This is a genomic window from Halorubrum tebenquichense DSM 14210 (assembly GCF_000337415.1).
GTDB classification, from domain to species: Archaea; Halobacteriota; Halobacteria; order Halobacteriales; family Haloferacaceae; genus Halorubrum; species Halorubrum tebenquichense.
This window is the reverse complement of record NZ_AOJD01000060.1, coordinates 57,672-103,094: the sequence shown is the minus strand read 5'-3', so window position 1 is coordinate 103,094 and position 45,423 is coordinate 57,672. Positions and strand designations below refer to the sequence as shown.

Here is a 45,423-nt window from a genome sequence, read left to right as displayed (position 1 = left end):
GAGTGAGGAGCACAGCGAGCCGCGCGAGTCCTCGCGGCTGGGGCTTCGACGGTCTTGGTCGTGGAAACACTCGCCTCGGATTGGCTCTCGCATAGCCGGTGGCTCTGCGAGTGTTCAGTCACTGACCACCAAGATGGTCGTATTTCGTGACAGTCAGTCCGAATTCCGAAGTAGCAGGTAGATCACGACTACCAGCAACATCACGTCCAATCCCGCGATCACGGCGAGCGGCGTGCCGAACCCCCACTGCCACGCCCACTCGCTGCCCCGGTCCTTCGCGTCCTTGTAAACCCATCTGCCGAGCGTCGCCCAGAGGACGAGCAGCGCGGCCAGCAGGAGCAGTTCGTCGCGGGCGACAGTGACGCCCGGCGGGAATTGATACGTCGGAATCTGTGCGACGGAGGGCATGGAGAGCATCGACGACCGCGTCTTCACGCGTCATTTATAAAAAACCGGAAGCGTTGGGTCGCCGTCGTTCGCGTGTGTTTCTCGCCTTCCGTCCCCGCGATGCCGACGCGTTCGAGGGGAACCCTTTTTGACCGGTCGGCGGGTACTCCGCGCCATGACCGAGTACACCGTCGAGTTCGTCGGCACCGGCGAGACGATCGAGGTGGCCGACACGGAGACGATCCTCAGCGCCTGCTTCGACGCGGGGATCGCCCAGGAGTACTCCTGTCGCGTCGGGATGTGTCTCGCCTGTTCCGCCGAGATCGTCGACGGCGAGGTGACCCAGCCCGCGGCCCGCGGCCTCACCGACGAGGAGGCGGAGAACTACGCGCTCACCTGTATGGCCCGCCCGCAGTCGGACCTCAAGCTCGACCGCGGCAAGTACCCGCCGAGCATCGAGAACGACGCGGCGACCCCCGCCGAGGACGGCGACGGCGCGGCCGCAGACGACGACTGAAGGGCTGAGCGTCACGTTTCGATCCCGTCGAAACCGCACTCCGTCAGCCGACGCCAGGCGAGACGCGGCGGGTGTCAGTCGAGTTCGGCTTCCAGCGCCCGATTGCGGTTCGTCGTGGGGACCTCCGAGTCGACGAGCTGTTGGCACGCGTCCACGAACGCGGCGTCCTGGATTTCGCCACAGAGGACGTGGGTGTCCGCCTCGGCGGTGACGTACACGTCGATCACGTCGCGGTCCGGGCGCGAGAGGAGGCTGTAGGCGGTGTTCCACCCGCCGATCACGAACACGGCCAAGAAGGCCGCGAGCCCGATTTCGCGCGGGGTCTCGACGCGTCCCTGATAGACGAGGAAGGCCGTCCCGACGGTGAGGACGAGCGAAAGGACGAGGAAGAACAGGCCGAGGAGCGTGTGGCGTCGAAGGCCGGCGTTCCGGTCGAACTCGACGCCCTTCACGTCGCCGACGGGAATCGACACCGGGGCGCTCTCTCCGGGCCGCGTGTACGTGAGTTCGCCGTCGGACGCGGCGAACACCGTCGTGTTCTCGGCGTCGACGACGTACTCGTCGACGTGCGCGTCCGTTTCGAAATCCAGTGTGGCCATCGGGTCTCGTGAAAACACCTCTCAGTCTCCATATACGTACCTTTCGTTACCTGTCTGACCTCCTGAGGATTTCGCTCGCCGTGTATCCGCCGTCCCGTCCGCACACTCACAATGCGATCGCGACGGCGTTGAACAGGAGAAGCGAGCTGACGGGCGCGCTCAGGGCGCTCGCGACGGCCCACCAGGGGTGTTCGCGACGGAGCCGTCCGGCGAGCCCGTATGGCACACCCAGTCCGACCGTGAGCGCGAGGAACATCGCGACGTTCCTGCCGAGTTCGGCGGCAGCACCCGGATATCCGCCGGGCGTCCCCATCGTCGCGAGGAAGCCGACGAAGGTCGCGACGGAGACGGCCAACGCGCCCCAGGCGGCCAAAAGCGCGAGTTCCCACCAGACGGCGGCGCGGCCGAGTCCGACGTACGCGACCAGCGCGATCGCGAGCGGGACCGCGAGGAGGGCGAAAAGCTGGAGGTTCGTGCTTCGCAGGGGGGGACCCGAGAACGTTTGCGACGAGGAGGGCGGCACCCAAGAGGACCAGTCCCGTCAGGACGAGCGATACCGTCCGGCTATCGAGCGTTCGCGTGGAGGGACTCATGGGCCAAACTCCCTGCCGAGACGGTATATACTTTTTCCGAATCGTTCGGTGCGGGTCGAAAAGACGGTTCCGCCCCGTATTCAGTACGGCACCGCGTACAGCGCGACCGCGAGGAACGGGATCAACGCGATCAGCATCGCGATGGCGTAGCCGAACATCTCCCGCGCCCTGACGTTCGTGATCGCGAGCAGCGGCAGCGCCCAGAACGGGTTCAACAGGTTCGTGTGCGCGTCGCCGACCGCGTACGCGATGGTGGCCTGTCCGTACGGGACGCCGAGCTCCTGTGCGGCCTGAAGCACCGACGGGCCGACGACGAGCCACTCGCCGCCGCCCGAGGGGACGAACAGGTTGGCGACGGAGCCGACGATCCACGCGATCACTGGGTACGTCGCCGCCGTCGACACGTCGAGCAGTCCCTCGGCGAGCAGCAGCGCCAGCCCGGAACTGGCCATGATCCCCTGGATGCCGGCGAAGAAGGGGAAGAGCAGGACGATGCCGGCCGCCGCGCCGGCCGCCTCGTTGAACCGGTCGCGGTAGTACGCCGGCCGCTGGTAGATCAGCAGGCCGGCGAAGAGGAACCCGAAGTTGACCGCGTTCAGCGTGAACGCGTTGAGTCCCTGTCCGGCGAACTGGACCGCGAGGATTGCGACGCCCGACAGCGCGACCAGCCCGCCGATGACACGGCTGTTGTTCATCCGCTCGGCGGGGACGTCGTCGACCGCCGCCGGCGGCTCGTCGACCGGATCGGACGCGTCGGCGGCGTCGGTGCCTCCATCCGCCGCTGAGTCGAACAGCTCCGCCTCGTCGACGTACTCGGTGATCCCCTTCGCTCGCTCCCCCGACGGCGCGAGGACGTACAGCACGGCGCTCGCGAAGAGGATCGAGAGGACCGTGAGCGTGAGCGCGTACGGGTGGAAGATGGTCTCGGCGGCCGGTACCGTCGACGTGAGGAACTCGAAGCCGGTCCCCTCGCCGATGTTGTTCGCGTCGGTCAACTGGAGCGGCGCGGACCCGGAGATGCCCCAGTGCCACGTCAGGCCGAGCCCCATGTATCCGGCGACCGCGAGCAGCGGGTAGTGGACCGTGATCCCCTTGCGGTGCGCGACTTTCCCCATCTCGCGGGCGAAGATGGCCCCCATGATGAGGCTGAAGCCCCAGTGGACCCACGCCAGCGACATCGAGATGAACCCGACGAACGCGGCGGCCTGCGCGCCGGAGTTCGGGATTTCGGCGAGCCGCTGGAGTATCGCGTTCACCCGCGGGTGGTACGCGATGACGAACCCGGTCATCAGAATGAGCACCATCTGCATCGAGAATCCGAGGAACGCCCAGAAGCCGCCGTACCAGAACTCCAACAGTTCCACCGGTCCCGAGTCGGTCGCCAGCAGCCCGGCCCCGTAGACGAGATACGTCAACAGAATGGCGAAGACGAACGGACTCGGCATCCACCGTTCGACGATCTCCGATATTCGGAACCCGACACGTTCGATGACGCCGGCCTCGCTACTGGCTGCCATACCGTCCGTATCCAGTATCACACATTATAAATAATGGGATACGGTCGCGACTGCCGACAGGTCGTCGAGCGCTGTCGGCCGCGGAGGGTGGCGGTGTCGGCCGCGGAGGGCGGCGGATGCCGGCGGCCGACGTGGCGTCCTCACTCGACTCGCTCGAACCGGTGTCGGACAACGTCCGCGTCGTCGTCCCACTCGAAGTTCCCGCCGTGGGCTCGGACCATCCGCTCTTTGTACGCCGAAAGCGACGGCGACCCCTCGCGTTTCGCGTCCTCGTCGGTCATGTCGCCGAGCTTCCGCTCCGTCACCTCGGTCAGTTCGAAGGCGACGCCGTCGATCTCGAAGGTGTCGCCCGCGTCGCCGTACCGGTTCCCGCGATGTAGCTGTGTCACCTCGCCGTCGAGGGCCGCCTGCTTCACGCGGTCGTTCGGCAGCAGGTCGGCCGGATCTGCGTCGGACATGTGACTCCGTTCGGGCCGCGACGGCTTATGCGCGGCGGCGGGGATCGGTCGGTCGGGTCGTCGGTTTCCCGGCGGCTCGGGGCCGAGTTACGGATCTCGAAACCGCCGCCTCGGCGGTGTACACATCTGTGAACATCGGTTTCGCGGTCCGAGCCGAGGGATTCAAGATACTGCCGATACCGTTCTCGGATGATGCGACAGGACCACCTCATCACCGCGACCCAGCTCTCGCGGGATGACATCGAGACCGTACTCGACCGGGCCCGAGCGGTCGCCGACGACCCGGCCGCCTACGCGGACCGGCACGCCGGCCGCGTGCTCGCGCTCTGTTTCTTCGAGCCGAGCACGCGCACCCGGATGAGCTTCGACAGCGCGGCCAAGCGCCTCGGGATGAACACCATCGACATGGGCGACGTCGACTCCTCGTCGGTCTCGAAGGGGGAGTCGCTGTCGGACACCGTCCGCGTCATCGAGGGGTACGCGGACGCCATCGTCCTCCGGCACCCGAGCGAGGGCGCGGCGACGCTGGCCGGCGAGCGCGTCGACGTGCCCGTGGTCAACGCGGGCGACGGCGCGGGCCAGCACCCCTCCCAGACGCTCCTCGACCTCCACACCATCCGCGAGGACCACGGGCTCGACGACCTGACGATCGGGATCATGGGCGACCTGAAGTACGGGCGGACGGTCCACTCGCTGGCGGCCGCGCTCACCGAGTTCGACGCCAACCAGCACTTCATCAGCCCCGAGTCGCTGCGGCTCCCGCGGTCGGTCCGGTTCGACCTCCACGAGACGGGCGCGCAGATCCGCGAACACGAGGAGATAGAACCCGTTCTGGACGAACTCGACGTGCTGTACGTCACCCGGATCCAGAAGGAGCGGTTCCCGGACGAGAACGAGTACCACCGCGTCGCCGGCGAGTACCGGATCGACGCCGAGACGCTCGAGGCAGCCGACGACGACCTCACCGTGATGCACCCGCTCCCGCGCGTCGACGAGATCGCGCCCGACGTCGACGAGGCGGACCACGCGCGCTACTTCCAGCAGGCGCACAACGGCGTCCCGGTCCGGATGGCGCTGCTCGACACGCTGCTTGAGAACGCGAATCCCGACGGCGACGAGGGGACGGGGGTGGACCGATGAGCGAGCACGAGCTCCGCGTCTCGAAGATCCGCGACGGCACCGTCATCGACCACGTCGAGGGCGGGCAGGCGCTGAACGTCCTCGCGATACTGGGTATCGACGGCTCCGAGGGGTTCGGCGTCTCGGTGGGGATGAACGTCCCCTCCGACCGCCTCGGGCGCAAGGACATCGTGAAGGTCGAGGACCGAGAGCTGTCGCAGTCGGAGGTGGACGTGCTGTCGCTCATCGCGCCCGAGGCGACGATCAACATCGTCCGCGACTTCGAGGTCGTCGAAAAGAACCGCGTCACCCGACCGGACACCGTGACCGGCGTACTCTCCTGTCCGAACCGCAACTGTATCACCAACGCCGACGAGCCGATCGAGACCCGGTTCGACGTCGTCGCCGACGGCGTGCGCTGCGACTACTGCGCGACGATCCTCCGCGCGGACATCGCCGAACACATCGACGTCTGAGGGGGGCTTCCGTGCCGTGCGGACTCATCCCACGGTCCGCGACCGCCTCGCACTCCGGTAGATTTTAGCGCCCGCCGGCCGACGTGAGAGGTATGAGCAAGAAAGCAAAGCTCGNCCGCTCAGAGATGTGTATAAGAGACAGGGGTCGTCACGCGCAACGCCGACGAGGTCGAGATGGAGCCGTTCGACCTCGGCTTCTACGAGGTCAAAGACGTCACGGGCCGCGCGGCCGAGCCGCTGCCGAACGCCGTGAACATGGTGTCGTGTTTCGGCGACAACGCCGCCGCGAGCGAGAACGAGGACCTCGTCCCGGTCGACGAGCGCGGCGAGCCGGCGACCCGCGACCGCGACTACTTCGACTGGGCGTACATCTGCCCGACGCACCCGGAGTACCGCGAGGGACTGCTTGAGATCATCGCGGACTGCGCCGCCGAGAACGGTGACGTGCGCTTAGACGACGTGGGGTTTCCGCGAGAGGGGTTCTGTCACTGCGACCGCTGTGAGCGCCTGTTCGCCGAGAGCGACCGCGACGAGTTCGCCGACTGGCGCGCCGACGTCATCTCCGAGTTCGTTGCCGAGGCGGCGGAGCTAATCCCCGGTCGGCTCCTCCTCACGCTGTATCCCGACCCCTATCCCGACCACCTCTACGAGCGCGCCGGCCTCGACCTCGACCGGCTCGCGGAGCACGTCGACGAGTTCGTGGTCCCGCTGTACGACACGGAGTACGCGACGACCTACTGGCTGGAGACGATCGCTCGCGGCTTCCGATCGCGGCTCGGGGGCGACTACGACATCCACGGCGCGCCGCCGGAGACGCCGTTCTCGCTGGAGCTGTACGCCGTCGCCGTCGACGTCGACGACCTGATCCACGCGACCGAGGTCGCCGAGACGTACGCGAAGGACGTGTTCTTCGGCTACGACGCGAACAACGCGGCCGCCGCGGTCCGCCGGAAGGACGCCGACTCGCGCGACGGCGAGGTTCACCGGCCGGAGTGAGTCGACCGGACCGAACGCCGACCGGACCGCTCGCGGCGACGTGAACGAGGGTTTATACGTGGGGCCGGCACACCTGTACTCGACCGGCCGCCGGCGTGCGACACAAACCGGTCGTCTCGCGTTCGCGTGAGGCGGCCGCCTTTCAACGTCCGCGCCGTAGCGGCGGTCGTTCTATAGTCGTGAGCCGCCGGCTCGCCGCTCTCTTCGGCCTCGTTGAAACCGATACAGCGACCGCGATACTGTATTTAAATTGAGCGAGAGACGGCAATAACCGCTTATAAAATCGGGGCGGTGGCGCGTGCCTGCGAGCGTGCCGCCGGAGGCGGCCGCGAGCCAGCACGCGCGAGGGAGTCGGCGGCGACCATCGGGAGCCGCCGACGAGGATGGGGAGGCGTGAGGCTGTGCGGTGCGGGGGCGGGACTCGAAGGGGCAGTCGCGAGGACGCCGCAGGTGAAGTAAGGACCACAACGAGGGAGCGTAAGCGACCGAGTGAGGACCGCAACGAGCGTGCGGCGTCCTCGCGGCTGGGGCTTCGGTGGTGTCCGTGTCGATCGACAGTTTATAAGAATCCACTGCGTCGTACGGCCGAGCGGCCGGGGCTTCGACGGTGTTCGCGGCCGATGCCCCGTCGACTACCCCGTAAACCGCCGACCCCGATCAGTGAACCGTGCGGTCGTCGCTCGTGTCGATGTCCTCTCGCGGCTCCGCGTTGCCGAACTCGGGGGCCGGCCCGTCGCCCGACTCGGCCCAGTCGACCGCGTTCCGGAGGACCTGCCGGACGTCCTCGTCGTGGTAGATCGGGTACGTCTCGTGGCCCGGTCGGAAGTAGAACACCTTCCCGCTCCCGCGGCGGTAACAGCAGCCGGAGCGGAACGTCTCGCCGCCCTCGAACCAGGAGGTGAAGACGAGCGTGTCGGGCGCGGGAATATCGAAGCGCTCGCCGTACATCTCGGCCTCCTCCAGTTCGATGGCCTCGCCGATCCCGTCGGCGATCGGGTGGCTCGGCTCGATCGTCCACAGCCGCTCGCGCTCGGCGGCCTCGCGCCACTTCAGCGAACAGCTGGTTCCCATCAGACGCTTGAATAGCTTCGAGTAGTGCGCGGAGTGGAGGACGATGAGCCCCGTCCCGTCGAGGACGCGCTCGTGGACCCGGTCCACGACCGCGTCGCGCACCTCGTCGTGAGCGGCGTGGCCCCACCAGACGAGCACGTCGGTCTCGTCGAGAACGGCGTCGGTGAGCCCGTGCTCCGGTCCCTCGTCGAGGGTCGCGGTGCGGACCTCGTGGCCGCCCTCCCGGAGCGCGTCGGCGACGACGGCGTGGATCCCGTCGGGGTAGACGTCGGCGACGACGTCGCTCTCGCGCTCGTGCCGGTACTCGTTCCAGACCGTGACGCGTGCCATACGCCGCGTGGACCGCGGAGGGACTTGAGGGCTCGCCCCCGCGGCCGCGGACTGATCGGAGGATTCGCGGGTCGACCGGAAGATAATCGTCGCTCGCGTGAAACGACGAGATATGGCAGGTCCCCGCCAACTGTACCGCCGCGCCGACGACTGGGCGCGCGGGCTCTCCAGACTCCGGTACGCGCTCTTCACGGGCGTCGTGGTAGTCGCGTCGGTCCTCGCCGTCGGCGTCGCCCTCGGCACGTCGACGACGGTTTACGCGTTCTCGATGGGCGTGACGATGGCCCTCATCTACTACGTGACCGACCCCAACTCGACCGACGACGACTGACCGCCGGAGACGGCTCCGGTCGGCCCCGCCGCCCGCTCAGACGGTCGCTTCGACGTCCGCCAGCTGGCGGGCGAGGAACTCCGCGATGGAGACGTCTTCCTCTTCGACGAACCGGGCGAGTTCCTCGCCGTCCGCGTCCTCGACGACGACCGTCGGAATCAGTTCGACGTCGTACTCGTCGACGTACTCTCCCTCCTTGCCGTTCGGTCCCTTCACGACCGGGTACGCCTCGACGCGGTCGTCGGGGACGCCGGCGGCCGCGAGCGCGGCACCGAACTCGGGCAGCTGTCGCCGGCAGTCGCCGCACCAGTCGCCGCCCCACACCTTGAACGCGTAGTCGTCGGCCGCCAAGGCGTCGAGGACAGATTCGTCGAACGCGTCCGCGCCGAGGTCGTCGGCGGGCGCGAGCGTTTCGAGCGTCATACCAGACCGTTCGTCTCCGAGGCACGTAAACGGCGCGTCGGTGGCAAACAGCGTTCGGCAGGTCGTTCGCCGTGATTCATTCGCTCGCTGCGACTGAGACCTCCGAAGCCCCAGCCGCGAGGCGGACAGACGCTCGTTGCGCGCCTCACTCGTTCGCTTCGCTCACTCGTTGCGGTGCTTACGTCGCCTCTGTCCGCCTCGCGGCTGCCCCTTCGAGTCCCGCCCGGCACCGCAACCGCACCTCACGCCTCCCCAGCCTCGTCAGTCGCCCTCGCTTCGCTTCGGGCGACTGACTCCCTCGCGCGTGCTGGCTCGCGGCCGCCTTCGGCGGCACGCTCGCAGGACGCGCCACCTCACGCCTCCCGATGAATTCCCGACGAATCTGTGCTCGCTTCGCCCGACATCCCTTGCCGGAGTCCGCGGGGCCTTTTGCCCGCGACCGCCACCGTAGAGCAAATGGACGACGACATCCTGTCGACGCTCGGCTCGCCGCTCGTGCGGGTCGACGCGCCCGCGGGGACGACGGTGGCCGCCAAAGTCGAGTCCCGGAACCCGGGCGGCTCGGCGAAGGACCGCCCCGCCCTGTACATGATCGAGGCGGCCGAGGAGGCGGGCGAGATCGAACCGGGCGACCGCATCGTCGAACCGACCTCCGGCAACACCGGCATCGGGCTCGCGATGGTCGGCGCGGCGCGCGGCTACGACGTCACGCTCGTCATCCCGGAGGGGAAGTCGATCGAGCGCCGCCGGCTGATGAAGGCGTACGGCGCGACCGTCGAACTCGTCGACGGCGACATCTCGGACGCGAAGGACCGCGCGGACGAACTCGAAGGAGAGCCGAACACCGTCCAACTCCGCCAGTTCGAGAACCCAGCCAACCCCCGCGCCCACTACGAGACGACCGGCCCGGAGATCCTCGATCAGGTCGGCGACCGCACCGTCGACGCGCTCGTCGCCGGCGTGGGGACCGGCGGCACGCTCTCCGGGATCGGTCGCCGGCTCCGCGAGGCGTTCCCGGACGTCCGTATCGACGCGGTCGAACCGTCGGACAACGCCGTCCTCTCCGGCGGCGACCCGGGCAACGACGACTTCCAGGGGATGGGACCGGGGTTCGTCGCGCCGAACCTCGATGTCGACCTGATCGACGAGGTCCACACCGTCGACCTGGCGGACGCCGAGGTCGAGTGCCGCCGCCTCGCCCGCGAGGAGGGGATTCTGGTCGGCCAGTCGTCGGGTGCCTCGAACCTCGCCGCGAGGGACGTCGCGGCCGAACTGCGCGAGACCGGCGCGTTCGCCGGCGAGGAACCGCTCGTGGTCACCGTCTTCTGGGACAGCGGCGAGCGCTACCTGACGGCCGGCACCTTCGACGGGTGACCCGCCCCCGGCGGCCCCAGCGGGCCCAGTGCCCTCAGCGGCCCCGAGCGCGACCGCCAGCGACGCCCGCCGCCACCCGGCCGTTGATTAGCGTCCGGCGCTCAGTTCGCACATGAACACCCGCGCGGAATCGGCGACCGAGCCGCCGGAAGGCGACCCGACCGGTTCGTCGGGCGCTCCGGACCGTCGCTTCGACGGCCCGTGGCTCGCCGCGCTCGCGGCGACGGTCGTCGTCTGGACGGTCCTGTACGCGATCGACTCGGCGTTCCTGACGCCCGAGACCCCGGCCGGGGCGGCCGTCGCCTTCGCGCACGGCTACCTGCTCGCGCCGCTGGCGACCGCGACGCTGCTGCTCGACGCGCTCTCGCTCGCGGAGCGCCGCGTCGTCGACCTCGGCGTCTTCAAGTGGCTCTACGCGCTCGCCGCGCTGCCCGCGCCGCCGGTCGCGGTCCTCTACTACGCGCACCGCGAGTGGCTGAAACCCGGCGATCCGGACCTCCTCGGAGGGCCCTGATGGTCGCGGACGACCCGTTTGACAGACCGTCCGAGACCCCCTCCGAGCCCACCTCCGGGACCGACGCCGCCGGAACGGTCGAGTCGCTCGTCACGGCCCCCGAGGGCGGTGCCCCGCCGGTCCGCCGCGACGCGACAGAGATCTGTCCCGACGGCGTCGAGGGCGACCGCTACCGGCGCGGCGACGGCCACTTCCAGCTCGACGGCTGCGCGGTCACGCTCGTCGCCGCGGAGGCGCTCGCCGCGGTCCGCGAGGAGACCGGCGTCGACCTGACCGGCGGTCGCCACCGCCGGAACGTCGTCGTCGAGGGGTTCGGACCCGGAATGGATCCCCTCCTCGACGCGACCGTCGCGGTCGGGAACGCGGTCTTGCGACCGACTCGCCGTCGACCGCCGTGCGCGCACGTCGAGGATCTCGCGGGCGAGGACGGGCTGGCGTCGGCGCTCCGGGACCGCGGCGGGCTCTGCTGTGACGTGATCGAGCCAGGCCGCGTCGCGGTCGGCGACCCGGTGACGGTCCGCGAGGCCGACCCGCGGACCGCCGGCGCGGCCATCGCGGAGCGACTGGCGGAGCGAGGCCGGGCCGCGGACCGGGAGTGAACCCGCGGCCGCTCGCCGGGAGAGGACGGTTTATCCGAGTCGCGCGCGACGACGGAGACGAGACGTGAGCCTCGCAGTCGACGCCCCCGGCCGTATTACGCGAGCCACCCTCCGATCGCCGAGCCGGCGGGTCCGCGCGGCGGGGAGCGAAGTGCGGCCGGGGACGCGGAGGCGCGAGTCGGCGTGAACTGGCGCTACCGGCACACCGTGTTGACGCTGTGTATGCTCGCCTTCTTCGTGACGTACTTCGCCCGGCTGGCGATCAGCCCGGTCGTCCCCCTCATCATCGACGACTTCGGGGTCTCGAACACGGCGGTCGGCGTCGCGCTCTCCGGGATGTGGTTCGCGTACGGGCTCTCGCAGTTCCCGAGCGGAATCCTCGCCGACCGGCACGGCGAGCGTCGCGTCATCCTCGTCGCGGTCGGTGGGACCACGGCGATGAGTCTCTTGCTCGCCCTCGTGCCGGTCTTCCCCGCCTTCGTGCTGGCGGCGGTGCTGCTGGGGCTCGCCGCGGGGCTTCACTACGCGGTAGCGACCACGCTCCTCTCGCGGACGTTCGACGACCTCGGCACCGCGGTCGGGCTCCACTCGCTCGGCGGCCCGCTCGCGGGGCTGATCGCCCCCGTCGCCGCGACGTGGGTCGGCGTCCGGTACGGCTGGCGGCCCGGGGTCGCGCTGGCCGCGGTCGTCGGCGTCCCCGTGTTCGTCCTGTTCGCGCGTCGCGTCCGCTCGACCGAGCCGAGACGCCCGGACCAGCCGATGTCGGAGCGGCTCCGACTCGGGCCGCTGCTCGAACTGCTCGGGCGGCGGGAGATACTGGTCCCGCTCGCGGTCGCGACCCTCGGCACGTACGTCGCGCAGGGCGTCATCTCCTTCCTCCCGACGTTCCTCGTGGAGTTCCGGTCGTACACGCCCGCGTTCGCCGGCGGCGTCTTCTCCGCGTTCTTCGTGGTCCGCGCGGGCGCGCAGGTCGGACTCGGGCGACTCTCTGACCGGGTCGGCCGCGACGCGAGCATCGCGGCGGCCCTCCTCGGCGGGGCGCTCGGGCTCGCCGGGCTGGTCGCGCTCCCCGACCTCGTCCGGCTCCCCCTCGCGGTCGGACTACCGGCGGTTCCCGAACTCGCCGCGCTCGGAGCGGTCGTGTTCCTCGCCGGCCTCGGGTCGAGCTTCTTCTCGGCCATCGACCCCCGGTTCATGGACGCGCTCGGCGACGCGGAGCGCGGGGCGGGCTTCGGCCTGATCCGGACCGTCTACACGGTGATCGGGTCGGCCGGGTCCGTCGGCGTCGGACTCGTCGCCGACCTGTTCGGGTGGGGAGCCTCGTTCCTCGTCATCGCCGGACTGGCCGGGGTCGCGTTCCTCGTCACCGTCGTGAACGCGCTCGCGAGCGAGCGGCGGTAGCCGGGGTCACCCGACGTACCGTCGCCTCGTCGTGCGCTCGCCGTCGCTGTCGTACACGGTGACCACGTCCCCCTCGTCGTCGAGCGCGGGGCCGCTCCGCCCGAGGTAGTGGTGGCCGGGCGCGTCGCTCCCGTCGCCGACGTGGACCGTCAGGGTCTCGTCGGGGTCCAGCGTCGCGTCCGGGAGGTCGTCCCGCTGGCCGCCGAAGTCGATCGCGTAGCCGGCGACCTCGATCCGCTCGGCGGCGGCGTTCCTGAGCGTCACCGACTCGTCGACGCTGTCCCCGCTGTCCGTCTCGCCAACGTCGCTCCCCGGTCCCGCGTCGATCGCGTCGATCACGAGACCGTCCGGGGCCGCCTCCGACGCGAACGCCGTGATGTCGGCGAGGGTGTACCCCTCCGTCGCCGTCGGTTGCGGGAGACTCGGCTCCCACCCGTCGGGCGCGGCGTTCGGGTAGGCGGTCTCGTCGGCCGCCAACAGTCCGATCAGGGTCTCCGCGACGATCCGGCTCCCGACCGCGCCCAGCCGCTCGCCGTCCTGCTGGTGCTCCGCCTCGGCGAGGACGTAGTACCACAGCGGGGACTGGGGGTCAGCGCCCCGCCCGTGGGCCCGGAGCGTCTCCATGATCGCCGAGTCCTCGCCGAACGCCTCGTTGCGGATCGGGTCGTGCCCCATCCGCTCGGCGACGTCCTGGCCTGAAGCTAGTCCGAGCGCCGTCCCGCGTCGGAGGTTCCTGACGGCGAGCGACGAATCACCCGCGATCGGCAGGTCGAACAGCGCCGGCGCGAGGCGCGGCTCGATCTTCCGACCGCGCTGGTAGTCGCCGTCGCCGGTGTCCAGCAGCCGAGACCAGTCGACCACGAGGTCGCTCGGGACCGGGCGACCGCCGCGCAGGGTAGGGTCGTCTCCGGGCCCGGTCGGGAACAGCGGCACCTCCCCGACCTCGTCGTTGACCCCGAAGGCGTGGCGGATCATACTGTGGCCGAACCGGTACGCGGCACCGCCGAACTCGACCGGAATGGCCGGCGTCCGCCCGGGCGGAAGGAAGTGTCGCCGCCCGTTCTCCTCGATGTCGGTCAGGACGTAGCGGTCGCAGACCCGCGGGAGGAAGTCGTGCCGCACGACCCACTGGTAGTGCCACCGGACGAGTCGCTGTGCGGCCTCGAGGACCGACTCGTCGTCCTCGACGAGCCACGAGCCGGGACCGAGCAGGTGGTCGACGACACGGTTGTGGAAGTTCACGAACGCGAGCATGAGCTGCGAGACGACGACGTTCTCGTCGTTGCGAGGGTCGCCGATCAGCGCCGTCCCCTGCTCGTTCCGCTGGAGGTCCGTCCCCGGAAGCCCGGAAACGCCCCCGTCGTCCGGAGCCCCCGCTTCCCCGGTGAGCAGCTTCCGCTCGTCCGTCTCGTGGTCGTAAAGGAACGGCGCTGCCTCCGCGTTGGTCCGGTACAGCGAGTCGAGGTCGAGCGCCGGCGTCCGGAAGTTACGCAGCGCCGCGGGGTCGTTTCGTCGGTCGATGTCGGAGGTCGGGTCGAACGTGATGTCGTGGTCGACGAACTGTCCGAAGATCCCGTAACCGGCCGGAGTGTCGGCCTCACCGACCGGGTCGTCGGCCGACTCCATCATCGGCGCGTCCGCCTTCCCGTCGGTCCCTCCGAGCGTGCGGAGCAGCTCCTCGTCCGGGTCGTACGGGTCCAGCTCCGGGAACTGCGTGTGGAACCGGTGGCTCTTGACCGGGCCGGCCGCCGTACACGCGGCGTCGTTCATCCCGCGGTGTTCGACCCCGCCGTGGAGCGTGACGCGCCGCGCGTTTACCGTGAGCCGGAGGGCCGTCTCCCCCTCCTCTGGCCGCCTCCGGTCGCGGACCGCCTCCTCGGTGCCGCCGCGGGCCGGGTTCCGCACGGTGAACGAGACGTCGTCGACCTCGACGCCGCCGTCTGCTTCGACGACGAACTCCCCGTCCTCGCCGGTCGTCCAGTGCCCGATCGGTCCCCCGTCGTCGCCTCGCCGCTCTCCGACGACGACCCGGTGCGCCAGCGGCCGGGCGTCGCCGTCGACGAGCCGACAGCGTACCTCCCCCGTCATAACTGTGGGGTGATGTAACATACGTCAAGGAGAAAAAATTTTATAAATGAATTTTCAACGCGTTTTAGCGGAAGGAATTGCTGGTTGCGGTCGTCCGCGGCGGTCGGACCGTGGACTCGCGGCCGCCACGGTGTCGATCGGACGCCGGGCGGGACGGCGCGGTCCGGGGCCGTTCCCCGGCCGACCAGTACCTTCGAGTCGCACAGGGCCGAAGCGACGCCGTGTACGACTACCACGCCCACACGAACTACTCCGACGGGGCGTTCCTGCGGCGGATGGTCGAGGCCGCGGCCGACGCGGGACTCGACGGGATCGGCTTCGCCGACCACTTTGACATCCTCCCCCGAGCCGAGCGCGGAGCGGTACAAGCGCGCGCTCGGGTTCAACCTGGACCTGACCTACGAGCGACGCCGCGAGGCGATCGAAGCGGTCCGCGCGGACGCGGACTTCGATATCGACGTGTTCGACGCCGCGGAGATGGACTACGACCCCGCCCACGAGACGGCCATCGACGAGTTTCTCGCTGACGCCGGCTTCGACTACGCCGTCGGCAGCGTCCACGGCCTCGACGGCGCGAACGTCCACACGCGCTCGCACTTCGCCGACAAGCCGGAGTCGGAGCGCCGAGAGCTGGTGGACCGGTACTTCGGGAAGCTCGTCGCGCTCGTCGAGTCGGAGCTGTTCGCGATCGCCGCGCACCCGGACCTGATCGAGCGCAACCCGCACCTCCGCGGGTTCGCGACCGAGGACCACTACGCCGCGGTCGCCGACGCCTTCCGGGGCTCGCGGACCGTCCCGGAGATCAACGCCGGCCGCCTGCTCGCCGACTACGCAGAGTTCCATCCGGCTCCCGCCTTCCTCGACCGACTCGCCGACGCCGGCGTCGACGTGACCGTCGGGACCGACAGCCACGAGCCGGACGAGATCGCCCCCCGACTACGAGAGATCGAGGCTGAACTCGACCGCCGGGGTTCGGGGCCGGTCCGATTGGACGGGATCGTCGCGGACGCGTGAGATGTTCGACGCGAATAGAGCGGAGAGGACCCGTTGAATCCCCGTTCTTCAGACACGTTTCCGTTTAAAATAAACGTTCGACGGAAATCGCTTATTGAGAAACGGTTTGAGTAGTCATCGTTTTCAGCCGATAGTTTCCTCGTCTCTGACAGTATGTCGAATAGTTAGCTCTTTTGGCGGGTGTGTAAACTTGACTTCCGCGTCGTACGCTATCTGCCCCTCGCACTCGGGAACATCTGTGTTTTCGTGTGAATCGGAGGGGCCAAAATCGATACGAGCCGTCATATCCGCGTGATCTCGATCGCTTTCTCCGACGCCAGTCTGAGTTTGTATGTATAATCTATCAGCGACTCGCGGGACTGCGATGTTCCCCTCTACCTCTATTCGTGTCCCGTCCTCTGACTTACCCGCTATTGTTGCCGATTCATTCGGGGTATCACTACAGCTCCGATTCCGGGGGTTAATGCTCCTCGATACAACTTCAGGCGTGGTCATCGTCGAGAAGTCAGCCAAACAGCCTGCCAAGCTACCAATACCAACGGTCCCGAGTAGCGAGAGGAGGGCTCTCCGGCGCATATCATACCATTCTCTCGGATTGATAAATACATTCTCCTGATTTCAGGTACCTGTACTGAGCGAGATGTGGATTCCCTGTATTGAGGGGTCAAGGCCGTACAATGCTATTAAATGCTAAGGATTCCAAGAAAAATTCCTCCCGTTTGGCGTCGCCTTACGCTTCGTCGAACTGCGGAAATCAAAGATTTCCGCGCTTGACTTCGGCTTACGCCTCGTCAAACAACGTCTCGCCCTCGACCATGTGCTCCTCGACGGTGTCCATGTCGAGCGTGACGCCGAGGCCGGGCTTCTCCGGGACCTCGATGTAGCCGTCCTCGATGACGTCCTCCTCGACGAGGTCCTCCCACCAGCCCAGTTCGTAGGAGTGGTACTCGATCGCGAGCGAGTTCGGGATCGAGGTACCGACGTGGGCCGCCGCCATCGTCGCGACCGGGGAGGCGACGTTGTGCATCGCGACCGGGACGTAGTACTGGTTCGCCACGTCCGCGATCTTGCGGGTCTCGCGCATGCCGCCGACCTTCGGCAGGTCGGGCGCGACGATGTCGACCGCCTGGTTCTCGATGAGGCGGCGCAGCTCCGTGACGCGGTAGCGGTTCTCGCCGACCGTGATCGGCGTCGTCGTGCTCTTCGTCACTTCCTCCTGAACTTCGAGGTTCTCCGGCGGGACGGGGTCTTCGAGCCACCACACGTCGTAGTCCTCGATGGCGTCCGCGAGGCGCTTCGCGGAGCCGCCGGAGAACGTCCAGTGGCAGTCGAAGGAGACGTCCGCCTTGTCTTTCACGCGCTCGGTGACCTTCTCGACGATCTCCGCCTTGTGGCGGATCTCGCCGGGACGGAGGTGGCGGTTCGCGCGGTCCTTCTCGAAGCCCGAGGGGACGTCGAGGTCGAACTTCAGCGCGTCGTAGCCGAGTTCGTCGACGACGCGCTCGGCCTCGTCGGCGCACGCCTCCGGATCGGCCTCCTCCTCGGTGTGGCAGTCGCAGTAGACGCGCATCTCGTCGCGGTACTTGCCGCCGAGCAGCTGGTAGGCGGGCACGTCGAGGATCTTCCCGGCCACGTCGTGGAGCGCGACCTCGATGCCGGAGATGGCCGTGACGGTGACGCCCTCGACGGAGCCCTCGCCGGACATCTTCTGGATCAGGTGCTCGTAGAGGCGGTCGATGTCGAGCGGGTTCTCGCCGATCACGAACGGCTTCATCCGCTCGATGAGTTCGGGGACGCCGGCCCCCCAGTACGCCTCGCCGGTGCCGACGACGCCCGCGTCGGTGTAGACGCGGACGAGGGTCCACGGGAAGTTCCCGTCGACCATCGTCGTCTGAACGTCCGTGATCTCGACGTCGCGGTCGCCGCCGCGGGTCGCCGTGGTCCCCATCGTCTCGGCGGAGAGCTCCCGCATCGTGTACTCCGCGTTCGGGTCGTGAAGCGACTCGTAGTTCCGGCTCATGACCGGTGATTCATTCGGAACAGGGTAAACGTTTACCTTCGCGCGTCACACGGCCCGAACAGGTGGCTTTTCATCCCCGTGCGCGCAAGGGATGGCATGGTCGAAATCACGGATTCCCTCGCGTGTCTGTACACGGGTCGGGTGGAATCCCGTGGCGACGAGTACGTCGTCACGGTACCCGCCTCCGAGATTGAACACGGAAGCGTCAGCGTCGGCGACACGTATCGGATCGCCGTCCTGGACCGCGACGGTCCGGTGGCCGAAGGATCGGCGGAGGCGGGCAACGAGGAGTCGTCGGCCGTCCCCGACGCGACGGGCGGCTCCGCCGGGACACCGTCCGACGACGGCCAGCGGCCCACCTCTCGCGGCGCGGCCGGCGCGGTCCAGCCGGACCCGCCCGTCTCCGAGGGGGAGGTCCGCGACGTGACGATCGAGACGCTCGGCGACAAGGGCGACGGGATCGCCAAGATCGAGCGCGGCTACGTCGTCATCGTCCCCGACGCCGAACCCGGCGAGGAGCCGACCGTCGAGATCACGAGCGTCCGCGAGAACGTCTCGTTCGCGAACGTCATCGAGGAGTAACGCCCGGTCGCGGGGCGGTCGTTCCGGCCGCTCCGGTCGGTCGCGTCAGTTCCGCCTTTCTTCAGTTCGGCGGGTCGCTTCGCGAGAACAGCGCCCGGAGGTTCGACGCCGAGAAGAACGAGGACGGCTCGTCCATGTGGACGCCGATCTCGCCCGAGAGCGCCCGGAGGCCGAGCCGCTGGACGGGCTCCGGCAGCGAGTAACACCGACGGATCGCCTTCCCCAGCCGGATCTCCGTCGATAGCTCCTCGCGCCACCCGGACTCGTAGTCGGCGAGCGTCGACGGGTCGCGGGGGTCGATCGCGGCCGCCGCGACGTCGGCCGCGCGCATCCCGTACAGGATGCCGCCGCCGGTGAACGGCTTCGTCTGCGCGGCGGCGTCGCCGATCAGGAAGCCGCGGTCGCTCGTCGTCCGCGCCGGCGGGCCGATCGGGATCGCGCCCGAGCAGCGCCGGTCCGTCGTCGCGCCGTACGCCTCGGTGAGCCGGTCGAACCGCGCCGAGACGTCCTCGCTCGGCGGGGTCGCCAGCCCGTACTCGACGCCGGCGTCGCCGCGGGGGATCCGCCACGCGAAGAACGTCGGCGCGGTGAGGTGGACGTCGACGAGGTCGCCGGCGTCGGGCGCGCCGTCGAACCCGAGGACGCCGTGGAGCAGTTCGTCCGGCTCCGGGAGGTCGAGCGCGCGCCGGACGCGCGAGGTGGGGCCGTCGCAGCCGGCGATCATCCGCGCCTCGACCTCCTCGACCTCGTCCGCGGGCGTCCGGACCTCGACGACGACCCGGTCGGAGCGCTCCTCGACGCCGACGACCGTGTGGTTCTCGCGCACGTCCGCGCCGGCCTCGCGCGCGCACTCGGCGAGGGTGCGGTCGAGTCCGACGCGGTCGATCACGTTCGAGACCGGCTCGCGCTTGTAGAAGGGATACGCCCGCGAACCGGCCCCGTCGACGTGGAAGCGCGCCCCGTACACGCGGTTCTGGAGGAGTTCGTCGCGGGCGTCGTCCGGGACGTACTCCCACACGTCGTCGGAGACGTGCCCGGAGCAGGCGAGCGGCTCGCCGACCGTCCCCTTCTCGAAGGCGACCACGTCGCGGCCGGCCTCGGCCGCGCGCCGGGCGAACCGGGAGCCGGGCGGGCCCGCGCCGACGACGACGAAATCGTACATGGTGAGAGCGTGGTGACGCGGACTTATAATTACGCCTGGCTTACGCCGACTTCGATCGCCTCACTCCGCCTCCGTCCGCCTCACTCGCCGCTACTCCGAGTCCTCGCGCGTCCCCAGCCACTCCAGCGCGGCGTCAAGGTCGGTCCGGGGCGGCGAACAGGTGAAGTCCTGACAGACGTATGCCGTCGGCTCGTCGTCGGTCGCGCTCCGGTCCGCCCAGATCGGCGGGGCCTCGGCCATGTCGAGGCGGTCGAGCCACTCGTCGAGGCCCGCCGCCGTGGCGGGGCGCGGCGCGACGAGCGCGTTCGGCAGGTACCGCTCGCCGAGGGTCTCGCGCCACTCGTCGGGCACCTCGTCGGCCGCGATCGTCACCTCGACCCCGCCCGTCTCGACGAGGTCGGCCGCCCGCACGAGCGAGGCGTGCGCCAGCGGTCCCCCGCGGATGCGGTCGGCGTGGGTCGTCACGACGCGCCGCGCGATCTCCCGGAACCGGCCGTCGGTCCGGAAGCCGTCGAGGAGCGCGAGCGTCTCGGCCGCGACGCCGAGGCTCGACGGCGTCGAGCGGTCGGTGAACTCCTGCGGCCGCGCGATGAGCGGCCCGGCGTCGTCCGTCTGTCCGCCGTCTCCCTCCGGGTCCCGCGTGAAGTAGATCGTCCCGTCGTCGGCGTCGTAGAACTCGTCGACGAGCGCCTCGGCCAGTTCGAGCGCGAACCCGAGCGGCTCCAGGTCGCCGGTCGCGGCGTAGGTGTCGAGCGCGCCGCGCGCGAGGAACGCGTAGTCGTCGAGGTAGCCCGGCCCCCGCACGTCGCCGTCGAGCCAACGCCGGGCGAGCGCGCCGGTCTCCGCGTCGGCGTCGTACAGCCGGTCGCGACAGAAGCCGAGCGCCTCGCGGGCGATGTCCGCGTACGGCTCGCCGAGCGTCCCCGCCGCGTCCGCGAACGCGGAGATCGCCCGCCCGTTCCACGAGGCGAGCACCTTCTCGTCGCGGGCGGGCCGCGGGCGCGACTCCCGCGCGTCGAACAGCGCGGTGCGCGCCTCGGTCAGCGCCTGTCGGACCGCCTCGGGCGACAGGTCGCGGTCGGCGGCGAGCTCCTCGACCGACGCGGCGGTCGTCGGGACGGTCGTGCCGCGTTCGAAGTTGCCGCCGGACCGGATCCCGTACCGCTCCGCGGCCAGCGACGCCGCGGGCTCGTCGAGGACGGCGTCGACCTCCTCCGGGGTCCAGACGTAGAACGCGCCCTCGACGTCCCCCGCTTCGTGACCGTCGTCGTCTCGGCGGCTCTCGGGCGGCCTGCTCCGCGCGTCGAGGGTGCTGAAGAACCCGCCGTCGTCGTGCCGGAGTTCCCGGTCGAGGAACGCGAGCGACTCGCTCGCGACCCGGGCGTACGCGGGGTCGCCCGCGAGCCGGTAGCCGTCGAGGTAGGCCATCGGTAGCTCGGCGTTGTCGTACAGCATCTTCTCGAAGTGGGGCACCGTCCACTCGCGGTCGACCGCGTAGCGGTGGAACCCCCCGCCGATCTGGTCGTACATCCCGCCGCGGGACATCCCGTCGAGCGTTCCCGCCGCGGCCGACAGGAGCGCGTCGCGGCCGCTCCGCGCGTACGCTCGCATGAGGAGGTCGATACGGCCGGGCATCGGGAACTTCGCGCCGCCGCTGCCGAAGCCGCCGTACTCGTCGTCGTAGCTCCGCAGCGCGGACGCGGCGGCCGATTCGAGCAGGTCGCCGCCGGGCGGCGAGGCGTCTCCCTCCCCGTCCGGACCCGGCGCGTCCGGCGTCGGGACCGACTCCAGTTCGTCGCGCGCGCTCTCTGCCCACTGGTCGGCGCGCCGCTTCATCTCCTCGCGCTGCTCGGGGTCGCTCCAGGAGTCGGCGATCCGCTCACAGAGGTCGCGGAAGCCGGGCTGGTTCTGCCGCGCCTCCGGCGGGAAGTACGTCCCGACGTAGAACGGCTTCCCCTCCGGCGTACACCACGCCGAGAGCGGCCAGCCGCCGCCGCCGGTGACCAGCTGGCAGACCGTCATGAACGTGCTGTCGACGTCCGGGCGCTCCTCGCGGTCGACCTTGATCGGGACGAACGAGTCGTTGATCACGCCCGCGACCGACTCGTCCTCGAAGCTCTCCTCGGCCATGACGTGACACCAGTGACACGAGGAGTAGCCGATGGAGACGAACACCGGCACGTCGTGCTCGCGGGCGCGCTCGAACGCCTCGTCGCCCCACGGCTGCCAGTTGACGGGGTTGTCCGCGTGCTGTCGGAGGTAGGGACTCGCCTCCCCGTCGAGGCGGTTCCGCTCGGTGGGCTGTGACATACGTCCGGTTCGGCCCGGCGGGGCAAAAGGCGTCCGCACCGGAACGAGCGACGGGGCACCGGCATTTATATCCACGAATACGCATAGAAATAGCCGAGAAGAGAGTAAGGTTTACACTACCGTGCGGACACGCGTCGGGCATGACGGAGACCGTACTCCTTGTGGGGGGCGGCGGCCGCGAACACGCGATCGCCCGCGCGGTGGCCGACGACTGCGCGCTGTACGCCTGCGCGAGCGTCCGCAACCCGGGGATCCGGCGGCTCGCGGACGGATTCGAGACGATCGACGAGACGGACGCCGACGCGGTCGCCGACTACGCGGCCGGGGTCGACGCCGACCTCGCGGTCATCGGTCCGGAGTCGGCGCTGGAAGCCGGCGTCGCCGACGCGCTCGACGACGCCGGCGTCTACGCGTTCGGCCCGCGGGCCGCGGAGGCGCGCTTGGAGACGGACAAGGCGTACCAGCGTCGGTTCATGGAGGAGAACGCGATCCCCGGCTGTCCCGACTACGAGGTGTTCGACGACACGGAGGCCGCCTGCGAGTACGTCGACGCGTCCGACGGCGACCTCGCGGTCAAGCCCGCCGGCCTGACCGGCGGGAAGGGGGTGAGGGTGATCGGCGATCAGGTGACGAGCGAGGAGGCGAAGGCGTACCTCCGCGACTCAGACTACGACCGCGTCGTCTTGGAGGAGCGGCTCGTCGGCGAGGAGTTCACGGTCCAGGCGTTCGTCGCGAACGGCGACGTGCGGACGACGCCCGCGGTCCAGGACCACAAGCGCGCCTACGAGGGCGACGAGGGGCCGAACACCGGCGGGATGGGATCGTACTCCGACACCGGCCGCTCGCTGCCGTTCATGGCCGAGGGCGACTACGACGCCGCCGTCGCGGTGCTGGAGGCGGTCGTCGACGCGCTCCCGGACTACACGGGCGTCCTCTACGGGCAGTTCATGCTCACCGACGAGGGACCGAAGGTCGTCGAGTTCAACGCCCGCTTCGGCGACCCCGAGGCGATGAACACGCTGCCCGTCCTCGACACGCCGTTCGTCGACGTGCTGGCCGCCGCGCGCGACGGCGACCCGCTGCCGGAGCTCGACTTCTCCGGCGAGGCGACCGTCTGTAAGTACGCGGTCCCCGACGGCTACCCGACGGACCCCGATTCGGGCGCGGCGATCGCCGTCGACGAGGAGAGCGTCGGCGACGCGCTCCTCTACTACGCGAGCGTCGACGAGCGCGACGGCGGGCTGTACACGACCACGTCGCGGGCGTTCGCCGTCGTCGGCCGCGGCGACTCCATCGCGGCCGCCGAGGCGCAGGCCGAGGACGCGCTGGCGGCCGCGGGCGACCGCGTCCGGATCCGCCACGACATCGGCACGGCCGACCTCGTCCAGCGCCGGATCGATCACATGGACGAACTCCGCGACTGAGCGCCCGTTTCCGGCATTCGATCGGGAGCGACCCTTTTATCCCCGCCGTCCGAACGGACCGACGTGACAACCGACGACGCGGACGCCGAGCGATCCCGGAGCGACCGTCTCGACCGCTTCCCGACGCCGGGGGCCCGCAACTCGCTGTGGTCGTGGCCCGACGCGAAGTCGCCGCTCGCGGTCGTCCGCAACTACGTCGTCATCGTCCTCGCCCGGATCTGCCCGAGCCTCCGGCTGAAGAACTGGCTGCTGGGGCGGATCGGCGTCACGGTCGGCGCGGGCGTCGCGTGGGGGTTAGAGTCGACGCCGGACGTGTTCTGGCCCGAGCGGATCACCGTGGGCGACGACGCGATAATCGGGTACGACGCCACCCTGCTGTGCCACGAGTTCCTCCGCGAGGAGTACCGCCTCGGCGACGTAGTCGTCGAGGAGGGGGCGATGATCGGCGCGGGGGCGGTCGTGCTCCCGGGCGTCACCGTCGGCGAGGGAGCGCGTGTCGCCGCGAACTCCCTCGTCGCGGACGACGTGCCGCCCGGCGCGACCGTCGCGGGGGTTCCGGCCGAGGTCGTCTCGCGGGCCGACGCGGCCGCGAGCGACGACTGATCGGCGGTCCGTCGTACCGCCGTCTGCGATTGCGTCTACGCCGCGTCCTCGCTCGCGTCGTCGCCGTCGGCCGCCGTCTCCTCCGCGTCCGTGATGTGCGCCTCTGTGCTCACACGCTCCAAGTCGACGCCGACCTCCTCGGCGACGGCGTCGAGGACGGCCCGCTGTTCGGCCATCTCGTTTTCGAGCGTCTTGACGCGCTCTGAGGTGTCTAGCACCGTCTCCTGCGTCTCGTCGACCTCGTCGCGGAGCTCGCTGATCTTCTTGTAGGTCCGTTCCGCGCGGTCGGCGAGCGTCTGGATCTTCTTGGCGGTGTCCCCGAATCCCATACCGGACGGTCGACCCGGCGATACGTGTGCCTTTCCGTTCGGTACGGGACCGCCTGCCGCGCGGTTCCCCGGCACGCGGCGCGGCCGACGGTGGACTTTTGCCCGACTCGCCCGTGAAACGGGTATGAGCGTCGACCGGATCCTGTTGACCAACGACGACGGCGTCGACGCCGCGGGAATACGAGCGCTGTACGACGCGCTCACGGAGGAGTACGCGGTGACCGTCGTCGCACCGGCCGCCGACCAGTCCTCGGTCGGCCGCCTGCTCTCCGAGGACGTCGCCGTCGACGACCACGGGCTGGGATACGTGGTCGACGGGACTCCCGTCGACTGCGTCGTCGCGGGGCTCGACGAGCTCGTCCCCGACGCGGACGCGGTCGTCGCGGGCTGTAACGAGGGAGCGAACCTCGGCGCGTACACCCTCGGGCGGTCCGGGACCGTCTCCGCCGCGGTGGAGGCCGCCTTCTTCGGCGTCCCGGCGGTGGCGACCTCGATGTACGTGCCCGGCGGCGACGACTGGTGGAAACGCGAGTTCGAGGGCGAGGACTTCGCGCACGCGGCCCGCGCGACGCGGTTCCTCGTCGACGAGGCGGTCGACGCGGGCGTGTTCGACCGCGCGGACTACCTCAACGTCAACGCGCCCATCGCGGACGCGGAGCGCGCGCCGATCCGCGTCACGACCCCCTCGACGTGGTACGGGATGCGCGCCGAGCGGAACGGCGACGGCCGCGTCGGCTTCTCTGACCCGATCTGGGGCCGAATGAACGAGGACGACGTGCCGGACCCGGTCGGTACCGACCGCCGGGCCGTCGTCGACGGCGAGGTCTCGGTGTCGCCGCTGTCGGTCCCGCACGCGGCCGAGCCGAACGCCGGGCTTGACGAACTGGTCGAGGCCTACGAGGCGGCCGTTCGGTCGTGAAAAAAGGGTCCTCGCGGCGCGTCTCCGCTCCGCCGCCGGGGTGCTACCCGTCGCCGCGCTACTCCTCGTCGCCGCGCTACTCCTCGTCGCCGCGCTACTCCCCGTCGCCGGTGCTGACGGTCACCTTCGCCTCGCTCAGCACGCGGTCGCCCATCTCGTAGCCCGGCTCGTACACCTCGTGGATCGCCCCCTCGGGGCGGTCGCTGTCGACGCGGAGCATCACCTGATGGCGCGCGGGGTCGACCTCCTCGCCCGGCTCGGGCTCGATCGACTCGACGCCCTCCTCGGCGAGCACCTCGTCGAACTTCTCGAGCGTCGACTCGACGCCGGGCCGGAGGTCGCTCCCCGCCTCTTGGTCGAGCGCGCGCAGGAGGTCGTTGCGGACGGGGGCGAGCCGCTCGACGAGCGCCTCCGAGGCGCGTTCCCGGATCTCGTCCTGCTTCCGCTTCGCGCGCTCCTTGTAGTTGCTGAAGTCCGCCTTCACGCGGGCGAGCTTGCTCGTCAGCTCGTCGACCTCCGCGTCGCGCTCGCGGAGTTCCTCGCGGGTCTCGGCCAGCTCCGCCTCCAGCGCCGCGACCTCACGGGCGAGCGCCTCGTCGTGTTCCGCGACCGCGGCGGCGAGCGCCTCCTCCTCGCTCCGGGCGTCGCCGGCGGCGGCGGAGCCGTCGCTCCGTCCCTCGCCGGTCGCCTCCGCCGTGCCGTTCGTTCGCTCCGCGTCGCCCTCGGCGTCGTCGGGGGTCTCGACATCGACGGCGTCGTCGTCGCTCATACCCGATCGAAGTCGGTCGGCGGGCATAAGCGTTCAGAAGCGCGACGCCGCCAGTCCGGGCACGTGGAGTTACCACCGCCGCGCCGAGAGAGCCGCTACCGCCCCGCCGACAGCGCCGTGACGACGCCGTTCGTCCAGCCGAAGCCGTACTGCGGGTCGTACTCGCCCAGATCGGTCGTCTCGCCGACCGAGCGGACGTCGTACTTCTCCGCCATGCGGCCGGTCTCCTCGAAGGAACGCCGCGCGAGGTCGACCCACCGCTCCGCGACCTCGTCGGCCAACGCGTCGTGACCGTACCGGCGGAGGCCGGTGACCGCCATCCAGTGGAGGGGTGCCCAGCCGCTCGGCGCGTCCCACTGCTCGCCGGTGGCCTCGAGCGTCGTCACCAGCCCGCCGGGCCGGAGGAAGTCACGGCGGAGCCGGTCCGCGACCGCCGCCGCCCGGTCGTCGGTCGCGGCCCCGGTGAAAAGCGGCGCGACGGCGGCCAGCGTGAGGCGGTCGGACCGCTCGCCGTCGACCCACGAGTAGTCGACGTAGAACCCGGCGTCGGGGTCCCAGCAGTACCGGTTGATCGCCTCGCGGCGGTCCGCGGCCAGGTCGGCGTACCGCTCGCCGGCCTCCTCCCGGCCGACGCGCGGGAGCCACTCGGCGAGTGCCGACTCCATCCCGAACAGGACGGCGTTGAGGTCGACCGGGATCAGCTCGGTCGTCCGGATCGTGGCGAGGTCGTCGCCCGTCAGCCACCGGGAGCTGAAGTCCCACCCGGACTCGCAGGCGGCCCGGACGTCGCGGAACAGGTCGGGCCGGTCGTCGACCGGGACCCGGTCCGCGAGTCGGCGGTCCTCGTGGTACGACTCCGGCCGGGGGCGGGCGCGGTCGTCCCAGTACCGGTTGAGGACCGCGCCGTCCCCCACCCCGACGACGCGCCGGTGGGTCGCGGGGTCGTCGGCGTCGGCGACGCGGTCGGCTCCGCTCGTCCAGAAGTCGTGTTCCGTCCGGAGCGCCTCCACGTGGGGAGCGACGGCGTCGAACCCCTCCTCGCGCTCCAGCACGCGCAGCATCCGGTAGAACAGCGGGACCTGCGACCGGCTGTCGTAGTACGCCCGGTTCCCGAGCGGGACGAACCCGAAGCGGTCCACGAGCGACGCGACGTTCCCGACCATCCCGTCGACCAGATCGGTCCGACCGGCCGCCGCCAACCCCTCCGCGGTGAAGTAGCTGTCCCAGTAGTACATCTCGCGGAAGCGGCCGCCGGGGACGACGTGCGGGTTCGGGAGGCCGATAATCGTCGACCCCACGGAATCGGCGTCCTCGAAGGTCCGGGTCAGCGCGCCCCACAGCGAGGACACGTGGTCCTCCATCGACCGCGACGCGGCGAGGTCGGGCGCGGCCGCGACCGGCTCGGGCAGCCTGAAGTGGTCCTCGACGAACGACGCCAGATCGAACTCCCGCCGGCTCCGCTCCGTCAGGTACCGCTCGAAGAGCAGGTCCGGGTCGACGCGGGGCTCGGCGTCGACGAACCGCTTGTCGTCTTCGAAGAGGTCCCGCCGCTGGACGGTCCGAAAGAGCTCGCCCGAGATCTGCGGAAAATGACTGTAGTCGAAGAGGCCGGAACTCATCCCCGGGACGTAGTGAAAGGATTGCTAAGTAATTACTGAATTAGCCGGAAAGAGAACGAAAAACGCGCACCTGCGGCTGTCCTCTTATTCGTGGTCCATGATTAATTATAAGTGTAATAAATGAATATCGGTGGGTAGTCGATGACTCGCATTAGCATGCGGTCGGTGAGCAAGTACTTCGACGGGGGTGACACGGTCGCCAACTACAAGCTGGACATGGAGGTGGACGACGGGGAGTTCGTGGTGTTCCTCGGGCCGTCCGGCTGCGGGAAGACGACCGCGCTCCGCATGATCGCGGGGCTGGAGGACCCTTCGGACGGGGAGATCTACTTCGACGACGACCGCGTCGACGGGATGCCCCCCGCCGACCGGAACGTCGCGATGGTGTTCCAGAACTACGCGCTGTACCCGCACATGACCGTTCGAGAGAACATCGAGTACCCGCTGAAGGTCAGGGGGGTCCCGCCGGAGGAGCGCGACGAGCGCGTCGCGCGGGTCGCCGAACTACTACACATCGAGGACCAGATGGACAGCGACCCCGGCGAGATATCCGGCGGGCAGCGGCAGCGGACCTCGCTGGCGCGCGCCATCGTCCGCGAGCCGTCGGTGTTCCTGCTCGACGAGCCGCTCAGCAACCTCGACGCGAAGCTCCGCTTGGAGATGCGCTCCGAGCTCAAGCGGATTCAAAACGAGCTCGGGATCACCACCGTCTACGTCACGCACAACCAGGAGGAGGCGATGAGCATGGGCGACAAGATCGTCGTGCTGAACGACGGCACGATCCGGCAGGTCGCCGAGCCGGAGGAGCTGTACGAGCGGCCGCGGACGACGTGGGTCGCGAAGTTCATCGGGTCGCCGCCGATGAACCTCTTCGAGGGCGAGAACCGCGGCGGGACCGTCAACCTCGCCGACGGCAACACGCTCCCGACGCCGGCCGAGTCGTCCTCGTCAACCGTGTCCGTCGGGGTCCGGCCGGAGGACATCGACGTGTCGACCGACGCGCCGGACACGGACTGGACCCTGCCGGGCACGGTCAAGACGGTCGAACCGCTCGGGGAGTACGTGCTGGTCAACGTCGAGGTGGGCGGCTCCGTGGTCAACGTCAAGGTTCCGCAGACGGAGGCGACCGCGGGCGACGCCGTCCACCTGACGTTCGACCCGGCCGACGCGTACCTCTACGACGAGAACGGCGAACTGGTGGCCTGACACCATGTCCGTCGCATCGTACCTCGACGACCGGCTCGACCGCGACGTGGACACGGAGAAGCTCACGGCGATCCTCGTGTTCATGCTGCCCGGGCTCACGCTGTTCGCCATCTTCTCCGTCGGCCCGATGCTGTACTCGGCCGTCGGGAGCTTCTTCACCTGGGACGGGTTCGACATCGCGCGGTTCGCCGGCCTCGAGACGTGGATCGCGACGTTCCAGGACGACGCGATCATCAACTGGAGCAACCTCCTCGCGTTCGAGTACCCGATGGGGGCGCTCCCGCAGAACATCATCTGGATGGTGGTCCACGTCCCGCTGAGCACGCTGCTCGGGCTGGGACTCGCACTGCTCTTCGCCGACCTGCGCGGGCGGAGCGTCCTCCGCTCGATGGTGTTCCTCGCGTTCACGACGCCGACCGTCGTGATCGGGCTGGTGCTGCTGTTCGTCTACGACCCGCAGGCCGGGATCTTCAACGGGCTCCTCCGGTCGATCGGACTGGAGTCGGTGGTCAGGAACTGGGTCCAGGAGCCGCAGATCGCGATCTACGCGCTGATCGCGGGCGGCGTCTGGGTCCAGACGGGCTTTAGCATGCTGCTGTACAGCTCCGCGCTCGCGGGGATCGACCCCGCGTTACTGGAGTCCGCCCGCGTCGACGGCGCGGGGCGGTTCCGGCGGTTCAAGGACATCATCTGGCCGCTCGTCAAGCCCGTGACGGCGGTCGTCGTGATCATGAGCATGATCTGGGTGATCCGGATCTTCGCCATCGTCTACGCGGCCGGCGGCCCGTCCGGCGGTCCGGGCGGGGTGTTCTCCGTGCTCGGTCTGGAGGTGTACCAGGCCGCGTTCTCGACGCCGATCGAGTACAGCAAGGCGATGGTCGTCGCCCTCATCGAACTCGTGATCGCGCTCCCGATGGCGTGGTACATCGCGTCAATGGACTGATCGACTATGACCGACACACACAACGCGGACGACTCGACCGACGCCGACAGCAAGCCGAAGCCCGACGGCGGGCGCGTGTACCACGAGCCGCCGGAGACCGCGCCGATCGCCGAGGGGAGCGCCGTCGAGCGCCTCCGAGCGGCGGTCCCGAGCGGCCGGCGAGCGGTGCATTACGCGGTCGCCATCGGCGTCGCGCTCCTGTGGCTCGTCCCGCTCGTGGGGCTGTTCATGGCCTCCGTCCGCCCGCTCGACCAGATCATCCAGGGCTGGTGGAACTTCGATACCTTCACCGTCACCTTCGAGAACTACGCCCGCGCGTGGACGTTCCAGTCCGGCCCGATGCGGCAGGCGATGTGGAACACGGCGATCGTCACGGTCCCGTCCGTGCTGGCCGTGACGCTGCTCGGCACGATGGTCGCGTACCCGTTCGCCCGCTTCGACTTCCCGCTGAAGAAGTGGCTGTTCTTCCTGCTCATCGTGGTCATGGCCGCGCCGCCCGAGCTGGTGGCGATGGGCAACTACAACACCCTACGGAACACCGGCCTGTTCGACACGTACATGGGGCTCATCCTGGTCCACATCGGCTGGGGGATGGGGTGGGTCGTCATGTTCCTCCGGAACTTCCTGCTCGGGCTTCCCGAGGAGCTTGAGGAGGCGGCCCGGATCGACGGCGCGTCCCGGTATCAGATCTTCAAGTCGATCGTCCTGCCGTACTCCGCCCCGGCGCTCGTCTCCGTGGCCGTCATCCAGTTCACGTGGGTGTGGAACTCCTTCTTCTTCCCCCTCGTGTTCATGCGCTCGCGCGAGAACCAGCTCGCGCCGCAGGTGCTCCCGCTGATGAAGGGCCGACTCCAGATCGACTGGGGGCTCGTCGCCGCCGGCTCCGTGCTGACGATGATCGTCCCCATCCTGCTGTTCGTCACGCTCCAACGGTACTACAAGCAGGGGATGGTGGCCGCGGTCGCCGACTGAACCGGCCGCCGCGCTCGCTTCCTTTTCCGTGGACGCCTTCGCTCTCCGGAACGAGACCGCGTGAGACGGGGTCGGTGAAGGGCGTGTGCCGATCGGTCCCGAGGTCCGAAGCGGGAACGGATCCCGATCACTCGTCGGCGAGTCCGCCCGGCAGGAACGGGGCGACGTCGGTGTGAACGAACAGCACGTACTCGTCGTTCAGCCGCCGACAGAACAGCGTGAACTCGCCGGATTCCCGGATCGCGTCGACCTTCGGCTCCGAACCGCCCGGGTCGTAGTACGCGGGCACCAACACCGCCGTCTCGTTCTCCGGGTCCCGTTCGACGATCAGCAGGTACACCAGTCCGTCCGCCTCGGCGCGGTACGTCTCGACGGCGGTGAACGCACACTCCGCGGCGACCGCTTCCAGTTCCTCGTACTCGGGACCGGGGAGGACGACGTCGAGGCCGGTCCGAGCCGCCGAGTCGACGAGAACGGAGTCGCCCGGATGTACTTCGAGGACCGTCCAACCGCGGTCGCGGTACGTCTCCGCCGTGGCTGTCATGTCCGCCATGACTGCCTGCCAGCCCTCGGTCGCGTGGGCGTCGGGAACTGCGCCTGAAACGGGCTCTTCGGACATGTGTTGACGCCCGGTAGCGTGCGAGATAAGCGTTGTCCNCTCGGTCGCGTGGGCGTCGGGAACTGCGCCTGAAACGGGCTCTTCGGACATGTGTTGACGCCCGGTAGCGTGCGAGATAAGCGTTGTCCCCCCGCCGGCACGCGCTCGGGTGCGGACGAGGCCGTGCGAAGAGGGCACAAGCTATTTCTCCGATGACAAACGTCACTTGGACAGTGACTGACCTCCTTTCACTCTCCGGCCTGCGGACGCAGTTCAAGACGAAGCGGGGTGCGGTGAAAGCGGTCGACGGGGTGGACCTCACGGTCGAGGAGGGCGAGACGGTCGGTCTCGTCGGCGAGTCGGGATCGGGAAAAAGCGTCACGGCGCTGTCCGCGATGGACCTCGTGGACAGCCCCGGCGAGGTCGTCGGCGGCCGGGCGTCGCTCCGCTCTGCCGACCTCGCCGCCGACCTCGCCGCCGATCACCCCGACGGGGTGGCGTCGTATCCGTACGCGCTCACCGACGCCGTCCGAGAGATCGCAGCCGACCTCCGCGCGGGGACGGAGGTCTCCGCCGCGGCACGGGAGCTCCGGGGGATCGCCGACGACCTCGCGGACCGGAGCGACCCCGCCGGACTCGCGGACGCGCTCCGGAGCGTCGCCGGACGGGTGTCCGACGGAGCGAACGAAGACGCCGCAGACGGGCTCACGGACGCGCTGGCGGACGCCGTCGACGGGTTCGTTTACGTCGACGACGAGGCCCGCGATCGGCTCCGGGGCGGGACGGCCGCCGACGAGATCGCCGTCTCCGAGGGCGTGATCGACCTCACGGCAGCGCCCGAGGAGGCGATGCGGAAGATCCGCGGCGGCGAGATGGGGATGATCTTCCAAGACCCGATGACGTCGCTCAACCCGGCGGTGACCGTCGGCGAGCAGGTCGCGGAGTCGCTCCGGCTCCATCGGTACGGGGGTCGAAAGCGGGACACATGGCTCAACGCGATCCGAGAGATCCTCCCCAAGATCGGCGGTCGGGAGTTCGACGACGAGATAGTCGGCGACGTCGTCGACATCCTCACCGACGTGGGGATCCCGGAAGCGATCTCTCGGCTCGAAGAGTATCCGCACGAGTTCTCCGGCGGCATGCGCCAGCGCGTCCTCATCGCAATCGCGCTGGCGTGTCAGCCCGACCTGCTCATCGCCGACGAGCCGACCACGGCACTCGACGTCACGATCCAGGCGCAGATTCTGGACCTGATCGACGACCTCCAAGACGAGTTCGGGATGTCCGTGCTGATGATCACCCACGACCTCGGCGTGGTCGCGGAGACCTGCGACCGGGTCGCGGTGATGTACGCGGGGGAGATCGTCGAGGAGGGACCCGTCGAAGAGATCTTCCACAACCCCAGCCACCCGTACACGTACACCCTCTTGGAGTCGATTCCGACCGAGGAGAAAGACCGGCTCACGCCGATCGAGGGGAACGTCCCCGACCTCATCGACATGCCCGAGGGGTGCCACTTCGCGGACCGCTGTCCGTGGGCTCGACCGGACTGTCGAACGGGGGAGATCCCGTTCCTCCAGCACGGCGAGGAAGACGTCGACCACCGGTCGAAATGTATCCTGCCGGAGTTCGACGAGAGCGAGTACGGCGCGGACGGCGTCCCGTCGGCGACGGACCGCGAGATCGGCGAGCCGCTCGTGCGCCTCGACGGGATGCGGAAGTACTACGAGCAGGAGACGGGCCTCTTGAGCCGGGTGTTCGGGAGTTCGCCGAGCGTTCGCGCCGTCGACGGTATCGATCTCGACGTCCACGCCGGAGAGACGCTGGGGCTGGTCGGTGAGTCCGGCTGCGGGAAGTCGACGGCCGGACGCGCGCTTCTCCACCTCGACCCGCCGACCGACGGGACGGTCGTGTTCGCGGGCGAGGACTTGGGCGACCTCTCGAAGACTGAACTCCGGGAGAAGCGCAAGGACATGCAGATGGTGTTCCAAGACCCCATGTCGAGTCTCGACCCGCGGATGACCGTCGGGCAGACCGTCATGGAGCCGCTGAAGATCCACGACCTCGCCGAGGGTCGCCGTCGGGAGCGCGTCTTCGAGCTGCTCGACGAGGTCGGTCTCGACCGGAGTCAGTACGGTCGGTACCCGCACGAGCTCTCCGGCGGGCAGCGGCAGCGGGTCGGCATCGCTCGGGCGCTCGCCGTCGACCCCGACTTCATCGTCGCCGACGAGCCGGTCTCCGCGCTCGACGTCTCCGTTCAGGCGCAGATCATCAACCTGATGCGGGATCTCCAGGCCGACTACGGACTGACGTATCTGTTCATCGCCCACGACCTCTCGGTGGTGCGGCACATCTCGGACCGCGTCGCGGTGATGTACCTCGGCGAGATCGTCGAGATCGCGGCGACGGACGAGCTGTTCGCCGAACCGAAACACCCGTACACGAACGCGCTGCTGTCGGCGATTCCGGAGCCGGACCCGCTCGCCGAGACCGGAGACCGGACCATCCTCAAAGGCGACGTGCCCTCGCCGATCAACCCTCCGAGCGGCTGTCACTTCCGCACGCGGTGTCCCTCCGTTATCCCGCCCGACGACCTCGGGATCGAGCAGGAGCGCTACCGGGAAGTCATGTTCTACCGACAGCGGGTCGAGACGCGCAACATCGACCTCGCGGCGATGCGGGAGCGAGCGAGCGACGCCGGCTCTCAGGGGGGTGTCGCCGCCGACGGCGGGAACGGCTTCGACGCGGCGATACGGGCGGAGTTCTTCGACGGCCCGCTGTCGGGACAGGCCGGGGACGCCGTCGAGGAGTCGTTCGACGCGCTGGCCGACGGCGACTGGGAGCGCGCCGAGCGCGTCCTCCGCGAGACCTTCGAGAGCGTCTGCGAGCGGAGCGACCCCGCGCTGACCGACGGCGATCACCCCGCTGCGTGTCACCTGTTCGGCGAGGAACGCGACTGACGGACCGGGAGCGAGAGCCGAGACTCTCCCGTGAGCCGCTGATACTTCGGGCCGACACCCGGCCGTCCGGTACTGTTATTTATGTTGCTGTTAGTAGACACATCCATGTCTGGCAATAACAACCAGGTATCCCGGCGAAGCTTCCTGAAAGCCGCCGGGAGCGCGACGGTCGCGACGGCCGCAACGAGCACGCTCGCCGGTTGTGCGGGCGGAGGCGGGAGCGAGGGTGGAACGCTCAGGTACGGGCGGAGCGCTCACTCGGAGACCCTCGACCCGCAGAACACGACGAGCGGTGAGGTCTCGAAGGTCACGAACCAGATATACGACGGCCTCATCGACTTCGAACCGGGCGAGGCGGCAATCACCGAGTCGCTCGCGACCGACTGGTCGATGGACGGGACCGAGGTCTCCCTCACGCTGCGCGAGGACGCCCAGTTCGACGACGGCACGGAGTTCACCGCCGCCGACTTCATCGCCACGTACCGGCGGTTCACCGACGAGGACTACGAGTACTACTTCGAGGAGGGGTCGGCCTACGGCCCGTTCACGCTCGGGAACTGGATCGACTCCGTGGAGGCCGACGGCGATTACACGCTCAACGTCACGCTCACGCAGCCGTACGCGCCGTTCCTTCGGAACCTCGCGATGTTCGCGGCGGTGGTCCTCTCGCAGGACGACATCGAGAGCGGCTTCGACTTCAACGCCGACGCCAACGGGACCGGTCCGTTCCAGTTGGACGAACTCGACAACGCGAACGGTCGCATCCGGCTGACGCCGAACGAGAACTACTGGGGAGACGGCCCGCAGGTCGGCGAACTGCTGTTCATCGAGCGCGGGCAGAACTCCACGCGTGCACAGGCGCTGGTGGAGGGGGAGCTCGAGATCATCGACAACCTCGACCCGTCGACGATCAGCACCGTCGAGAACGCCGACAGCGCGGAGGTCGCCAGCGGCCAAGGGATCAACATCGGCTACATGGTGTTCAACCAGTCCCGCGTCGAGGCGTTCCGCGACGCCCGCGTCCGGCAGGCGATCAGCTACGCGATCGACACGCAGTCGATCGTCGAGGAGGTCTACGACGGGATCGCGACGCAGGCCGACCAGCCGTGTCCGCCGGCGCTGTTCGGCCACAACGACGACATCGATCCCTATCCGCAGGACCTCGAACAGGCGCAGAGCCTGCTCGAGGAGGCGGGCTACGGGGACGGCTTCTCGTTCCAGCTCACGACGTTCCAGAACGCGCGCGGCTACAACCCCGCGCCGCTCCCCACCGCGGAGACGATCCGCACCAACCTCGGCGAGATCGGCATCGAGGTCGAGATCGACGACCGGCAGTTCTCCGACTACCTGACCTACACCGGAGAGGGCAACCACGACGCCTCGCTGTCCGGCTGGTACACGGACAACGCCGACCCGGACAACTTCTACTACGTCCTCATGCACCCGCAGGTCGAGTCCCCCGACGGCCAGGACTGGGTCGACTGGGACACCGAGGGGTTCAACACCTCGAACCGCGCGGCGTGGGCGAACGATGAGTTCATGACGCTCGTCGAGGACGCCCAGCAGACGGCCGACCAGAGCGCCCGCGCGGAGCTCTACCACGAGGCGGCTCAGATAGCCCGCGACGAGGCTCCCTGGGTGTATATCGACTACGCCGACGAGATCCGCGGCGTGGGAACGTCGGTGAACAACTACACGGTGTCGGCGATCGGCGGTCCGCACCTCCACCTCGTCGAAGTGGAGTGACCCCGACCGCGCGGGAGAAACGGTCCCGGTGACGGGAAGTTTTTAGCCGTTTGAAAATACGGGTTCCTGTAAATGGTATCAAAGCGGTTCGTCGCGAAACGACTCCTGTTGCTGGGGCCGGTGCTGTTCGGCGTCGCGACCGTCGTCTTCGCGATCCTTCACCTGTCTCCCGGCGATCCCGCGTTGACCATCGCCGGCGAGCGGGCGAGCCAGGAGTTCGTCGAGGAGGTCCGTTCGAACTTGGGGTTAGACGATCCGCTCTGGGAGCAGTACCTGCGGTTCCTCCGGGAAACGGCCACGCTCCAGTTCGGCCAGTCCTACCAGATCCAGCGCGGGACACCGGTCAGTTCCATCCTCGCGAACCGCCTGCCGATCACCATCGAACTGGCCATCCTCGGCCAGATCGCGGGGCTGTCGTTCGGACTCCCGCTCGGAATCTTGAGCGCGGTGAAACAGGACACGCTGACCGACCACTTCACCCGCGTCGGTGCGCTCGCCGGCATCAGCGTCCCGATCTATTGGAGCGGGCCGCTGCTGATACTGCTCTTCGCTCAGATACTGGGCGTGCTCCCGACGAGCGGGCGGATATCGTCGTCGTACTTCGTCGACACCACCACGGGACTGATACTCGTCGACACGCTGCTCGAGGGGAATCTCGAGGCGTTCCGGTCCGCGGTCACCCACCTCCTGATGCCCGTGGTCGTGCTCGGTATCTACTCGATGGCGTTCATCTCCCGGATGATGCGGTCCTCGATGCTCGAAGTCATCCGCCAGGACTACATGCGGACCGCCCGCGCGAAGGGCCAAGGAGAAAAAATCACCGTGATGAAACACGGCCTGCGGAACGCGTTCATCCCCGTCATCACCATCATCGGCATCCAGTTCGGGTCGCTCCTCGGCGGGTCGGTCCTGACGGAGACGGTCTTCGAGATCAACGGGATCGGGACCCTCCTCGTCACCGCCATCGAACAGAGCGACTACCCGGTCGTACAGGCCACCGTCCTCGTCTTCGCGTTCCTGTACACGCTCGTGAACCTCTTCGTGGACATCACCTACTCGGTTCTGGACCCCCGGATCGACCAATGAGCACCGAAACACCACAGTCGTCGGACGTCGAACGGAACGTCGTCGAGCGGCTTCGCGCCAGTCCGTTCCTTCAGGAACTGCTCTCGAACCGCATCGCCGTGTTCGGGCTGTTTATCATCGGGACGATGTTCGCGGTGGCGATCTACGCCCGACTCACGTACGACCTCGACGCGATCGTCGACACGATGTTCAACGCGAACCCGACCCAAGCGCCACCCAGTGCGGAGTTCTGGTTCGGGACCGACGGGCAGGCGCGCGACGTCTTCCCGCGGGTGCTGTACGGTGCCTGGTACGCGCTGAAGTTCGGGACGGCGACCGTGCTGGCGTCGACGGTCCTCGGGATCGCCGCCGGGATCGTCGCGGCGTACTACGGCGACCTGACCGACAACGTCATCATGCGGACGATGGACGTGCTGCTGTCGTTCCCGTCGCTGTTGTTGGCGCTCGCGCTCGTCACTATCTTCCCGGAATCGCTGGGGCTGTGGCGCGCCGTCGCCGCGCTCACGCTCGTGTACACGCCGCGGTTCGCCCGGGTCGTCCGCGGCGCGGCGCTGAAGATCTTAGAGGACGAGTACATCGACGCGACGTACGCGCTCGGGGCGACGGACCCGCGGCTGCTGGTCCGTCACGTGCTCCCGAACTGCTTGGCACCGATCACCGTCCAGTCGACCCTGAACTACGGCCTCGCGATCATCGACATCGCCGCTCTGTCGTTCCTCGGATTCGGCGCGAGCCCCGGCGACCCGTCGTGGGGAATGATGCTCTCTGAGGGCGTCGAACGGGGGCTGTTCTCGGGCGCGTGGTGGTGGTCGTTCTTCCCCGGACTGTTCCTCGCGCTCACCGTGCTGGGGTTCAACCTCCTCGGCGACGGGATGCGCGACGCGCTGGACCCGCGGATGCGAGACACCGTTGACTGACTCCTCGCTCCCGATATCGCGGTCCCGACGCGTGCGCTACCGGACGCTGGTCTTCGGCGCGGTTCGGTGGGCCGGGGTCGGCGCTGTGGTCGGAGTCGTCGTCTCCGCGGGACTGCTCGCGTTCCAACCGGCGAAGCCGGCCACCGACACCTCGTTCGCGCTCGGCGCGCTCGTCCTCGGGTTCGGCGTCACCGCGTGGTCGTCGGCGGTCGGTCTCGGCCGGACCATCGAGGGACTCCAAGCGCGTCTCGACGTCTCCTCCGACTGGACGGAGGCGAGCGCACGCGAGGCGTTCTTCGTGCTGTCGTGGACGGGGACCGGATGGGCGGTCGCCGCCGCGTTGACGTCGGTCGCGCTGGGCGTGTAGCCGGCATCGGGAAAATTCGAAACAGCGACCGTCGCCTCAGTACGGCAGCACGCCGGTCACGGTGCCGAGCAGCGCGACGGCGACCGCGAGGACCTGCGCGACGAAGAACGCCTTCGAGGAGGCCCAGCCGAAGTACAGCAGCGCGGCCATCGGGATCGCGCCGATGACGATCGGGCCGGGACCCATCGTGAACAGGATCGCGAGGAGGCCGGTCGTCGCGAGGATGAGGACGTCCATCCCGAGCGAGACGAGGTTGCGACGGCGCAGCTCCTCGGGGTCGAACATCCGCGCGAGCGACCCGCGTCGGTCGCTCCGGTCGTCCGTGGTCGACGCCGATTCCATCGTCACTCGCTAATCGTCTCCTGGTAGGCGTCGTCGAGCGGGCCGACGATATCTTCCGTCGGCGTGTCGGGCGTGGCCCACAGTCCCTTGAGCACCGACCAGAACTCCTGCTGGAACGGGTTCCCGAGCGCGTCGTCGAGGTCGGGCACGACGGTCACCTCGGCGGCGAGGTCGGGCAGGTTCGCCATGACCTCGATCTCGTAGGCCTCGTCGGGGACCTCGGTGTTGGAGGCGATGAACCCGCCGTCCTCGACCCACACCTGCTGGCCCTCGGCGGAGACGAACGAGCTCAGCGCCTCGCGGGCGGCGTCGACGTTGTCGGAGTACGTCGGCACGGTGAACCAGTTGACCGACGAGGAGATGCCGTCGACGCCGGGCAGGCGGAAGACGCCGAGGTCCGAGGGATCTTGGACCGCGTCCTGCGCGGGCGTGAACGAGCCCATGAAGTACAGCGGGAGGCTGTTGTCCCAGAAGTACTCGTACTGGACGCCGAAGTCGCGCGTCTGGCTGAAGTACCCCTCCTCGTGGAGCGTCTTGATCTCGTCGAAGGCGGTCGCGATCCGGTCGTCGGTGAAGGAGGCGTCGCCGTCGATGAGGCCCTGCTGGAGCGACGCGCCGTCCTCCTGCCGCATGAAGAAGCCCTCGGTGAGGTCGCTGAGCGGCCACCCGGTCCCGTTCCCGGAGGCGATCGGGGCGTCGACGCCGTCGATCGCCGCGATCTCGTCGAGCAGCGTCAGGAACTCGTCGTAGGTCTCGGGCTCTTCGAGGTCGTGCTCGTCGAAGAACGACTTCCGGTACCAGAAGCCGGGCTTGAGGTCCATCTTGAACGGCGCGGCGTACACCTCGCCGTCGACGGTCACCCGCGACGGGTCGACCGCGAAGTTCTCGGCGTCCCACGCGTCGCCGACCGGCGCGAGGTGGCCGTTCCGGGCGTCGGAGATGATCCGCGCCGGCGAGGGCATCACGACGATGTCCGCGGAGGCGACGCCGGACTCGTAGTCCATCAGCGTCCCGGTGAGCAGGCTGTCGGTGTCGCGCGGGAAGTACTCCAGCCCCATCCCCGTCGACTCCTCCACGAAGTCCATCACGTTGCTGAACGACTCCTGCTCGCCGCCGGACCAGACGCCGGTGATCTCCAGGCTGCTGCTCCCGCCGTCCCCGCCGTCCTCGCCGTCCTCGCCGTCTCCGCCGTCGGACCCGCCGCCGGAACAACCGGCGAGCGCGACGCTCCCCAGCACCGACGCGGTTCCGGTCGTTTTCAGTACGCTCCGCCGCGTAGTACAGGATCGATCATCGGACATGTCGTTCCCATCGTTCGGTCCCAATTACTTCAAATTTGCTTATTAATTACCGCTATAGTCACTAATCTCAAGCGGTGCGGCGCGACCGGCGACCACCGCTATTTATTGGCGTCTCGAGGGTTGATGGGGACATGACGGTCGAAGCCGACCCGTCCGCCGACGCGACGCGCCGCCCGAATTTAGTGCTGGTCCACTGTCATGACCTCGGGCAGCACCTCGGCTGTTACGGGGCCGACGTCGACACGCCGAACATCGATCGGATCGCGGCCGACGGCGTCCGGATGGCGAACAGCTTCTGTTCGGCCCCCCAGTGCTCACCCAGCCGGTCCAGCATGATGACGGGCTACTACCCCCACGAGAACGGCGTCATGGGGCTGGCGCACATGGGCTGGGCGCTCGGGGACGACTGGGAGACGCTCCCGAAGCACCTCCGGGCGGCGGGGTACGACACCGCCCTGCTCGGCTTCCAACACGAGGTTCCCGACGAGCCGGAGCGGCTGGGGTACGAGCACGTCGACAGCGGGACGAAGCGCGCGCTAGAACTCGTCGACGTGGTCGACGACTTCTTCGCCGAGCGCGCCGACGCCGACGACCCCTTCTTCGTCTCCGTCGGCATCGAGGAGCCGCACCGCCCGTTCCGCCGGGAGTACCTTCCCGAGGGAACGTACGACGACGCCGATCCCGACGCGGTCGACCTCGACGATTTCCCGTACCTCCCGGACGCGCCGGGGGTCCGCGAGGACGCCGCCGACCTCGGCGCGCTCGTCTCGGAGGTACTCGACCCGGCGGTGGGCCGCTACCGCGAGTCGCTCGCGGACGCCGGGCTGGCCGAGGACACCGTGTTCGTCTTCACGACCGACCACGGGCTGGCGATGCCGCGCGCGAAGGGCACCTGCTACGACCCGGGGATCGAGACCGCGCTCTTGATCCACCGGCCGGACGCGATCGAGGGCGGCGCGGTCCACGACGACCTCGTCACCAACGTCGACTTCACGCCGACGATGCTGGACCTGCTCGGGATCGACCCGCCGACGGAGACCGCCGGCGAGTCGTTCGCGCCGCTGCTCCGCGGGGAACCCCACGACGGCCGCGACCGGATCTTCGCCGAGATGACGTGGCACGACCGGTACAACCCGATCCGCGCGGTCCGGACGGAGCGGTACAAGTACGTCCGTAACTTCTCGCTGCTCCCCGAGGTGTTCGTCCCGATGGACGTCGCGCCGACGCCCGCCGGGCGCGAGGTCCACGAGGAGTTCCACGTCCCGCAGCGCCCGGCCGAGGAGCTGTACGACTTAGAGGCCGACCCGAACGAGTCGGAGAACCTCGCCTCGGATCGGAAGCCGTTCGAGACGGCGGCGGCGGCGAGCGACCCGGAGCCGGCCCACGCCGACGCCCTCGACCGGCTCCGCGACGAGTTGGAGGCGTGGATGGAGTCGACCGACGACCCGCTCCTCGACGGGCCGGTGCCGTACCCCGACGCGGAGTGACCGGGCTGGCGGGGCCGGTCCCGCTCTGACGGGTCTCGGTGACTTTTATACACCGAGGTAGTTAATCGATCGTCATGGACACCGAGGAACTCCTGGAGACGCTCCAGGCCGCGGACCTCTCTTACTATCAGGCGAACGCGTACGTCACTCTCCTCGAACTGGGGACCGCGTCGGCGACCGAGGTCGCGCAGGCCAGCGACGTGCCGGACGCCCGGATCTACGACGTCCTCCGCGACCTCGACGACTTCGGGTACGTGGAGCTGTACGAACAGGAGACGTTCCAGGCGCGCGCGACCGACCCGGAGACCATCGTCTCCGGGCTCTCGGACCGCGCGAGCGCCCTCGAATCGGCCGCCGCGGAGATCGAGGAGCGGTACGAGCGGCCGACGCTCGACACCCAGACGGTCAGCATCGTCAAGCGGTTCGACACGGTCCTCGAAGCGGCCCGCACGTTCGTCCGCGACGCCGACACGCAGGTCCACGCGGCGCTCACCCGCGACCAGTTCGAGGCGCTGCGCGGCGACCTCGTCGACGCGCGCGACCGCGGCGTCACGGTCAACGTCACGGTCCTCGACCGCGACGGCGACGAGTCGCTCGACGAGGCGGACTACGAGGGGGCCGTGAACGTCGCGCACCGGCTCTCCCGTCCCGCGCCGTTCGTGCTCACCTCCGACCTCCGGCGGACGGCGTTCGCCCCGAACCCCGCCGCGGTCGAGGACTACGGGCTGATCTTACGCAACCGGTCGTTCACCTACGTCTTCTTCTGGCACTTCCTCCTCTTCATGTGGCTCCCCTCGCCCGTCGCGTACGAGGCCGGGGCGGTCGGGTCCAAGCGGTACGCGGACATCCGACAGTTCCTGCTGGAGAACCGGGAGCGGATCCGGGGCGACGAGCCCCTCCGGGTCGAGATCGAGGGCCGCGAGACGGACGGGGACCGGTCCGTGACCCTCTCCGGCGAGGTCGTCGACGCCGAACACCTCTCGGACGGCGACGGCCGCGACGACCGCGCCCCGAGCGTGATGGCGCTGACTGGCACCGCCTCCGTGGTCGTCGACGACGGCGAGCGACGGTGGACGGTCGGCGGCTGGGGCGCGACCTACGAGGACGTCGAGGCCGAACGGATCCGCGTGACGGACGCGACCGCCGAGACCGAGGCCGAGCCGGCGGAGTGACGCGGGCGGCGGATTTATGATCGCGGCGCGCGATTATCGACGCGACATGCCGCCTCGCCCCTCGACCTTCTCGATCGCCGCCCGCGACCCGGAGACGGACGCGGTCGGCGTCGCCGTCCAGTCGAAGTTTGTCGGCGTCGGTGCCGTCGTCCCGTTCGTCAGCGCGGACGCGGGCGCGGTCGCCACGCAGAGCTTCGCGAACGTCGCGTACGGTCCCGACGGGCTCGACCTGCTCCGCGAGGGCCACGACCCGGCCGAGGCGATCGACCGACTCACCGCCGCCGACGAGGAGGCCCCCTCGCGGCAGGTGGGCGTCGTCGGCGTCGACCCGGACGACGACCCCGCGGCGTTCACCGGCGACGAGTGCCACGACCACGCCGGCGACCGGCAGGGCGACCACTACACGGTTCAGGGGAACATCCTGGAGAACGCCGAGACGCTCGACGCGATGGCCGCAACGTTCGAGGAGACCGACGGCGGCCTGCCGGAGCGGCTCATCGCCGCGCTCCACGCCGGCAACGAGGCCGGCGGCGACAAGCGCGGCGAGCAGTCGGCGGCGCTGTACGTCGCCAAGCCCGAGGGCGGCTACGACGGGAAGAACGACCGGTGGATCGACGTGCGCGTCGACGACCACGAGCGCCCCATCGACGAGTTGGAGCGCGTGTTCAAGATATACGACGTGACGCTCCTCGAACGCGAGGCCCCAGAGGAGACGCGGGAGTTGACGGGCGAGGCGGCCGTCGCGGTCGAGTCCGCGCTCGCGGATCTCGGCTTCTACGACGGCGAGCCGGCCGGCGAGTTCGGCGGCGACGCCCGCGACGCGCTGGAGTCGTTCCGCGGCATGAACAACTTCGAGAACCACTCGCTCGCGGTGCTGGAGGACGCGCTCGCGCGTGGCTGGGAAAATGCGGAATCCGACGCCGACCCCGAAACGCGGCTGGTCGATGCCATCTGGCGCGGGCTCTCCCGGCTCGACCGGGCGTAGTCGCCGACCGCCCGCGTCGACGCCGGTCGGAGTTGCGCCGAACCGGGACGCACGCACGCGGGCCGGTCGACTTTTGCCCGTCCGCGACCGACCGGGACCCATGACCATCGAACCGGACGAGGTCGCGGCCCTCATCGAGGAGAACCTCCCCGACGCGGTCGCCCGCGTCACCACGCCACGAGTCCACGACGACGAGGACGAGGACGCCCACTTCGCGGCGTGGGTCGTCTCGCCAGTCTTCGAGGGCGAGTCGCTCGTCGACCAGCACCAGCGCGTGTACGACGCGGTCGGCGACCACATGACGCAGTCGGTCCACGCGCTAGAGATCAAGACGTACACCCCCGAGGCGTACGCGGAACACGGCGACGGGGCCCTCGACGAGGCCCTCCGGGAGGCCGGGCTGTTCCCGGTCGACGAGGCCTGAGTCGCGTTCGACGAGTTCCCTCCGGCGGTCCGCCGCGTCGCCGAGCCGAATCACTACCGTCTCCACCACCCGCACCGATGCGATCCGCACTCGTCCGCGCCCTCCGCGGGATCTGCTCTGCGATCTCGCTGCTGGCGTTCGCCGTGCTCTTCCTCGCTGCCGAGTCGCGCGTCACCGATCCGACCGTCCTGCTCGGGCTCGCCGGAGTCGGGACCGCGACGCTCTCGGCGGCCGTCGGACCAGCGGGAGTCCGGCGACTGCTCGGTGTCGGCGAGTCGAGCGCGAACGACTCCGAAGACGGCGACGGCGCGGTCCGAGACGAGAGGGCGGAACCGGGGGACGCGTGGCTCGACGAGACGGCCGACGACACGCCCTGGACCGACCGGGCCGACCGCGCCGCCGCCGAGTCCGACCCCGACTGGTGGGTCGCACGGCTCGAACCCGCGCTTGACGACGCGTGGAACCGCTGGTCGGACCTCGCGCTGACGGTCGGACTGGCGCTGCTCGGGGTCGGGTCGTTCGCGCTGCTCGCGACCTACCCCGGAGACGACCCGCCGCTCGGGCTTGCGCTGGTGGGCCTGTTCGGACTCAACGGGGCGCTGCTGACGGTCCCGTTCCTGTTCGAGTGAGGGGTCGGTCGGCGTCGCCTCACTCCTCGTTCCGATCGGCGGTCGCGGTCGACTCCGGAGCGACCGCGGCGAACGTCACGGGTGCGAACGGGACGAGGCGGTCGATCCCCGGCAGCAGCGTGACCACGGTGAGGACGCCGACGACCGCCAGCGCGCCGATCAGGAGCCTGCTCGCCCACCGCACCGCGTCGCCGTCGAGGGCCGTTCCGACCGCTGTGTCGTTCGAACTCATGTGCGCGCCGCCCTTGCCGACCGACCGGTATAGTAGGCGGAAGCGCTTGGGCCGAGCTTCGGCGATTTCGCTCGGCTCTCCCGCGCCGACGCGGGCGGCGAACGCGGCCGATCGCGGCGGGACGGCGGGAGTTCCAATACCTTTTACAGCGTCTCGCGGGAAGGTCGGCGCATGGGTGACGACTACCGCACGGAGGAGGACAGCCTCGGCGAGATGCAGGTGCCGGCGGACGCCTACTGGGGCGCGCAGACGCAGCGCGCCGTGGAGAACTTCCCGGTCTCCGGGATCGGCATGAGCCGACGGTTCGTCCGCGCGCTCGGCGTCGTCAAGAAGGCGGCCGCGCAGGCGAACCGGGACCTCGGCCTCCTCGACGACGACACCGCCGACGCCATCGTCGCCGCCGCCGACGAGGTGATCGCCGGCGAGCACGACGACCAGTTCCCGGTCGATGTCTTCCAGACCGGCTCCGGCACCTCCTCGAACATGAACGCGAACGAGGTGATCGCCAACCG

At 69.2% G+C, this 45,423-nt stretch carries 45 protein-coding genes and 2 pseudogenes (1 of these 47 cut by a window edge); 28 read left to right on the top strand and 19 right to left on the bottom strand.

What is annotated here, in order from left to right; all coding sequences use genetic code 11:
- Window positions 1–153: 153 nt before the first annotated feature.
- Window positions 154–417 (bottom strand): hypothetical protein, encoded by a 264-nt coding sequence (locus C472_RS11545; RefSeq protein WP_006630020.1) that lies wholly within the window; start codon window positions 415–417, stop codon window positions 154–156.
- 145 nt (window positions 418–562) lie between these two features.
- Here C472_RS11545 and C472_RS11540 point away from each other — a divergent pair, with 145 nt between their 5' ends.
- Window positions 563–904: a 2Fe-2S iron-sulfur cluster-binding protein gene (locus C472_RS11540; RefSeq protein WP_006630019.1), complete on the top strand. Its 342-nt coding sequence runs from the start codon at window positions 563–565 to the stop codon at window positions 902–904.
- A gap of 74 nt (window positions 905–978) precedes the next feature.
- Here C472_RS11540 and C472_RS11535 read toward each other — a convergent pair whose 3' ends face one another.
- The 4 genes from C472_RS11535 to C472_RS11520 form a co-directional block, all read right to left on the bottom strand.
- Window positions 979–1,503 (bottom strand): hypothetical protein, encoded by a 525-nt coding sequence (locus C472_RS11535; protein WP_006630018.1) that lies wholly within the window; start codon window positions 1,501–1,503, stop codon window positions 979–981.
- Window positions 1,504–1,609: 106 nt separating this feature from the next.
- Window positions 1,610–2,026, bottom strand: coding sequence for a hypothetical protein (locus tag C472_RS11530; RefSeq protein WP_006630017.1), 417 nt, complete (start codon window positions 2,024–2,026; stop codon window positions 1,610–1,612).
- A 150-nt stretch (window positions 2,027–2,176) separates the two neighbouring features.
- Complete coding sequence (locus tag C472_RS11525; protein WP_006630016.1) at window positions 2,177–3,613, bottom strand: short-chain fatty acid transporter; 1,437 nt, start codon at window positions 3,611–3,613, stop codon at window positions 2,177–2,179.
- A gap of 140 nt (window positions 3,614–3,753) precedes the next feature.
- Window positions 3,754–4,071, bottom strand: a complete 318-nt coding sequence (locus tag C472_RS11520) for an ASCH domain-containing protein (RefSeq protein WP_006630015.1) — start codon at window positions 4,069–4,071, stop codon at window positions 3,754–3,756.
- A 192-nt stretch (window positions 4,072–4,263) separates the two neighbouring features.
- Between C472_RS11520 and pyrB the strand changes: the two genes are divergently transcribed.
- From pyrB to C472_RS11505, 3 genes are all read left to right on the top strand, one after another.
- On the top strand, window positions 4,264–5,211 hold the full coding sequence (gene pyrB, locus C472_RS11515; RefSeq protein WP_049906563.1) for an aspartate carbamoyltransferase: 948 nt from the start codon (window positions 4,264–4,266) through the stop codon (window positions 5,209–5,211).
- Window positions 5,208–5,666, top strand: coding sequence for an aspartate carbamoyltransferase regulatory subunit (pyrI, locus tag C472_RS11510; RefSeq protein ID WP_006630013.1), 459 nt, complete (start codon window positions 5,208–5,210; stop codon window positions 5,664–5,666). Before pyrB ends, pyrI begins: the two co-directional genes overlap by 4 nt.
- A 174-nt stretch (window positions 5,667–5,840) precedes the next feature.
- Window positions 5,841–6,662, top strand: a complete 822-nt coding sequence (locus tag C472_RS11505; RefSeq protein WP_006630012.1) for a hypothetical protein — start codon at window positions 5,841–5,843, stop codon at window positions 6,660–6,662.
- A gap of 657 nt (window positions 6,663–7,319) precedes the next feature.
- Here C472_RS11505 and C472_RS11500 read toward each other — a convergent pair.
- Window positions 7,320–8,063, bottom strand: coding sequence for a ThuA domain-containing protein (locus C472_RS11500; protein WP_006630011.1), 744 nt, complete (start codon window positions 8,061–8,063; stop codon window positions 7,320–7,322).
- Between the two features lie 112 nt (window positions 8,064–8,175).
- On the opposite strand from C472_RS11500, the gene C472_RS11495 reads away from it, so the two are divergent.
- Window positions 8,176–8,394 (top strand): hypothetical protein, encoded by a 219-nt coding sequence (locus tag C472_RS11495; protein ID WP_006630010.1) that lies wholly within the window; start codon window positions 8,176–8,178, stop codon window positions 8,392–8,394.
- Window positions 8,395–8,430: 36 nt separating this feature from the next.
- Here C472_RS11495 and C472_RS11490 read toward each other — a convergent pair whose 3' ends face one another.
- Complete coding sequence (locus C472_RS11490; RefSeq protein WP_006630009.1) at window positions 8,431–8,817, bottom strand: TlpA family protein disulfide reductase; 387 nt, start codon at window positions 8,815–8,817, stop codon at window positions 8,431–8,433.
- 456 nt (window positions 8,818–9,273) lie between these two features.
- Between C472_RS11490 and C472_RS11485 the strand changes: the two genes are divergently transcribed.
- From C472_RS11485 to C472_RS11470, 4 genes are all read left to right on the top strand, one after another.
- Entirely contained in the window at window positions 9,274–10,191 is a 918-nt protein-coding gene (locus tag C472_RS11485) for a PLP-dependent cysteine synthase family protein (protein ID WP_006630008.1), read from the top strand.
- Between the two features lie 112 nt (window positions 10,192–10,303).
- Window positions 10,304–10,705 (top strand): hypothetical protein, encoded by a 402-nt coding sequence (locus C472_RS11480; protein WP_006630007.1) that lies wholly within the window; start codon window positions 10,304–10,306, stop codon window positions 10,703–10,705.
- Window positions 10,705–11,304: an MOSC domain-containing protein gene (locus C472_RS11475; RefSeq protein ID WP_006630006.1), complete on the top strand. Its 600-nt coding sequence runs from the start codon at window positions 10,705–10,707 to the stop codon at window positions 11,302–11,304. Before C472_RS11480 ends, C472_RS11475 begins: the two co-directional genes overlap by 1 nt.
- Before the next feature lie 183 nt (window positions 11,305–11,487).
- On the top strand, window positions 11,488–12,705 hold the full coding sequence (locus tag C472_RS11470; RefSeq protein WP_049906560.1) for an MFS transporter: 1,218 nt from the start codon (window positions 11,488–11,490) through the stop codon (window positions 12,703–12,705).
- Window positions 12,706–12,711: 6 nt separating this feature from the next.
- On the opposite strand, the gene C472_RS11465 is transcribed toward C472_RS11470, so the two are convergent.
- Window positions 12,712–14,793 (bottom strand): peroxidase family protein, encoded by a 2,082-nt coding sequence (locus C472_RS11465; RefSeq protein WP_006630004.1) that lies wholly within the window; start codon window positions 14,791–14,793, stop codon window positions 12,712–12,714.
- Between the two features lie 221 nt (window positions 14,794–15,014).
- Here C472_RS11465 and C472_RS11460 point away from each other — a divergent pair.
- A pseudogene (locus C472_RS11460) lies at window positions 15,015–15,807 on the top strand (PHP domain-containing protein).
- Between the two features lie 123 nt (window positions 15,808–15,930).
- On the opposite strand, the gene C472_RS17035 reads toward C472_RS11460, so the two are convergent.
- Window positions 15,931–16,383: a hypothetical protein gene (locus C472_RS17035; protein ID WP_152420634.1), complete on the bottom strand. Its 453-nt coding sequence runs from the start codon at window positions 16,381–16,383 to the stop codon at window positions 15,931–15,933.
- A gap of 205 nt (window positions 16,384–16,588) precedes the next feature.
- Window positions 16,589–17,827, bottom strand: a complete 1,239-nt coding sequence (locus tag C472_RS11455) for a mandelate racemase/muconate lactonizing enzyme family protein (RefSeq protein WP_006630002.1) — start codon at window positions 17,825–17,827, stop codon at window positions 16,589–16,591.
- Window positions 17,828–17,923: 96 nt separating this feature from the next.
- Here C472_RS11455 and C472_RS11450 point away from each other — a divergent pair, with 96 nt between their 5' ends.
- Window positions 17,924–18,409 carry a TRAM domain-containing protein gene (locus C472_RS11450; protein ID WP_006630001.1) on the top strand — a complete coding sequence of 162 codons (486 nt, stop codon included), beginning with the start codon at window positions 17,924–17,926 and terminating at the stop codon, window positions 18,407–18,409.
- Between the two features lie 61 nt (window positions 18,410–18,470).
- Here the strand turns inward: C472_RS11450 and C472_RS11445 are convergent, their stop codons facing one another.
- Both C472_RS11445 and C472_RS11440 read right to left on the bottom strand, forming a co-directional pair.
- Window positions 18,471–19,571, bottom strand: a complete 1,101-nt coding sequence (locus tag C472_RS11445) for a geranylgeranyl reductase family protein (RefSeq protein ID WP_006630000.1) — start codon at window positions 19,569–19,571, stop codon at window positions 18,471–18,473.
- 90 nt (window positions 19,572–19,661) lie between these two features.
- A complete protein-coding gene (locus tag C472_RS11440) occupies window positions 19,662–21,881 on the bottom strand; it encodes a thioredoxin domain-containing protein (protein WP_006629999.1) in 2,220 nt (739 codons plus the stop codon).
- A gap of 140 nt (window positions 21,882–22,021) precedes the next feature.
- Here C472_RS11440 and purD point away from each other — a divergent pair, with 140 nt between their 5' ends.
- Window positions 22,022–23,305: a phosphoribosylamine--glycine ligase gene (purD, locus tag C472_RS11435; RefSeq protein WP_006629998.1), complete on the top strand. Its 1,284-nt coding sequence runs from the start codon at window positions 22,022–22,024 to the stop codon at window positions 23,303–23,305.
- 63 nt (window positions 23,306–23,368) lie between these two features.
- Entirely contained in the window at window positions 23,369–23,908 is a 540-nt protein-coding gene (locus C472_RS11430; RefSeq protein ID WP_006629997.1) for an acyltransferase, read from the top strand.
- A 35-nt stretch (window positions 23,909–23,943) separates the two neighbouring features.
- On the opposite strand, the gene C472_RS11425 is transcribed toward C472_RS11430, so the two are convergent.
- Entirely contained in the window at window positions 23,944–24,237 is a 294-nt protein-coding gene (locus tag C472_RS11425; protein WP_006629996.1) for a DUF5798 family protein, read from the bottom strand.
- Window positions 24,238–24,361: 124 nt separating this feature from the next.
- Here C472_RS11425 and surE point away from each other — a divergent pair, with 124 nt between their 5' ends.
- Window positions 24,362–25,156, top strand: a complete 795-nt coding sequence (surE, locus tag C472_RS11420; protein WP_006629995.1) for a 5'/3'-nucleotidase SurE — start codon at window positions 24,362–24,364, stop codon at window positions 25,154–25,156.
- Window positions 25,157–25,250: 94 nt separating this feature from the next.
- Here surE and C472_RS11415 read toward each other — a convergent pair whose 3' ends face one another.
- Window positions 25,251–25,925 carry a nucleotide exchange factor GrpE gene (locus C472_RS11415; RefSeq protein WP_006629994.1) on the bottom strand — a complete coding sequence of 225 codons (675 nt, stop codon included), beginning with the start codon at window positions 25,923–25,925 and terminating at the stop codon, window positions 25,251–25,253.
- A gap of 95 nt (window positions 25,926–26,020) precedes the next feature.
- Window positions 26,021–27,544, bottom strand: coding sequence for a trehalase family glycosidase (locus C472_RS11410; protein WP_006629993.1), 1,524 nt, complete (start codon window positions 27,542–27,544; stop codon window positions 26,021–26,023).
- Window positions 27,545–27,700: 156 nt separating this feature from the next.
- Here C472_RS11410 and C472_RS11405 point away from each other — a divergent pair, with 156 nt between their 5' ends.
- From C472_RS11405 to C472_RS11395, 3 genes are read left to right on the top strand one after another with little or no spacing between them, the layout of a single operon-like run.
- Window positions 27,701–28,750, top strand: coding sequence for an ABC transporter ATP-binding protein (locus C472_RS11405; protein WP_006629992.1), 1,050 nt, complete (start codon window positions 27,701–27,703; stop codon window positions 28,748–28,750).
- Between the two features lie 4 nt (window positions 28,751–28,754).
- Entirely contained in the window at window positions 28,755–29,693 is a 939-nt protein-coding gene (locus tag C472_RS11400) for a carbohydrate ABC transporter permease (protein ID WP_006629991.1), read from the top strand.
- Between the two features lie 6 nt (window positions 29,694–29,699).
- A complete protein-coding gene (locus tag C472_RS11395; protein ID WP_006629990.1) occupies window positions 29,700–30,665 on the top strand; it encodes a carbohydrate ABC transporter permease in 966 nt (321 codons plus the stop codon).
- A 127-nt stretch (window positions 30,666–30,792) separates the two neighbouring features.
- Here C472_RS11395 and C472_RS11390 read toward each other — a convergent pair whose 3' ends face one another.
- Window positions 30,793–31,284 carry a DUF7529 family protein gene (locus tag C472_RS11390; RefSeq protein WP_049906558.1) on the bottom strand — a complete coding sequence of 164 codons (492 nt, stop codon included), beginning with the start codon at window positions 31,282–31,284 and terminating at the stop codon, window positions 30,793–30,795.
- Window positions 31,285–31,496: 212 nt separating this feature from the next.
- On the opposite strand from C472_RS11390, the gene C472_RS18020 reads away from it, so the two are divergent.
- The 5 genes from C472_RS18020 (at window position 31,497) to C472_RS11365 (ending at window position 38,339) form a co-directional block, all read left to right on the top strand.
- Window positions 31,497–34,223 (top strand): ABC transporter ATP-binding protein, encoded by a 2,727-nt coding sequence (locus tag C472_RS18020; RefSeq protein WP_006629988.1) that lies wholly within the window; start codon window positions 31,497–31,499, stop codon window positions 34,221–34,223.
- A gap of 105 nt (window positions 34,224–34,328) precedes the next feature.
- Entirely contained in the window at window positions 34,329–35,969 is a 1,641-nt protein-coding gene (locus C472_RS11380; RefSeq protein ID WP_006629987.1) for an ABC transporter substrate-binding protein, read from the top strand.
- 72 nt (window positions 35,970–36,041) lie between these two features.
- Window positions 36,042–37,055: an ABC transporter permease gene (locus C472_RS11375; RefSeq protein ID WP_006629986.1), complete on the top strand. Its 1,014-nt coding sequence runs from the start codon at window positions 36,042–36,044 to the stop codon at window positions 37,053–37,055.
- Entirely contained in the window at window positions 37,052–37,972 is a 921-nt protein-coding gene (locus tag C472_RS11370; RefSeq protein ID WP_006629985.1) for an ABC transporter permease, read from the top strand. Before C472_RS11375 ends, C472_RS11370 begins: the two co-directional genes overlap by 4 nt.
- A 31-nt stretch (window positions 37,973–38,003) precedes the next feature.
- Complete coding sequence (locus tag C472_RS11365; protein WP_006629984.1) at window positions 38,004–38,339, top strand: DUF7268 family protein; 336 nt, start codon at window positions 38,004–38,006, stop codon at window positions 38,337–38,339.
- Between the two features lie 36 nt (window positions 38,340–38,375).
- Here the strand turns inward: C472_RS11365 and C472_RS11360 are convergent, their stop codons facing one another.
- Entirely contained in the window at window positions 38,376–38,681 is a 306-nt protein-coding gene (locus C472_RS11360) for a hypothetical protein (RefSeq protein WP_049906555.1), read from the bottom strand.
- A 2-nt stretch (window positions 38,682–38,683) separates the two neighbouring features.
- Window positions 38,684–39,919, bottom strand: a complete 1,236-nt coding sequence (locus C472_RS11355; RefSeq protein WP_006629982.1) for an ABC transporter substrate-binding protein — start codon at window positions 39,917–39,919, stop codon at window positions 38,684–38,686.
- A 194-nt stretch (window positions 39,920–40,113) separates the two neighbouring features.
- Between C472_RS11355 and C472_RS11350 the strand changes: the two genes are divergently transcribed.
- From C472_RS11350 to C472_RS11330, 5 genes are all read left to right on the top strand, one after another.
- Window positions 40,114–41,469 (top strand): sulfatase family protein, encoded by a 1,356-nt coding sequence (locus C472_RS11350; RefSeq protein WP_006629981.1) that lies wholly within the window; start codon window positions 40,114–40,116, stop codon window positions 41,467–41,469.
- 74 nt (window positions 41,470–41,543) lie between these two features.
- On the top strand, window positions 41,544–42,641 hold the full coding sequence (locus tag C472_RS11345; RefSeq protein WP_006629980.1) for a TrmB family transcriptional regulator: 1,098 nt from the start codon (window positions 41,544–41,546) through the stop codon (window positions 42,639–42,641).
- A 46-nt stretch (window positions 42,642–42,687) separates the two neighbouring features.
- On the top strand, window positions 42,688–43,626 hold the full coding sequence (locus C472_RS11340; RefSeq protein WP_006629979.1) for a DUF1028 domain-containing protein: 939 nt from the start codon (window positions 42,688–42,690) through the stop codon (window positions 43,624–43,626).
- A gap of 100 nt (window positions 43,627–43,726) precedes the next feature.
- Window positions 43,727–44,050 carry a BolA family protein gene (locus C472_RS11335; protein ID WP_006629978.1) on the top strand — a complete coding sequence of 108 codons (324 nt, stop codon included), beginning with the start codon at window positions 43,727–43,729 and terminating at the stop codon, window positions 44,048–44,050.
- Window positions 44,051–44,127: 77 nt separating this feature from the next.
- The gene (locus tag C472_RS11330; RefSeq protein ID WP_006629977.1) at window positions 44,128–44,679 is read left to right on the top strand and encodes a hypothetical protein; all 552 of its coding nucleotides are present in this window, start codon (window positions 44,128–44,130) and stop codon (window positions 44,677–44,679) included.
- Between the two features lie 37 nt (window positions 44,680–44,716).
- Here C472_RS11330 and C472_RS17375 read toward each other — a convergent pair.
- Window positions 44,717–44,911 (bottom strand): annotated as a pseudogene (locus tag C472_RS17375) (hypothetical protein); the annotation flags it as partial.
- A gap of 171 nt (window positions 44,912–45,082) precedes the next feature.
- On the opposite strand from C472_RS17375, the gene C472_RS11320 reads away from it, so the two are divergent.
- Window positions 45,083–45,423, top strand: the beginning of a protein-coding gene (locus C472_RS11320) for a class II fumarate hydratase (RefSeq protein WP_006629975.1). Its footprint extends 1,069 nt past the window's final position; 341 of the gene's 1,410 nt are visible here — the first part of the coding sequence; the start codon lies at window positions 45,083–45,085; the stop codon falls past the right edge of the window.

Excerpts from the sequence above, each read along its gene's own strand:
- C472_RS11545 (WP_006630020.1), bottom strand. The coding sequence starts at position 417 with ATGCTCTCCATGCCCTCCGTCGCACAGATTCCGACGTATCAATTCCCG.
- C472_RS11540 (WP_006630019.1), top strand. The coding sequence starts at position 563 with ATGACCGAGTACACCGTCGAGTTCGTCGGCACCGGCGAGACGATCGAG.
- C472_RS11535 (WP_006630018.1), bottom strand. The coding sequence starts at position 1,503 with ATGGCCACACTGGATTTCGAAACGGACGCGCACGTCGACGAGTACGTC.
- C472_RS11525 (WP_006630016.1), bottom strand. The coding sequence starts at position 3,613 with ATGGCAGCCAGTAGCGAGGCCGGCGTCATCGAACGTGTCGGGTTCCGA.
- C472_RS11520 (WP_006630015.1), bottom strand. The coding sequence starts at position 4,071 with ATGTCCGACGCAGATCCGGCCGACCTGCTGCCGAACGACCGCGTGAAG.
- pyrB (WP_049906563.1), top strand. The coding sequence starts at position 4,264 with ATGCGACAGGACCACCTCATCACCGCGACCCAGCTCTCGCGGGATGAC.
- pyrI (WP_006630013.1), top strand. The coding sequence starts at position 5,208 with ATGAGCGAGCACGAGCTCCGCGTCTCGAAGATCCGCGACGGCACCGTC.
- C472_RS11505 (WP_006630012.1), top strand. The coding sequence starts at position 5,841 with ATGGAGCCGTTCGACCTCGGCTTCTACGAGGTCAAAGACGTCACGGGC.
- C472_RS11500 (WP_006630011.1), bottom strand. The coding sequence starts at position 8,063 with ATGGCACGCGTCACGGTCTGGAACGAGTACCGGCACGAGCGCGAGAGC.
- C472_RS11495 (WP_006630010.1), top strand. The coding sequence starts at position 8,176 with ATGGCAGGTCCCCGCCAACTGTACCGCCGCGCCGACGACTGGGCGCGC.
- C472_RS11490 (WP_006630009.1), bottom strand. The coding sequence starts at position 8,817 with ATGACGCTCGAAACGCTCGCGCCCGCCGACGACCTCGGCGCGGACGCG.
- C472_RS11485 (WP_006630008.1), top strand. The coding sequence starts at position 9,274 with ATGGACGACGACATCCTGTCGACGCTCGGCTCGCCGCTCGTGCGGGTC.
- C472_RS11480 (WP_006630007.1), top strand. The coding sequence starts at position 10,304 with ATGAACACCCGCGCGGAATCGGCGACCGAGCCGCCGGAAGGCGACCCG.
- C472_RS11475 (WP_006630006.1), top strand. The coding sequence starts at position 10,705 with ATGGTCGCGGACGACCCGTTTGACAGACCGTCCGAGACCCCCTCCGAG.
- C472_RS11465 (WP_006630004.1), bottom strand. The coding sequence starts at position 14,793 with ATGACGGGGGAGGTACGCTGTCGGCTCGTCGACGGCGACGCCCGGCCG.
- C472_RS17035 (WP_152420634.1), bottom strand. The coding sequence starts at position 16,383 with ATGCGCCGGAGAGCCCTCCTCTCGCTACTCGGGACCGTTGGTATTGGT.
- C472_RS11455 (WP_006630002.1), bottom strand. The coding sequence starts at position 17,827 with ATGAGCCGGAACTACGAGTCGCTTCACGACCCGAACGCGGAGTACACG.
- C472_RS11450 (WP_006630001.1), top strand. The coding sequence starts at position 17,924 with ATGGTCGAAATCACGGATTCCCTCGCGTGTCTGTACACGGGTCGGGTG.
- C472_RS11445 (WP_006630000.1), bottom strand. The coding sequence starts at position 19,571 with ATGTACGATTTCGTCGTCGTCGGCGCGGGCCCGCCCGGCTCCCGGTTC.
- C472_RS11440 (WP_006629999.1), bottom strand. The coding sequence starts at position 21,881 with ATGTCACAGCCCACCGAGCGGAACCGCCTCGACGGGGAGGCGAGTCCC.
- purD (WP_006629998.1), top strand. The coding sequence starts at position 22,022 with ATGACGGAGACCGTACTCCTTGTGGGGGGCGGCGGCCGCGAACACGCG.
- C472_RS11425 (WP_006629996.1), bottom strand. The coding sequence starts at position 24,237 with ATGGGATTCGGGGACACCGCCAAGAAGATCCAGACGCTCGCCGACCGC.
- surE (WP_006629995.1), top strand. The coding sequence starts at position 24,362 with ATGAGCGTCGACCGGATCCTGTTGACCAACGACGACGGCGTCGACGCC.
- C472_RS11415 (WP_006629994.1), bottom strand. The coding sequence starts at position 25,925 with ATGAGCGACGACGACGCCGTCGATGTCGAGACCCCCGACGACGCCGAG.
- C472_RS11410 (WP_006629993.1), bottom strand. The coding sequence starts at position 27,544 with ATGAGTTCCGGCCTCTTCGACTACAGTCATTTTCCGCAGATCTCGGGC.
- C472_RS11405 (WP_006629992.1), top strand. The coding sequence starts at position 27,701 with ATGCGGTCGGTGAGCAAGTACTTCGACGGGGGTGACACGGTCGCCAAC.
- C472_RS11400 (WP_006629991.1), top strand. The coding sequence starts at position 28,755 with ATGTCCGTCGCATCGTACCTCGACGACCGGCTCGACCGCGACGTGGAC.
- C472_RS11395 (WP_006629990.1), top strand. The coding sequence starts at position 29,700 with ATGACCGACACACACAACGCGGACGACTCGACCGACGCCGACAGCAAG.
- C472_RS11390 (WP_049906558.1), bottom strand. The coding sequence starts at position 31,284 with ATGTCCGAAGAGCCCGTTTCAGGCGCAGTTCCCGACGCCCACGCGACC.
- C472_RS11380 (WP_006629987.1), top strand. The coding sequence starts at position 34,329 with ATGTCTGGCAATAACAACCAGGTATCCCGGCGAAGCTTCCTGAAAGCC.
- C472_RS11375 (WP_006629986.1), top strand. The coding sequence starts at position 36,042 with ATGGTATCAAAGCGGTTCGTCGCGAAACGACTCCTGTTGCTGGGGCCG.
- C472_RS11370 (WP_006629985.1), top strand. The coding sequence starts at position 37,052 with ATGAGCACCGAAACACCACAGTCGTCGGACGTCGAACGGAACGTCGTC.
- C472_RS11360 (WP_049906555.1), bottom strand. The coding sequence starts at position 38,681 with ATGGAATCGGCGTCGACCACGGACGACCGGAGCGACCGACGCGGGTCG.
- C472_RS11350 (WP_006629981.1), top strand. The coding sequence starts at position 40,114 with ATGACGGTCGAAGCCGACCCGTCCGCCGACGCGACGCGCCGCCCGAAT.
- C472_RS11345 (WP_006629980.1), top strand. The coding sequence starts at position 41,544 with ATGGACACCGAGGAACTCCTGGAGACGCTCCAGGCCGCGGACCTCTCT.
- C472_RS11340 (WP_006629979.1), top strand. The coding sequence starts at position 42,688 with ATGCCGCCTCGCCCCTCGACCTTCTCGATCGCCGCCCGCGACCCGGAG.
- C472_RS11335 (WP_006629978.1), top strand. The coding sequence starts at position 43,727 with ATGACCATCGAACCGGACGAGGTCGCGGCCCTCATCGAGGAGAACCTC.
- C472_RS11330 (WP_006629977.1), top strand. The coding sequence starts at position 44,128 with ATGCGATCCGCACTCGTCCGCGCCCTCCGCGGGATCTGCTCTGCGATC.